The organism is Altererythrobacter litoralis (assembly GCF_036324225.1).
Classification (GTDB): domain Bacteria; phylum Pseudomonadota; class Alphaproteobacteria; order Sphingomonadales; family Sphingomonadaceae; genus Erythrobacter; species Erythrobacter litoralis_A.
The window spans coordinates 1-56,395 of the sequence record NZ_JAZDQV010000004.1 but is presented as its reverse complement, the minus strand read 5'-3'; the positions used below and the strand labels follow the sequence as shown (position 1 = coordinate 56,395).

Genomic DNA, 56,395 nt, shown 5'->3' with positions numbered 1-56,395 from the left:
TCGACCAGCCTGCTCTCCTCGACGGTGAACACGGCGATATGCTCATGCCGCTCATATAAAATGCCGAGCGCGACAAGGTCTGCATGGAGCCGCTCTTCGCTCGTCATGGCAGGTATCAGTAGACCACCACGCTACGGATGCTTTCGCCGGCATGCATCAGGTCGAAGCCCTTGTTGATCTCTTCCAGCGTCAGCACGTGAGTGATCATCGGATCGATCTGGATCTTGCCGTCCATATACCAATCGACGATCTTGGGCACATCGGTGCGGCCCTTCGCCCCGCCAAAGGCGGTGCCGCGCCAATTGCGGCCCGTCACCAGCTGGAACGGGCGCGTGCTGATCTCCTTGCCCGCTTCGGCAACGCCGATGATCACACTGGTCCCCCAGCCGCGGTGGCAACATTCGAGCGCGGTGCGCATCACTTCGGTGTTGCCCGTGCAGTCGAAGCTGAAGTCCGCCCCGCCATCGATCATCAGCAGCAGCTTGGCGATGATGTCGTCGCGGCTCATGCCCTTGGTGTTGAGGAATTCCGTCATGCCGAATTTGCGGCCCCATTCCTCACGGTCGGGGTTGATATCGATGCCGATGATCTTGCCTGCCCCCGCCAGCTTGGCACCCTGGATCACGTTGAGACCGATCCCGCCCAGGCCGAACACCACGACATTGTCGCCAACCTGCACCTTGGCCGTGTTGACCACCGCGCCCACGCCGGTGGTGACACCGCAGCCGATATAACAGCTGGTCTGGAACGGCGCGTCCTCGCGGATCTTCGCGACCGCGATTTCCGGCAGCACGGTGAAGTTCGAGAAGGTCGAACAGCCCATGTAATGGAAGATCGTCTCGCCCTTGTAGCTGAAACGGCTCGTGCCGTCGGGCATCAGCCCCTTGCCCTGCGTCGTGCGTATCGCGGTGCACAGATTGGTCTTGCCGCTGAGGCACGATTTACACTGGCGGCATTCGGGCGTGTAGAGCGGGATCACATGATCGTCGGGCTTCACAGAAGTTACACCGGGCCCGACCTCGCGCACGATACCCGCGCCTTCATGGCCAAGAATAGAAGGGAAGATGCCTTCGCTGTCGAACCCGTCGAGCGTATAGGCATCGGTGTGGCAGATGCCGGTCGCCATGATCTCTATCAGGACTTCGTCCTGCTTCGGCCCCTCAAGCTCGACTTCGACGATTTCGAGCGGCTTCTTGGCTTCGAAAGCAACGGCGGCGCGGGTCTTCATATGTCGGCTCCCTCACGCGGTTTCGTGGACGGTCTTCGAGACCATGCAGGCGGTGACGCCCTCTGCGCCATCCTCGAGACCATAGCCCGACCATTTGATCCCGCCGAACGGCGCGTCGGCCGCGCTCACCGTGCCGCTGTTGATCGCGATCATGCCTGCCTCGATTTCGTTCGCGAGCCGCATGCGGCGCTTGGCGTCCTGCGTCCAGGCATAGGCGGCAAGGCCATAGGGCAGGCGGTTGGCTTCCTCGAGCATGGCCGCTTCGCCCTTCATGGGATTGATAAGCGCGATCGGGCCGAACGGCTCTTCGTTCATGATCGTCGCATCCAACGGCACTTCGCTCAGCACGGTCGGCTCGTGGAAGAATCCCTGGTTGCCGATGCGGTTGCCGCCTGCGCCCAGCTTGGCGCCCTTGTCGAGCGCATCGGCAAGCTTGGCCTGAATGCCGTCCAGGCCGCGCTGGCTCGCCATCGGCCCCATTTGCGTGTCCGCATCCATCCCGTTACCGACCTTCACCGCCTTCGCGCGCTCAATGAAGCCGTCACGGAAACGCTCGAACACGTCCTCCTCTACCAGGAAGCGCGTCGGGCTGACGCAGACCTGCCCGGCATTGCGGTATTTGTTGCCCGCCATGGTATCGAGTGCCTTGTCGACGTCGGCATCGTTGAAGATCAGCACCGGGCCGTGCCCGCCCAGTTCCATCGTGGTGCGCTTCATGTCTTCTGCTGCGAGCTTGGCGAGGTGTTTGCCCACCGCGGTCGAGCCGGTGAAAGTGACCTTGCGGATGATCGGGCTCGCCAGAAGGTGGCGGCTGATCTCGTCGGGGACGCCGAACACGCATTGCAGTACATCGCCCGGAACGCCTGCGTCGAGCAGTGCCTGGACGATGCCGAGTCCGCCAGCAGGTGTCTCTTCCGACGGCTTGACGATAACCGGGCAGCCGGCAACAAGCGGGCCGCCAACCTTGCGCATTACGTTCAGCGCGGGGAAATTCCATGCCGAAAAGCCTGCCACGGGGCCAACCGGCTCATGCCGTACCTCGACGCGCTGGCCATCGGGGCGCACCAGCGTGCGGCCATAGAGCCGCTTGCATTCGCCCGCGTAGAATTCCAACAGCATGGCGCAATAGATCGTCTCGCCCACCGCTTCCTTGAACGGTTTTCCCTGTTCGCGCGTGATTGCCGCACCGATCACCGATGCGCGTTCGCGGATCAGTGCCGCGCCTTTGCGCAACACAGCCTCGCGCTCGTCGGCCGAGGTGGCGCGCCAGCGCCGGAAGCCGTTCGCTGCCGCTTCGAGCGAGGCATCGAGATCGGCAGCGGTTGCCTTGGGAAGCGCGGCGATCGGCTCGCCCGTCGCAGGGTCGAGCACATCGATAGTTTCGCGGCTCGCTGTGCCGATTTGCTCGCCTTCAACCAGCAGGTGAAGTTCGGGATAGTTGCTCACATTGCCTCCTTCGACTCTTGCCGCCTTCCTTACCAGTCGCGCGCGGCAGGTCCATGCCTTGGCTCGCCGCGTTGCCGAAATGCACGCTGCAGAAGTGTCAGGGGGACCAGATTCACTGGAAGGGCGCTTGCGCGCGGCTTGCCTACTTTTTCTTGTGCTTGCGCGAATTGTTCCAGCCGTCGAGATGCCAGAACTTTTCCATGTAGAGATAGGTCATCGAAGCCGTCCAGCCGACCATCACCAGTCCGTTGAGCGCTTCCGTTCCGCTGATCACCCGAAGTTCGCCGGTGGGAACGAGGTCGCCGATCCCGAGCGTGGTATAGCTGGTGATCGAGAAATAGAATGCGTCTTCGAGATTGTGGCCCCTGTCACCGTCGATGGTCCCGAAACCTCCAATATCCTCGAGGAACAGGAAGGTGATCGCATAGAGCAGCACATGCAGCAGGTGCGATGCGAGTGCCGCCGTAAGGATGATGATGATCCGCATGCGCCCGGGGATGCGGAGATGAGTAAGCCGCAGCGAGGTTACTCTCAAAACCTCGTAGTGAATCGCGATCGTGGCCGCGATAAGGAACAGAGCGATCAGAGCGGTTGCATGGAGAGCTTGCATCGCAAGACGCGCGGAAAAGGGCAAGCTGTTTGATCAATCGCAAGACTGGGTTATGGGACCCCTATGGATGTGTTGAAAAGCGCTGCGCCCTCGAACTTCTGCGATACCTGCACGGTGCGCAACCGGGCGATCTGCTCGGATCTGACCCGTGACGAGTTGAATGCGCTCAACGGCATCGGTCGCCAGCGCAAGCTGCGCGCAGGCGAACAGTTGATCTGGGAAGGCGACGAAGCCGTTCTGGTCGCGAATGTGATCGACGGGCTGTTGAAGCTTTCAAGCCAGACTTCGGATGGGCGCGAGCAGATTCTCGGTATCGCCTACCCGTCGGATTTCCTCGGTCGGCCCTTCGGCGGCTCGACCCCATATGGCGTCGAAGCCCTGACGGAGGCGCAAGTCTGCGTGTTCGAGCGCCGCGACTTCGACCGTTTCGCGCGCGAACACCCGCGCCTCGAGCACAAGCTGCTGGAACGAACGTTGTCGGAACTCGACCGTACGCGCAAATGGATGCTCCTGCTGGGGCGCATGAATGCCGAGCAGAAGATCGCCAGCTTCCTGTTGCAGGTCGCCGATCGCGCCGGAGACAGCGATACGGGCGAGGAAGATCGCGTCACCTTCGACCTGCAACTCTCTCGCCAGCAGATCGCCGATGTCCTGGGACTGACGATCGAAACGGTCAGCCGGCAGATGACGCGCATGAAATCGCAAGGGCTGATCGACCTGCCCTCGCGCAGGACGGTCACGATCCTCGACCGCTATGCGCTCGAGGATCGTGCCGAATAATTGTGACGGCGCTTCGCGTCAGAACGTGAAGCTCACACCCGCGCTCAGCACCCAGGGATCGAGCTTGTGCTCGGTCTGGATTACTGTGGTGCTGCCGGCACGCCAGGTAGCAGTCGTGTCGACGAAATAGCGCTTGGCGTCGAGGCTCAGGCCAAAGCCCTTGTCCGACAGCGGAATGTCGATGCCGGCCTGAAGGACGAAGCCAAACTCGTTCGAAAGATCGGTATCGGTCACATTGAACGGAGCGGGCGTAGTGGCCGCGCCGGGCTTGTCGCTCACCCACAGGAAGTAGGTTGCCCCGGCCCCGACATAGGGCTTCGCACCGCCGGCATCGAAATGATACTTGGCGGTGAAGGTCGCCGGAATGACCCGCGCGTTCGAGACAAGCTCTGCGCCCGGCAGCCCGGTCGTGCCGTCGACATCGTGCTGCGTCATGCAGCAGATGGTTTCGACCGAGAAATTGTTCGTGAAGAAATATTCGATCGCGACAGTTGGCACGACATTGTCATTGGCCGCGGTCTGGGTGCCGCTGGGAAGGCCCGGATCGACCTTTACGTCAGTGATCTTGCCGTCAGGCAGTACTGCAGTGCCGAGCAGCTTGACCTGGATGTCGCCCGTGCGATCGTCCTGCGCCATGGCGGGGCTGGACAGCACTGCCAGCGCGGCGGTGGAAGCAATCAGTAGGATCTTCATCTGTCATATTCCTCAGCTGCAGCGGCCACCCCTTGCGGCCCAGGATTTTTGCAGCTTGGGCGAACCAATAGTTCCACCGGCAAGCTTCATTCATTGATCCTGATCAAAGACTGATCGCCCGTATTGAAGCACAAACGCTCAAGTCACCTGAGCGGAGTGCCCGTGCCAATTTCATCCTTCGAGAGGTTTCGCCGGTCGATTTTGTCGCGCAGCCAATCGCGCGACCTTCCGTCTCGTCTTTCCGAGATGGGCGAATTCCGCCGCGCGACTCGCGGCCACGAAATTGTGCTCGACTCACGCACCGACCAACTTGTGTTCCTGGCCGATGGCGCGACAAAGCTGGTGGTCCAGTTGCCCGACGGTAGCGAGCAAGTGCTCGCATTCCATTTTACAGGGGACATGGTCCATGTTCCCCACCGGCCCGGTGACCGGCTGCAACTGGTCGCGCTTGACGATTGTCGCGCAATTACGTTTCCTACCAATGCGTTCCTCGATGCTGCCGAGGGAGAACCTGAGGTCTTGCGCACCATGCTCACCCGGGCCCTGCTGGCGCTGCAGCGCAGTCGCAACAAGGCCATCCGGCTCGGTCGCAAGGCCGCGCAAGAACGCATCGCGGACTTCCTGCTGGCGATGGCCGAGCGCATCGGCATTCCCGACGGCACCGACATACGGATCGACCTGCCCATGTCGCGCCGCGATATCGGCAACAGCCTTGGGCTGACGATTGAAACCGTCAGCCGCCAGTTCACCGAACTGCGCGACAGTCACATGATCGCGACTTCGGGCCGTTCGCTTGTCTGGCTGCATGATCTGGAAGGGCTCGCAGTGCGAGCAGGCCAGGTCGCAGCGCAGAAAGTCGATCCTGAAAATTGCGCAATATCAAACAAAGACCTAGCGTCACCGACTATGGTCGGGTGAGTAACGGGGGTTGAACCAATGCAAGCTGTACTAGGCCGTATCGGCATCTGGTCCGTCGTCCTGCTAGCCGCGATCGCTGCGATTGTGGGGGCCAAGGACGCGGCATTTGCCGTTCACATGACGATCGTCGCGATCGTCGCCTTCATCCTGATCGTGGTGACCGCAAGGCAATACGATCCGCTGGCGAAGGCGCAGAGCATCTTCCGCATGCCGGAAGGGCCGTCGCGCTATGACGATGACACGATCCGCTGGGGCGTCATCGCGACCATATTCTGGGGCATGGCCGGTTTCCTGGTCGGCGTATTCATCGCGCTGCAGCTGGTCTTCCCGCAGCTCAACCTCGAACCCTGGTTCAATTTCGGGCGCTTACGTCCGCTGCATACGTCGGCGGTGATCTTCGCCTTCGGCGGCAACGCCCTGATCGCGACGAGTTTCTATGTCGTGCAGCGCACCTGCCGCGCCACGCTGGCCTTCCCCTCGCTCGCCCGTTTCGTGTTCTGGGGCTACCAGCTGTTCATCGTGCTGGCGGCGACCGGGTACCTACTCGGGGTGACCCAGTCGAAGGAATATGCCGAACCCGAATGGTATGTCGACCTGTGGTTGACGCTGGTCTGGGTGGCCTATTTCATCGTCTTCGTCGGCACGATCGTGAAGCGCCATGAGCCGCACATCTATGTGGCGAACTGGTTCTACCTTGCCTTCATCATCACCATCGCCATGCTGCACATCGTCAACAATCTGGCGATGCCGGTCAGCCTTCTGGGCTCGCGCAGCTACAGCGCCTTTGCCGGGGTACAGGATGCCCTGACTCAGTGGTGGTACGGCCACAACGCCGTGGGCTTCTTCCTCACCGCCGGCTTCCTGGCGATGATGTATTACTTCGTGCCCAAGCAGGCGCAGCGGCCGGTCTATTCCTATCGGCTGTCGATCATCCACTTCTGGAGCCTGATCTTCCTCTACATCTGGGCCGGTCCGCACCACTTGCACTACACCGCCCTGCCCGACTGGGCGCAGACGCTCGGCATGGTGTTCTCGATCATGCTGTGGATGCCCAGCTGGGGTGGCATGATCAACGGCCTGATGACGCTCAACGGCGCGTGGGACAAGGTTCGCACCGATCCGATCATCCGCATGATGGTGATGGCGCTGGCCTTCTACGGCATGAGCACGTTCGAAGGCCCGATGATGAGCATCAAGGCCGTTAACAGCCTGTCGCACTATACCGACTGGACCATCGGCCATGTCCATTCCGGCGCGCTGGGTTGGAACGGCATGATCACCTTCGCCTGCATCTACTTCCTCGTCCCGCGGCTGTGGCAGCGTGAACGGATGTATTCGCTGCGAATGATCAACTGGCACTTCTGGCTCGCGAGCGCAGGCATCGTGTTCTACGCGGCCAGCATGTGGGTGGCGGGCATCACCCAGGGCCTGATGTGGCGCGAATACGGCGCTGACGGCTATCTGGTGAACAGCTTTGCCGACACGGTTGCAGCGCTGAAGCCGATGTACAGCCTGCGCGTCTTCGGCGGCCTGCTCTACTTCGCCGGTGCTGCAGTGCTCGTCTACAATGTCTGGATGACGCTGCTCGGCAAGGTCCGCGACGAAGCACCGATGGCGGTGACGCCGCATGACGAGAACGCCGACCGTCCTGTTAACGCAGTTCCGGCTGAATAGGAGCGCGATCCATGAGCAATAAGAACGAACAAGTCTCGACGCGCCACCAGAAGCTGGAGCGAAACGTCACTCTGATGGCAGTCGCCACTCTGGTGACGGTCGCGATCGGCGGGCTGGTGCAGATCACACCCCTATTCTACCTCGACAATACGATCGAGAAGGTCGAGGGCGTGCGTCCCTACACCCCGCTGGAACAGGCCGGGCGCGACATCTACATCCGCGAAGGCTGTTATGTCTGCCATAGCCAGATGATCCGCCCGTTCCGTGACGAGGTTGAGCGCTACGGCTTCTACAGCCTTGCTGCGGAAAGCATGTACGACCACCCCTTCCAATGGGGTTCGAAGCGCACCGGTCCGGACCTGGCGCGTGTCGGCGGGCGTTATTCGGACTCCTGGCACGTCCAGCACCTTACCGACCCGCAAAGCGTGGTGCCGGAAAGCGTGATGCCGCAGTACGGCTTCCTGGCGGAGAATACGCTCAAGGTCGCCGATCCGTCGGCCATGCTGACCGCACTCAGCCGCGTCGGCGTCCCGTACTCGGAAACGGACATCGAAAAGGCAGCTTCGGACATGATCGCGCAGGCCGATCCCGATGCCGATCCGGGTGACTTGGCGACACGCTATCCCAAGGCGCAAATCCGCGACTTCGACGGCGATCCCACGCGCGTCACCGAAATGGATGCGCTGGTCGCCTATCTCCAAATGCTCGGAACGCTGGTCGATGTGAACAGCGCCGCTGCGCAGCAGGAACTGGCCGAGGAGAAAGGCCGATGAGCGACTACAACACCTGGCGCCATTTTGCCGACAGCTATGGCCTGCTGACCATGATGGTCCTGTTCCTGGTGCTGTGCGCATGGCTGTTCCGCCCGGGAGCGAAACACCGCAACGATGAAGCCGCCCACTCGATCCTGAAGGACCATGACGATGGCGAATGATCCGAACACGCCGAACCGCATCGATGAGCCAACCGGCACCGAATTCGTCGGCCACGAATGGGACGGCATCGAAGAGCTCAACACTCCGCTGCCGCGCTGGTGGCTGTGGACTTTCTACGCGACGGTCGCGTGGGCGGTCGCCTATTCGGTAGCCTATCCAGCCTGGCCGATGCTGAGCCAGGCTACCGAAGGCATGATCGGCTGGACCAGCCGGGGACAGCTGGCCGACGAACTTGCCAAGGCAGAGGAAGATCGCAGCGCCGTTCGCGCGCAGATCGCAGCGATCCCGACTGCTGAGCTGGCCGCTAACCCCGAACTGCTGCGGCAAGCTGCTGCCGGTGGCGCGGCCGCCTTCAAGGTCAATTGCGTGCAGTGTCACGGCTCGGGCGCAGCCGGATCGGCTGGCTACCCCAACCTCAACGATGACGATTGGCTATGGGGCGGCGATCTGGAAACGATTGAGTTCACCATCCGCCATGGCATCCGCTGGGAAGGCGACCAACAGACCCATACGAGCCTGATGCCTGCTTTTGCGGGAATGTTCAGCGACGCGCAGGTCAACGGCCTTGTCGGGCATGTCCTCTCGCTCAGCGGGCAAGGCCAGTCGAATGCAGCCGGGGCACAACTCTACGCGGACAATTGCCTGGCCTGCCATGGCCCGGATGGCGGCGGCGACCGTGCCTTTGGCGCACCTGCGCTCAATGACGCGATCTGGCTCTATGGCAGCACCGCCTCGGAAATTCGTTCGCAGGTCCTGAACCCGCGCCATGGCGTGATGCCGGCCTGGCAAGGTCGCCTCGATCCGGTTACGATCAAGATGTTGGCTGCCTACGTCCATTCGCTGGGCGGCGGCGAGGCGACACCGGAGGCTGCGGCTGGGCCCGCGGCAGAGGGCGATGAACAACCCTGACGACCAACCTGCCAATCCCGGCGCTGGCCAGCGCTGGGAAAAGGCTGTGACCGGAGCGGGAGCGCCAAAGGCGGCGGGACGCAAACCCGCTCCGCCACCCGCTCCCGAACCGCTCTACGAGAAGCACCAGACCGTCCACAACCAGCGGATCAACGGGCCGTTCCGTCGCTTCAAGTGGTTCGTGATGCTGGTGACCTTGGCGATCTACTACGTCACGCCATGGATCCGCTGGGACCGTGGACCCTATGCCCCGGACCAGGCCGTGCTGGTCGATCTCGCCAACCGCCGTTTCTACATGTTCGGAATCGAGATCTGGCCGCACGAATTCTATTTCGTCGCCGGGCTGCTGATCATGGCCGGTATCGGCCTGTTCCTCGTCACTAGCGCCGTGGGACGGGCTTGGTGCGGCTATGCCTGCCCGCAAACCGTGTGGACCGATTTGTTCCAGCATGTCGACCGACTGGTGGACGGCGATAGGAATGCGCGCGCGCGGCTGGACAAGGCGCCTTGGACCGCGTCCAAGCTCGCGCGCCGGCTGTTCAAATGGTTGATCTATCTCGCGATCGCATTTGCCACCGGCGGCGCATGGATTCTCTATTTCGCCGACGCGCCTACCCTGTTCCGCGAATTCTTCACGCTTCAGGCAGCCCCGGTCGCCTACGCAACGGTCGGCGTGCTGACCGCGACCACCTTCACGCTGGGCGGTTTCATGCGCGAACAGGTCTGCATCTATATGTGCCCCTGGCCTCGCATCCAGACCGCAATGCTCGATGAGAAGTCGCTGATCGTTACCTACAAGGACTGGCGCGGTGAACCGCGCGGTAGCGTGAAAAAGGCAGAAAAGAAGCCTGGAGCCTATGGCGACTGCATCGACTGCCTGCAATGCGTGGCGGTTTGCCCCACGGGCATCGATATCCGCGAAGGGCCGCAGATCGACTGTATCACTTGCGCGCTATGCATCGACGCCTGCGACCGGGTGATGAAGGATATCGGCCGCCCGCGCGGCCTGATCGATTACGCCACGCTGGAAGATTGCGAGGCCGAACGGGCCGGCGAACCACCGCGTTCGGCCTGGAAGGCGCTGATGCATCCCCGCACGCTCATCTATTCCGGCATCTGGGGCGGCATCGGCATCGCCCTGCTGTTCGCATTGGGCGTGCGCAACCATACCGACTTGACCGTATCGCCGGATCGCAACCCGCCGTTCATGCTGCTGCGCGATGGATCGGTGCGCAATGCCTACACGCTCAAGCTGCGCAATATGGAAAGCCGACCGCGCGACATGGAAATCGCGCTTGATGGTCTTCCCGGCGCGGTGCTCTGGACCGACACGATTGCGCAGACCGATGCGGCGCGCAGCCATGTGCTGGAAGTGGGGCCGGACCAGACGCGCACCGTGCGCGCCTATGTTGCGGCGCCTTCGGGAACGGCTCGCCAGAACTTCTCCTTTGTCCTCACCTCGCGCGATGAACAGGCCGAGCAGGACAGCTCCGAAACGCTGTTCAACGCGCCCGGAGGCGAATGATGGCCAGGAAATCAACCCAAGGCGAATTTACCGGTCGCCACATGCTGGCCGTGATGGTCACCGGCTTCGGAATCGTCATGGCGGTAAATTTCTTCATGGCGGGGCTTGCGACCAGCGGCTTCGGCGGGCTGATCGTCGACAATACCTATGTCGCGAGCCAGAAGTTCAATGGCTGGCTGCACGAAGCCGAACGGCAGCGCGCACTGGGTTGGGAAGCCCAGGCGACGCGCGGGAAAGACGGACGCCTGCTGGTCGAAACGGCAGGAGTTCCGGAAGACGCCAAGGTCCGCGCCTTCCTGCGCCGCCCGCTTGGCGAATTGGAGCCGACCGAAATCGAACTGCAGCAGGTAAACCCGACTGACTTCAACTCGCCCGAGCCGCTGCATCCCGGTCGCTGGATCGTCCGGCTCGAAATCGACGCCGCCGGGCAAGCCTGGCGCGAGGAACAGCAATTGCCGTGAACGCGCCGCACTCCTTTCCTGAGGCCGACAGGGGCGAACTTGTCGACAGCCGCTTTACGGTGCCCGGAATGCGCTGCGCGGGGTGCATTGCCAAGCTCGAACGCGAGCTCCCGAAGGTGGAAGGCATCGCAGAGGCGCGCGTGAACTTCTCCGCGAAGCGGGTCGCCCTCCGCCATGATCCCGATCTGGCCGAAGAACAGCTGATAGAAGCGATCGAGGCCCTCGGTTTCGAAGTGCAGCGCCTTGAGGACAATCCGCTGGGGCGTGACGACGCAGACCGCCGAATGCTGCTGCGCGCGACCGCTGTGGCCGGCTTCGGCATGATGAACGTCATGCTTCTGTCGGTCAGCGTATGGTCCGGCGCTGGCGGCGTAACCAAGCAGCTGTTTCACTGGCTCTCCGCAATTATCGCTATCCCGGTGATCGCCTATTCCGGCAGGCCCTTCTTTGCTTCCGCCTGGATGGCGCTGCGCCATGGCCGCACCAATATGGACGTGCCGATCTCGATCGGTGTGCTGCTCGCGACTGCGCTGAGCTTCTACGAGACCGCCACCGGCGGTGTGCATGCCTATTTCGACAGTGCAGTCATGCTGCTGTTCTTCCTGCTGTGCGGGCGCGCGCTCGACGCGATGATGCGCGGCCGGACACGCGCGGGGATCGATTCCCTGCTGGGACGCATGGGCAAGAGCGCGACGGTGCTGGCCGAAGATGGCAGTACCAGCCGGGTATCGGCGGAAGATATCCGCCCGGGCATGGTGATGCTGGTCGCGGCGGGTGAAGCGCTGGCAGCGGATGGCGAAGTGATCGACGGATCGAGCGCGATCGACAATTCGATGCTGACCGGTGAAAGCCGGCTCGAGCCGGTTGGGTTGGGTGCCGAGGTTCACGCCGGGACAATCAACGTGATGGCGCCGATCCGGGTACGCGCAACTGCAGTGGCGAACGATACCAGGATCGCCGAGATCGCGCGGCTGATGGACGAGGCCGGCCAGTCGCGCAGCCGCTATGTCCGCATCGCCGACCGCGCATCGCGCACCTATGCGCCTGCAGTGCACACGCTGGCACTGCTCGCCTTCATTGGCTGGATGCTGGCAGGCGTCGGCTGGCACCAGTCGCTGCTGATCGCGATCGCGGTTTTGATCATCACCTGCCCTTGCGCGCTGGGCTTGGCGGTACCGGCAGCGCAAGTCGTCGCCAGCAACACGCTGATCAAGCAGGGCCTGCTGGTGAAGGACGGGACCGCGCTCGAACGCTTGGCAGAGGTCGATTGCGTGCGCTTCGACAAGACCGGCACACTGACGCTGGGCGAACCGCGCCCCGACCTGAGCACCTTGGACGATGAAGCAAAGCCGATTGCCCTCGGCCTCGCGCAGAACAGCCGCCATCCCTTGAGCAAGGGGCTGGCGAAGGCACTGCTCGCGCAGGGCGTCATCCCCGCCTCTCTCACCGATGTGACCGAGCGCCCGGGTGAAGGCATTTTCGCAATGTCCGGCACGACGCCGGTAGCGCTCGCCCGCGCATCCGAGACGTCGGAACATCCGATGAGCGAAATTCGCATCGGAGACCGGCGCCAACTGATCCATTTCGCCGATCCTCTGCGTGAGGACATTGCGGAAACCTTGCACGAGCTGGAGGCACTGGGGCTCGAAACCGAACTCCTGTCGGGCGACCGCAAGGATGCTGTCGAGGCTGTCGGAAAGAAGTTCGGCCTAGCCAGCTCGGCAGGATTGTCTCCGGCGGACAAGCTCGACCTGCTCAACGGGCTCAAGTCGCAAGGGTGCCATCCGCTAATGGTGGGTGACGGGCTCAATGACGGCCCTGCCCTCGCCGCTGCACATGCCGCCATCGCGCCGGGCACCGCGAGCGACGCCAGCCAGCAAGCGGCCGATGCGGTCTTCATTGGCGAGCGGTTGATTCCGGTCGCCAAGGCGGTGCAGGTGGCCAAGGCGACAATGCGGGTCGTGCGGCAGAATTTCGTGCTTGCAATCGGCTATAACGTCCTTGCCGTACCGCTGGCTCTGGCCGGGCTTGTCACCCCCCTGATCGCGGCGATCGCCATGTCGATCAGTTCCGTGATCGTGGTCGGCAATTCGCTGCGCCTGGCAGGAGCGGCGAAATGAACGGGTTGATCCTGCTGATCCCATTGGCGCTCGGCATGGGCGCGATTGGGCTCGCGATGTTCTTCTGGGCGATGCGCGACGGCCAGTTCGAAGACCTCGACGGAGCGGCGCAGCGCATCCTGATCGACGATGACGAAGAGGATGGACAGTGCTGATCGCGCGCCTGGCTGCACTGGCGCTGGTCGCGGCATCGCTGCCCGCGCCGCCCGCGCAAGCCGATGGCCCGGCCATCACTGCGCGGCTCTGCACTGGCGGCACCATCACGATCCCGCTTGGCGACGAACCCGCACCGCTGCCCGAGCCCTGCCCGCTCACGGCGTGTCATGCGGGCAGCTGCCGAAAGCAATTTGACCGATCGCAATGACCTGAAGCGTCCACAGCGGCATCAGGCTCGCATGTGGCCTTATCACCCTGACCTGCTGGCAACACCGGTACCGCGATACACCAGCTTTCCGACTGCGGCCGAATTCGGGCCAATCTCCGGGCATGCCTTCATCGAAGCGCTTGAGCGTGTCGAGGGAGAGGTCTCTCTCTACGTTCACATCCCATTTTGCGAGAAGATCTGCTTCTACTGCGGGTGCAACACTGCCGCAGCAGGACGCCGGCAGCGGCTCGAAACCTATCTCGATGCCTTGCACCGCGAAGCCGCCTTGCTGGCGGATCACTTGCCACGGGGTGTAACGATCAAGCGCCTGTCATTCGGCGGCGGCAGCCCCAATGCGATCAGTCCGCTCGACTTTGCGCGCCTGCTCAGCTGCCTGACCGTACATTTTCGGCTCGCCAGCCCCGAAATCTCGATCGAGGTCGATCCGCGCGCGATGACCGAAGACTGGGCCGAAGTGATCGGCAGTTCCGGCATCACTCGCGCCAGCCTGGGTGTGCAGACCTTCTCGCCAAAGGCGCAGGAGGCCATCGGACGCGTCCAGCCGCCCGAGATGATCGAGCGAACGGTTGGCTGGCTGCGGCAGGCAGGCGTGACTTCGCTCAATTTCGACCTCATGTATGGCCTCCCCGGGCAGGTGTGGGAGGATCTCGAGGACACGCTGGAGCGTAGCCTGGCGCTGGGCGCAGACCGGATCGCGCTGTTCGGATACGCCCATGTACCGCACATCATCCCTCGCCAAAGGGCGATACCGGCGGATGATTTGCCTGGTACGGCAGCACGCTTCGACATGGCCGCGCGCGGCTTCGACTACCTGACCGCACGCGGCTATGCCTCGGTCGGGTTTGACCATTTCGCACGTGCAGGTAGAGATCCGCTGGCCATTGCAGCAGCCACCGGCAAGCTGCGGCGGAACTTCCAGGGCTTCACGGATTACAGTTCTTCAGTCCTGATCGGACTGGGCGCGTCGGCGATCAGCAGCTTTCCCGAACTGCTGGCACAGACGGAGAAGAACAACGGTCGCTACCGCATGCTGCTCTCGCAAGACCGCCTTCCGGTGGCGCACGGCATCAGGCGATCGGCCGACGACCGCTATCGCGGTGCCGTGATAGAGCGGCTGCTATGCGATGGAGAAGCGCGGCTCGGCGCGCGGCTCATGGGCGAAGCGCGGGCCGCACTGCAGCCGTTCATTGCGCGCGGGCTGGCCACGGTCGACGACGAATGGCTCAGGATCAAGCCGGACGGCCTGCCCTATTCGCGCAGCATCGCCGCGCTCTTCGATCCCTATCGACAGGATTCGCAGCGCCGCTTCAGTTCTGCTGTCTGATCTGGAACGGATCGGGGTCAGCCGACCCCGTGTTCCTTGCGCGCGATTTCGTGCAGCCAGGCCGCATGCTGCGGCGCCTTCTTCGTCTGGCTCCATTCGTCGAGCATTAGAGGAGCGACGCGCTTCAGCTCGTCATACTGCTCTTGCGTGCCGATATCCGCCGCCAGCTCGACCCGGTGGCCGTTGGGATCGAAGAAATAGATCGACTTGAAGATGCCGTGGTGGGTCGGGCCGAGCACATCAATCCCCAGCCCTTCGATATGCGCCTTGGCAGCCAGCAATTCCTCTTCCGATGCGACCCGAAAGGCGAGGTGCTGGACCCACTGCGGCGTATTCTCGTCGCGCCCCATGTCGGGCTGGTTGGGCAGCTCGAAAAAGGCGAGCACATTGCCGTTCCCCGCATCGAGGAAGACATGCATGTAGGGGTCATAGGCGCCGGTTGACGGCACGTGGTCCTCGGCAAAGGCCGTGGTGTATTCCATCCCCAGCACCTTGCCATACCATTCGACCGTCTCCTTCGCGTCCTTGCAGCGATAGGCGGCGTGGTGGATGCCCGCAGGCTTGATCGCGCTCATTCGGCCGGTTCCTTCGCTTCGATTTCCAGCACGCCGCGGCGGATCTGGTCGCGCTCCATACTTTCGAACAGCGCCTTGAAATTGCCTTCGCCGAAGCCGTCGTCGCCTTTGCGCTGGATGAATTCGAAGAACACCGGGCCGACCTGCGCCTCGGCAAAGATTTGCAGCAGCAGGCGCGGCAGGCCGCCTTCCGTGGTGCCATCGAGCAGGATGCCGCGCATCTTGAGCTGGTCGACCGGCTCACCATGGCCGGGCAGGCGGTCGTCGAGCATTTCGTAATAGGTTCCGGGCGGCGCGGTCATGAAGGGCACGCCAAGCGACTTGAGATTGTCCCAGCACTTGACCAGATCGTCACAGATCAGCGCGATGTGCTGGATCCCCTCGCCGTTGAATTCACGCAGGAATTCCTCGATCTGGCCCTTGCCGCCTTCGCCCTCTTCATTGAGCGGGATGCGGATCTTGCCGTCAGGCGCGGTCAGAGCCTTGGAGGTGAGGCCGGTGTACTCGCCCTTGATGTCGAAGAAGCGGATTTCGCGGAAGTTGAACAGCGTCTCGTAATAATCCGCCCAGTATTTCATGCGACCGGTGTAGACGTTGTGGGTGAGGTGATCGATCAGCTGGAAGCCCGCGCCGACCGGGAATTTCTCGACGCCCGGCAAATATTCGAAATCGATGTCGTAGATCGACAGGCCTTCACCTGCGGCATCGGGATAGCGATCGACCAGATAAAGGATCGCGCCGCCGATACCGCGGATTGCGGGGATGTGCAGTTCCATAGGGCCAGTCTGGACCTGGACCGGCTCGGCGCCCTTCTCAAGCAGGTGCGCATAAGCCTTGCGCGCGTCGCGCACGCGGAACGCCATGCCGCAAGCCGAGGCGCCGTGCTCGCGCGCAAAGAACCATGCCGCGCTGCGCGGTTCGTAATTGGCGATCAGGTTGATCTGGCCCTGGCGCCACAAATGGACGTCCTTCGAACGGTGGGTGGCCACATGGGTGAAGCCCATCGCCTGGAACACGGGCTCCAGAACGCCCTTTTCCGGAGCGCAGAATTCGACGAATTCGAAGCCGTCGAGGCCAGCGGGATTGTCGAACAGGTCGGTCGGGTGCTTGGTCATGCCATTCCTCTGACAGAATCAGGATAGTTTCGTTTGAAACTAAATACCGCAAAGAGCGCCGTTTGTCAAAAGCGCGCCAGTTCTGCCATGGTTCCGCCGGTTCAGGCGACGCGGCCGATATTGCGCCCGCGTTCGTCCTGGGTCACCGCAAGCCTTGCCTCGAAGGGCTCTCCGCCTTCGAACAGAGCGCGCGTTGGCTCGTGCGAAAGGTCTACGTTCCCGCAAACCCGTTCACCGGCTTGGTTGCGGCCGACAAAGATCGCCGCACTGCCATTCTTGCCGTGGTTGATGGTGTAAGTCTCGACGACAGCACTGTCGAAAGCCCCCTCGTGGCGAGGCACGGCATCGTCAGCCTTTGCCAATTTGGCGAAGCGATCGTTTGCCGACCAATCTGCCGGGGTCGTCGAATAAACGCCGGTCGAATATTTGCTCATCCACCCGCCGTTCGCGCCCACCAGCGCGAACGAACCGCGATCCTTGCGCACACGGTAAACCGCTTCGCACATCGCATGGGCTGAGTAGTTATTGCCCGCGCCGCCAAAGAAAGGCAGTCCGCCGGTCAGCGTCAGCCCGCGCGGATCGTCGATCGCGATACCGAAATGGTCGATCGCGTTGAATACCGGGATGGCGAAGCATGAGTAGAAGTCGAGGTAGGACATGTCGCTCATGCCCTTGCCTGCACGCGCCAGCGCCGCCTCGAGCGAGGCGATCGACGCGGGGCTGCGGCTAAGATCTGGCCGCTGCGTCAGGTCAAGTTCGGTCGCGGCCGAGACGGCATGAATATGCACCCATTTGTCTTCCGGAACGCCGAGTTCGCGCGCCAGCTTCGCGCTGGCGACGATGATCGCAGCAGCCTGGTTCACCTGGTCGCGCGCCACCGTCATGCGAGTGTAGGGTTCGGCCACGATGCGGTTGCGATCGGTGACCGCGGCAAGCTCCTCCACGCTGCGCTCGACCGGCGCGGCGGAATGCGGGTTGGCCGCTGCAACCCGGCTGAATGGCGCAAAGAGTTCGCCAATCTTCAGGCGATACTGCTCGAGCGATAGCCCCAGATTGGCGCGGCGGCGGTTCTCGCACAGCGCATAAAGCGGGATAGCCCCCGCTGCCCCATGTGCCATCAGTCCCGGTTCGAGCAGCCCATCGAGGCCGAAGCCCCGATCCTCGATGCTGCCGCCCACTTCTTCGGACCAATCCGGCTTTATGCCCTTTGCAGACAGAGCCAGTACGGTCGAGATCGCTTCCGACCCGACGATCGCGGCGCATTGGCTTTCGCCAGCGGCGATTTCCGCGGCAAACTCGCCCAGCATTTGCTGGTTGGTTTGCCCGCCGGTGGTCGAAAGGATCGCACAGCGCGGGTTTGCTCCCACACGCTTGGCATAGGCACGCGGAACATTGTCCGCACCGCCGAAGGGTCGCTCCGCACCCGGGCGAGACATCTCGAACTGGCGGATCGCCACAAGCGTGTCGATCGAACCCGCCAGGTCGCCGCTCGCGTCGCTGTCCGCAATCGCAGCCGCGAGCGCCCGTCCGCCGAGATCCATATGGGACAGCGCCTCATAGCCCTCGTCTTGAGGACGTTCGGAATACTGCCCGACCCCGATAATGACGGGCGTGTTGTCCGCGATCATGTACCGAGCCTCAGTCGACGTAGTCGTCGACCCGCTCGACGATGATGGCCGGTGCCATGCCGCCTGCGGCGCACATGGTCACAAGGCCATAGCGCCCGCCGCGCCGTTCAAGCTCGTCGATAATCGTACCAATCAGGATCGAGCCGGTCGCCCCGATCGGATGGCCGAGCGCAATCGAGCCGCCATTGACGTTGACCTTATCCCAGCTGAGCCCGAGATCGCGCACGAACTTTGCGGCGACGACCGCGAAGGCCTCGTTGATTTCGAACAGGTCGATGTCATCAATCGACAGTCCCGCCTTGGCCAGCACCTTCTTCGCCGCAGGCACCGGCGCGTTGAGCATCAGCGTGGGATCATCGCCCATATTGGCGGTGGCAACGATCCGTGCACGCGGCTTGAGCCCGTGCTTGCGGCCGTAATCCGCGCTGGTCACCAGCACGGCGGCCGCCCCGTCGACCACGCCGGACGAGTTGCCCGCATGGTGGAAGTTCTTGATTTCGAGATCGGGATACTTCTGGTTTACCAGCTTGCGGAAGGTTGTGCCCTTTGCGTCGAGCGGGGCATCGGCAATCTTGGTGAATGCGGGTTCGAGCTGCGCCAGGCCTTCCATCGTCGTTTGCGGACGCGGATATTCGTCATGGTCGAGCAGGACGTTGCCTTCATCGTCCACGACGGGCACGATCGACTTGTCGAAGCGTCCGGCCGCAATGGCTTCGGCGGCGCGCTGCTGGCTGCGGTAGCCGACTTCGTCTAGCTCTTCGCGAGTGAACCCTTCCATGCTGGCGATCGCATCGCCGCAAATGCCCTGGTGGCTTTGCGGATGAACCTTCTGCAGGCGCTCGTTGTAGCTGCCCATCATCGGCGGCTTTAGGCCGGCCTGCATCTTCTCCTTCGCCATCTGCGCGGTAAGGCTCATCATTTCGGTGCCGCCCGCAACGATGCAGTTCTCCATGCCGCTTATCACCTGCGCCGCCGCCAGGTTCACCGAAGTGATTCCGCCGCCGCAGAAACGGTCCAGCGTCGTGCCGCTGGAAGTGATGTCATAGCCCGCGTCGAGCGAGGCCATGCGTCCCATGTCGCCTGCCTGCAAGCCATCCTGGGTCGAGACCGACCAGATCACGTCATCGACGGTGGAAGTATCCAAGTGGTTGCGATCCTTGATCGCCTTGAGGACGGTTGCCGCGAGATGCTGCGGATGTTCTGCCGCCAGCGCGCCCTTGCCCTGCTTGCCAATTCCGCGAGGAGTGCGGACCGCGTCGATGATGTAGGCTTCAGCCATCGATTTATTCCTTTTGATGGGGCCACGGGCTTCCCGTGGACATGCTGTTCCACCTAGTTATATAAGTCGCAAATCGAGACGCAACACCTGCTATATTGGAGAGAGACGGCGCATGAGCGAAGAGCTTCTGACAGAAGAGCGTGATGGCATACTGATCATCACCATCAACCGGCCTGAGGCCAAGAACGCTATGAACAAGGCTGCCGCCGAAGGCATTGCGGCGGCGCTCGACAGGCTCGATTCCGATGACAATTTGCGTGTCGGCATCATTACAGGCGCAGGTGGCACCTTCTGTTCGGGCATGGACCTCAAGGGCTTCCTGCGCGGCGAACGCCCCACGGTTGAAGGGCGCGGATTTGGCGGATTGGTAGAAGCACCGCCGAAAAAGCCTCTTATCGCTGCGGTCGACGGCTATGCGCTGGCAGGCGGACTTGAACTGATGATCGCTTGCGACCTGGTTGTAGCCAATAGCGGAGCCAAATTCGGAATTCCCGAAGCCAAGCGAGGGCTTGCAGCAGGTGCTGGCGGCCTGATGATGCTACCGGACCTGGTGCCGCAGAAAGTCGCGATGGAACTGGCCTTGACGGGCGACTTTATCGACGCTGCACGGGCTCATGCGATTGGGCTGATTAACCGCGTCACCGACGGCCCTGCACTGGAGGGCGCGATGGAACTTGCGGAAGCGATCAACGCCAACGGACCGCTCGCGGTGAAGGTTTCGAAGCAGGTTATCGTCGAATCGCGCGGCTGGGGGCCTGACGAGCGCTGGGAAAAGCAAGCCAAGCTGCTGCCGCAAGTATTCATGAGTGAAGATGCGCGCGAAGGCGCAGCTGCCTTTGCCGAGAAGCGCAAGCCCAACTGGAAGGGGAAATAACATGTCCGTACTCAATGTCCCCCAGCCCGAGTTCATGGAAGACGAGGAAATCGCGATCTTCGCCGACGCGGTTGGCAAATTCTACCAGCAGCACGCGCCGGAAAAGCGCATCCAGAAATGGCGCGAAGACGGCCAGGTCGAGCGCGAATTCTGGAACGAGGCCGGCGCGGCAGGCCTGCTCGGCGTTTCGGTGCCCGTGGAATACGGCGGCCACGGAGGCGATTTCCGGCATGATCTGGTTGTGATCGACCAGCAGGGCAAGCATGGGGTGGAAGGCTTTGCCGCCTCGCTCCACAACACCGTGATCCTGCCTTACCTGGTCCGCCACGGAACCGAGGAGCAGAAGAAGAAATACCTGCCCAAACTCGTGAGCGGCGAACTTGTAAGCGCGATCGCCATGACCGAACCAGGCGTCGGCTCGGACCTGCAGTCGATCACGACAACCGCGGTCAAGGACGGCAATGGCTACCGCATCAATGGTGCGAAGACCTATATCTCAAGCGGTCAAATTGCGGACTTCATCATCATCGTCGCCAAGACCGATCCCAATGAACGCGCCAAGGGCATTTCGTTGATGCTGTTGGAGACCGAAGGCGCAGAAGGCTTCAAGCGCGGCAAGAAGCTTGACAAGATCGGCCTGGACGCGGCCGACACTTCGGAGCTCTTCTTCGACGATGTCTTCGTGCCGGCGGAAAACGTTCTCGGCGGGGTCGAAGGTAAGGGCTTTTACCAGCTGATGGGCGAGCTGCCACAAGAGCGCCTGATCATCGCGGTAGGCGCGATCAACGGTATCGAGAAAGCGCTCGAGACAACGATGGAGTACGTGAAGAGCCGCAAGGCGTTCGGGCAGACGATTTGGGACTTCCAGAACACCCAGTTCGTGATGGCGGACCTGAAGGCGCGCGCCACGGCGGCACGTATCTTCGTCAATGACTGCATTGCGCGCCATATCAAGCGCGAGCTCGACGTCGCGACTGCCTGCATGGCCAAATACTGGGTCACCGAGCTGCAAGGCGAAGTGGTCGACAAATGCCTGCAATTCCACGGAGGCGCGGGCTTCATCAACGACTACCCGATCGCTCGCATGTATCGCGACAGCCGCATAACTCGCATCTTCGGCGGCTCGAACGAAGTGATGAAGATGGTGATCGCAAGGTCGATGTAAGCCGCCTCGACATTACATCATTGCAAAGGGAAGGGGCGGCCCGCGCAAGCGAGCCGCCCCTTCCCTTTCTTGTTACGATAGCCGCCTCAGAACTTGGTGCGGACCGTCACGCCGTAGGTGCGGGGTTCTTCGACGAAGCCGATCCGGCTGCGCGTTCCCGTACCACCGCGCAAAGAAGTGTTGGCGGTGATCCCACGGGTGATCTCGTTCGAAAGGTTCGTTCCCCACAATTCGAAGGTGAACTTCTCATCAGGAGTGGTGAACCCGATACGAGCGTTTATCTTGAAATAGTTCTCTTGGTAATCGAACGGCAGCTCAAGGAGCGTTCCGGCCGAGGTCCGCTCGAAATGCTGGGTCGAAGTCCGGCGCTTGTCCGAGTAATTGACATTGAAGTTGCCAAGCAATCCCCAGCCCGAGCTGCCAAGCGGCCCGTCATAGGTCATCCCCACGACACCTGCGAACTTGGGTGCATTGGTAAGCGGCTGGCCGCACAGAAGCGAAACCGAGCCGACAACAGCTGCCGGCGAGCCGTCGTCACAATCGTCGCTGTATTTGGCGACGGCATAGGTGCCCGACGCATTCATGCTGATGTGGTCATGAAGCTTGCCGAACACTTCCACTTCCACCCCGCGCGAGCGCGCAGCCTTTACGTTGAAGGTGGTGAACTGGACGCCTGTGAACTCAAGCACCTGGAAATCGCTCATGTCCATCTGGAACAGTGCGATATTGGCGTTGATCCGGCCAAAGGTACCCTTGAAGCCAATTTCATAGGCATCGACTTTTTCCGACTGGAACCGCGGATCGGCGTAAACGGGCGCAACCGGTGTCGAAGTGCCCAGGCTAGCCAGCACCGCCGCACTGTTCACAAGGTTGGCCGCTGTCGGATCAAGGTTGAAACCGCCCGATTTGAAGCCGTGGCTGAAGCTGGCATAGAGCATGGTATCCAGGGTCGGCTTCCAGGTCAGCTGCCCAGTATAGGTGATCTCGTCATCCTTGAAAGTATCCGCCCATTCGCGGGGCAGCGGCAGCAATCTGCTCGCCAGTCCGCCACCCAGGGCCGTTGGCGCAGCCAGATTCACGGGCGCAACGAAGGGGAAGCAGTTGAGGCCGACCATGCCGGCGCGCAAGGGTGCAGGAATTGCACCGGTCAGCGCGCCCGTTACGCTCGCCTGGCAGGCGCCATTCGATGCAGAAAGCTGGTCGAAGCTCGCCACCTTCTTTTCATCGACATAGCGTGCGCCCAGCGTAAGGCTCAGCGAGTCAGTCAGGCTGAACACGTTGTGGGTGAAGACCGAGAATGTCTCGGCTTGCTGGTCAAACAGGTTGACGGCAAACGCGCCGTTGGCGTTGACCGGAACTCCGCCATTGCCAAGAGCGGTCAGCGTAAACAGCGGATTCACCCCTGCGACATTGGCAAAATTGCCGGCCGAAACGGCGCGCTGGAAATCAGGCCCAAGCATCATGGAGCCCTGGGCCTTAATCGATTCATCCCCGTAGAAGGCACCTACGAGCCAGTCGAGCTTGTCATCGAAAGCCTTGCCCTGAAGCCGCAGTTCTTGCGTGAACGTCTGAATGTTATCCCCATTCTTGGGGAAGCCCGGCGTGGTGGTGCTGCCGCCAACACCAACCGAGAAGATCTTCAGGCTGGTGAAGTCCGATTCCTGCCGCGAGAAAGAGCTGAAGTCGCGATATGCGGTGATTGAGGTCAACTCGGCAGCACCGATGCTCCACTTGAGCTCGCCTGACACGCCCCATTGTTCCGCACCGTTGCGGAACAGTTCAGCATTGGTATCGAGGCCTTCAAGTGCCGAAAATCCCGAGGGGCCGACACCATCACTGGCAAGGCCGTGATAAGCGAAGAACGGCTGCAATTCCGTTTCGCGGATAATCACCGCGTCGCAGCAATTCTCATCAACCTTCGAATAGTCGCCCAAGATGCGAATGCTGACATCGGCTGACGGCTCCACAAACAACTGGCCACGCAGCATGTAGCGATCGCGATTATTGCTTTCTGCGCCAGTCGTGCTCTTCAGGTAGCCATCGCGCTTGCGCCATGTGCCCGAAACGCGCACCGCTGCCACGTCTTCGACAATCGGAGCGCCGACACCTGCCTGGAGGTTCATGAAATCGTAATTGCCATAGCTGGCGTTGACGAAGCCTTCGACATTACTCAGGCTCGGTCGCTTGGTAGTGATGTTGAGCGCGCCTGCTGACGTGTTGCGTCCGAACAGGGTACCCTGCGGGCCGCGCAGGACTTCAAGCCGCTCAAGGTCCAAAAGGTCGCCCAGAGCCACGCCAGGCCGCGACTGGTAGACACCATCGATGAACACACCCACCGAACTTTCCAGACCGGTGTTGTTACCGGTCGTACCGACGCCGCGGATCTTGATCGAAGTGCCCTGCGTTTCGGTCTGAGATGACTGGATATTGAAGCTGGGTGAGATTGATGAAAGCAGCTTGATGTCGGCAATGCCCTGCCGCTCAAGTTGCTCGGGTTGTACCGCCGTCACCGCGATAGGAATATCTTGCACATCGGCCGCACGCAGGGTCGCCGTCACGATGATGACGTTGTCATCGAATTCCTGACCGGCCCCACCATTGTCTTGTGCAAAAGCCGGCGCTGCCAAGAAGCTGCTTGCCAGCAGGCCAGCGGCGAAGGCGGTAAGCTTACGTCCCATAGGTTTCTCTCCCAAAAACCTGATTTTTGTGCGCGAATGATATCACTTACACTGCGCAAATAACAAGGGCGCCGCTTGCACCATCGATTGATGTGGCAGCCATCCGATGTAAAAATGGCACAGTTACAGTTGCAGGCAAGCAACGCGGCTTGCTGCGTGGCTCAGAATCCATAACGTAAACCAGCCCAAAAGGTGCGAGGGGTTCCGACATCGATCGATCCGGCGGAATTGCGCGTCACGATCCTCGTGCCGGTCAAATTCTCGCCTCGGAGCACAAGTTGGAGCTTTTCTCGCATTGTAACGCGCGCGAAAAAGCCCAATGTCGTGGCGGCCGTCAGCCGGTCAGATTCCTGCTCATCCTCGAATTGCGCACCAACGTGCCTCAGCGCCGCAGCGAACTCCCAGCCCAAGGCGGGAGCCCAGCCGAATGTTGCCGATGCAGCCCAACGCGGTGTCTGCGGCGGACGGTTCCGATCCACATCGGCAGAGGGACCGCGCCCCTCGATCGAAGCATCGCTGTAAACGATCGAGCCGTCCAGCTTTACGGAGCCCAGCGCAGCCTTGGCCGAAGCTTCAATGCCACGCGCCTCAATGGCAGGAAGGTTCTGGCGCTGGCGCAAGATTGGGGTCAGCGTGACGTTGGCTATCGCATTTTCGACCCGGTTCTCGAACGCGGTCATCGAGAGTTCGAAACGATCGCTCGGCGAGAAGTCGAGCCCGGCTTCGAAGCCCTCAAGACGTTCATTGCGAAGCTCTGCATTGGCTTCCGTCACAACAGGGAACACCACGAAGGGGCGGTATAGTTCGTTGAGCGTAGGCAATCGGAGCCCGGTGTAGGCCGCCCCGCGCAGCCGCAATACGTCGCTTGCATCGAAGGCTGCCCCCACCCGCCACGACAGCGCCCAGCCGGCCCGGTCGGCAGCAATGGTTTCCTTCGCTATCGCCCCACTAGAGTTGACCGCACGGTAGAAGCCATCGGCAATCGACGTGCGGTCGGCCCGCAGCCCTCCGGTCAGTGTCAGCGCGCCCACTGCCCAGTCATCCTCGACGAAGAGGCCGAGATTGGTGTTGGTGCCGCCTGCCCGACGTCGTTCGGTGAGGTTGCCGGTGAAGGCGCTGTAGGCCTCTTCCTGCAATTCGCCCTCGGCACGGCGATAGTCGATACCCAGCCGAAGCGTATGTTCCCCGCCGACGGGCGGCCGAAGCTCGAACTTCCCGCCTAGCCCAGTTGACGGCGTGTTGCGCTGATCGAGCACGCGCACGAACCGGGTCGAGTGCATCACGATGTTTGAGAAATTGCGCGCCTGCACATAGGCTAGGGCTTCGAATTGCCAATCTCCGCGCCCGACCAGCCGCAAGCTGGCATCCTGGCCTTCGCTCGACGAATCCGCGCCATCGAACCGCAAGGTACGTTCGTCGCGAAATGCGAGCGCGCGTACCTGTATTTCGACCGTGTCCGACAGAGGCGCGACGCCGCGCAGACCCACCGACCAGCTATCGAAGGCAGCGCGCGCGCTGGCGGGCACACGCTCGTCTCGCGGCGTGGTGTAGAAGCCCTGCCCACGGTCCCAGCGCGCGCTCAGTACGCCAAAGCCGCTGCCCAGTTCCTGTGCCAGCGATGCGCTGGCTTCGGTTTCGCCGCGATCATTCCCCAGCAGGCTCGCCGCAATGGGGCCAAGCGCGTTGGCATCGGCGCTCTCCAGTTCGATCGTGCCCGCGAGCGCACCCGCGCCGAATGGTCCCGAGCCACCGCCACGCGTTACGCGGATCCCGGCCAGTTGCTCCGGCGCAATGGCGCTCAATGGAATATAGCCGAAAAACGGATCAGCCATCGGGACGCCATCCAACAGCACCAATGCGCGACTGGTGGCGTTCCCTCCCAAGGCACGCAGCGTCACCCCTTGCGCACTGGGGTTGGACGATCGGCTGTCTGAACGGCGGAATTGCTGGAAGCCAGCAACATTGGCCAGCACATCCTCAATCCGGCCAGAAGGCGCAGCCACGATTACAGCGCGTTCGATCTCGCTAACCGCATAGGCCACCACGGATGGAGCCTGGGCCAGGCCTTCGCCGATGACCACGATTTCGCTTTCTGCTTCATCGGGCGCTTGCGTGCTGTCTTGAGCGGCTGCGGGGATCGCAATCAGGGCGGAAGACGCAGTGAGGAAAAGCCGGGCATGTATGGACATGGCGCGCGCCCTAACCGATCCTCTCATTCCAGTCAGTTGCAAAATGCTATTCGAACTACCATTCTGGGACGGACTATGCTTACATGAGTGTAAGTAAGAGAGGGAAGAGCATGCTAGCAACACCGTCCGATTTCGATGTCCTGATCGTTGGCGCCGGGATTTCCGGCATCGGCATGGCTGCGCATCTGGAGATGATGTGCCCCCGTCGCAGCTACGCGATTGTCGAACGTCGCGACCAGATCGGTGGCACGTGGGACCTGTTCCGCTATCCCGGCATCCGTTCGGACAGCGACATGCACACGCTCGGCTTTGTGTTCGAACCATGGAGGCACGAAAAATCGATCGCCGACGGCCCCTCGATCCTCGAATATCTCAATCGCATCGCCGATGAACGCGGCATCAGGCCGCATATCCGCTTCGGCTACAAGGTTGTCTCGGCCGATTTCCGGCCCGACGAGGCGCGCTGGCATGTCACGGTCGAACTGGCCGATGGCGAGCGCAAGCTGCTCACCGCCAACTTCATCTATCTCGGCGCCGGCTATTACGACTATGACGATCCTTACGACGCCGGGTTCGATTTCAGCGAGTTCGAAGGCGATGTGATCCACCCGCAGTTCTGGCCGAAGGACTATGACTACACCGGCAAGAAAGTTGTGGTGGTCGGATCGGGAGCGACCGCCGTCACGATCGTGCCGTCGATGGCCGACAAGGCCGCCCATGTCACCATGTTGCAGCGGACGCCCACATGGATGTTCTCGCGCCCTGCGAAGGATGCAATCGCCAATTTCCTGCGCAAGGTCCTGCCTGAGAAAGTCGCCTATGCGATCACTCGGTTCAAGAACATCACGATGCAGGATTTCAGCTTCAAAGCGGCGCGCAACAAGCCCGAGAAGGTGAAGCAGGCGCTGCACAAGCGGATCGAAAAGGCATTGGGCAAGGATTACGACAAGGAAGCCTTCACCCCGCCTTACAACCCGTGGGAACAGCGGCTGTGCCTCGTGCCGGACAATGATTTGTTCGAAGCGATGAAATCGGGCCGGGCATCCGTCGTCACCGGAAATATCGCTAAGTTCGAGAAAGACGGCGTCCGGCTGACTTCAGGCGAACTGCTTCCGGCCGATATCATCGTCACCGCCACCGGGCTCAAGCTGGCGATCGCCGGCAAGATCAAGATCAGCGTGGCGGGCGAACCGGTCGATTTCAGCCAGCGCTATTACTACAAGGGCTGCATGTTCTCGAACCTGCCGAACCTTGCGGTGGTGTTCGGCTATCTCAACGCCAGTTGGACGCTGCGCGCGGACATCAATTCCGAATTCGTCTGCCGCGTGCTCAACCACATGGAAGCGACCGGTACCAACCTCGCCACCCCTGTGCTGACAGCGGAGGCCGAAGCGAAGATTGAGGATGACGACCTGTTCGATTTTTCCTCGGGCTATATCCAGCGTGGCAAGCACATCATGCCCAAGAGCGCCAAGGATTACCCGTGGCGGCTCAACCAGGAATATGTGTTCGATCGCAAGGTGCTGCGCCAGGGCGATGTCGACGACGGTCTTTTGAGCTTCACCCGCGCCGGGGCCAATGCCATGATGGCGGAAGAACAGCTTGAAGCGGCGGAATAACAGCCCCCTTCCCTCGCGCTACGCTCTCCACTAACGCCGTAGCCATGAGCGCATCGGAAAAAATCTGGACGGCCGGGCTCGTCGTGATCGGCGACGAGATCCTGTCTGGCCGCACCCATGACAAGAACATCGCCCAGGTGGCGAGCTGGCTGCAGGTGCAGGGCATCCGCCTCGCCGAAGTTCGCGTTGTGCCCGATGTGATCGAACGTATCGTCGAGGCGGTGAACACACTGCGTGCGCGGAACGACTATCTCTTCACCACCGGCGGCATCGGCCCGACGCATGACGACATCACGGTCGATGCGGTGGCGGAGGCGCTCGGCGTGCCGGTCGTCATCCACCCGCAGGCACGCGCGATCCTTGAACGCTATTATGCCGACAAGCCGGGCGGCCTGAACGAAGCACGGCTGCGCATGGCGCGTGTGCCGGAAGGCGGCGAGCTGATCCCCAACCGCATGTCCGGTGCGCCTGGGATCAAGCTCGGCAATGTCTTCCTGATGGCAGGCGTGCCGCACATCACCGCAGGCATGCTCGACGCCCTCACCGGCACACTGGAGGGCGGCGCTCCACTGCTCACTGAGACTGTGGGTTGCTGGGTGCCCGAAAGCGAAGTGGCCACGCTGCTGCGCGAAGTGGAGAAGGCACATGAGAAGTGCCAGATCGGCAGCTATCCTTTCTTCCGCGAAGGGCGCGTAGGCGCCAATTTCGTGGTTCGATCAACCGATGCCGACGCATTGCAAAGCTGCGTGCATGTGTTGTGCGAAGGCCTTGGCGAGCTCGGTCATGACTTCACGCCCGGTGGCATCTGACGGCAGCTAGGCTTTGGCCTAGTGACAATTCGGCCTTTGTAGCTTTGCCAACTCGCCCTATCCTCCGCGCAAGGGGAGAGGGCTCGACATGAATTTCCTGCTGATTTTGCTGCTGGGTGCCGCGGTAATCTGGCTGTGGAAGCGGGTAAACCGGCTCGAGCAAAGCATCTCCATGCTGGAATTCCGCGCCGCGAAAGAAGATCGGATCGAAGCGCAAGAGCGGCCCAGTGAGGCTGCTGCCGTCTCCCGTCCCAGCGTCCCGCTTACACGCAGCGAAGAGCCAGCGGAGGCGGTGAGGCAAGAGGTCGAACCCCAACCTGCCGAACCAACACCCGCACGGGAGCCCGAACTTACCAGCCAGGCTGCGCCAGGTCTCGCGCCTGAAGTGGCGCAGCCGGTCGAAGAGCCGAGCCAGCGCTTCCAGTTCGATTTCGAGGATGTTTTCGGCAGGCGCCTGCCGATCTGGGCGGGCGGTATCACGCTGGCGATCGCGGGCGTGTTCCTGGTCCGATACTCGATCGAATCCGGCCTGCTGACGCCCGTGGTGCGGGTGGCGCTGGCCTTCCTCTTCGGCTTCCTGCTGCTTGGCGGTGCCGAATGGGCCTGGCGCAATGAGGAGAAGGTCGCCGATCCGCGCGTGCGCCAATCGCTTGCAGGGGCGGGCCTCGCGACGCTCTATGCCGCATTCTATCTCGCCGGGACACAATACGGGCTGGTCGGGCAGACCGTGGCGTTCCTCGGGCTGGCGGCGGTCACTGCTGGATCCATCGCGCTGTCCTTCCGCTTCGGCCTGCCTTGCGCCGTATTGGGCCTTGTCGGAGGCTTCGCAGCGCCGGCGCTGGTCGGCGGCGAGGAAGCCAATTTGCCGCTGCTGTCGCTTTACCTCGGCCTCGTTACCGCCGGGCTGACCGTAACCGGCGAGCGCCAGTCCCGCCCATGGCTGTCGATCGCGGCGCTGGTATTCGGCCTCGGCTGGGGCGCGGTTTTGCTGCTGGCAGGGGATCCCGGTGTGGCTGAAGTGATCGCGCTGGGGCTCTATTTCGTGGTGCTGGGGGCAGTGCTTCCGGCCTTTGCCGGGGCGCAAGGCTTCGAACGACCTTTGCGCTTCTGCTCCGCGCTGGTCGCCAGCGTCCAGCTGGCGCTGCTGGTCGACCAGGCCGGCTATTCGCCGCTGGCCTGGGGGCTCTACCTGCTGCTGGGCGGCACGCTTGCCTTCCTTGCATGGCGCAAGCCCGAATTGCGCGAGACGAGCGCAGTCGCGGCTGTGGTAGCCATATTGCTGCTGGCGCAGTGGGACGGTGCCCAGCCCATGATGTTCACACTCGTGACCGCGGGCATCGCGGCCGTCTACGCAGCGGTGCCGCTGGCGCATCTCTGGCGCAGCGAAGCGACCCGGATCGACCTGTTCCAACTGGCAGGCGCGCCCATCGCGCTCGCCTTGGTGGCCTATGCGACGTTCGGCGAGCCCGATGCTGACATTCTCGAGCTGCAGCTTGCGCTAGCGGTGGCCGCGCTTTCGGCATTCCCGCTGGCGGGCGCTTGGCGGATCTGGAACGGCGAGAGGTCCGGCGATCTCGCATTGCTGCTCGCGATCGGCTCGCTGATGCTGTTCGGAGCCATGCTGCTGGTCACGCCCGCCTGGCTGGCGGTGGCGATGGCCACGCTGGTCTTTGCGGGCCTGTTCGCCTTGCTGCGCGAGCGGAACGATATGCCGCTGCATGCCCTGCCCTGGGCCGCTGCCGCGATATCGCTGCTTGCCCTGTTCGGATCGGCATATCTCGACGCCGAAATGGTGCGGCTTGGCGGCGGCACCAGCGATGGAGATTTGCTGACGGCAGGAATCCGCTGGCTGGCCGCACTGCTGCCATGGTGCGTACTTGCCTGGTCCGAGAGTGACAAGCGCGGGCGCGGGCTCGCCGAAGTATTGGCGGCACTGGTCGCCTATGGCCTGGTGGCGCAATTCCTGCCCGATACAGCCGTGACCTGGGCCGCCGCGGTCGGCGCGATCGCGCTGTGGCAATTGCAGCCGGGCCGCATAGCGGCGCAGCTCACTGTCATAGTCCTGACTGCAATGTGGGCAATTGCGCCACTCGGAACATGGCTGGCCGGAGGCGCGTTCGCCCTGCTTGGCGATCCGATGCTGTGGCGCGACCTCCCCTCCATGCGCGACTTGCTGGTCCGGGTGCTGCCGCTCGCTGCAGTGCTGGCGGCGGTGCGCCTGCCCCTGCCCGAACGATCGAGCCGCTGGCTGCCGCACTCCTACCTGCTGGCAATCCCGATTGCCTTCGTGATCCTTCACACGCTGTACAAGCAGTCGTTCGCGATCGACACGGTGACCGGCTTCACCGACTATGGCATGGCGGAGCGGACACTGTGGCAGGCGCTAATCCTGGCAGCGGCGGTGGCGCTCGATCGCGGGCTGCCGAAACTGGGCCCTCAGCCGCGCCTCGGCGCGCTGGTCGCCGGATTGGCGCTGGCCCATGCGCTGTGGTTCACCGGCATGCTGCACAACCCGTTATGGAGCAGGCAGGCGGTCGGCCCGACTCCGATTGCCAACCTGGTGCTCGCCGCAGGGGCAATCGCAAGCACGGCGGCTCTGATGCTGCGGCGCCATGCAGCCGGGCTCCCGCGCGCCTTTGTCGACGGCGCGATCATGCTGGTGGTCGGAGTGGCCGCGCTGGCGCTCCTGCGGCAGGCATTTGCAGGCAGCATATTGGTCGATGTGCCGATGACGCAGGCGGAGGATTTGCTGCGCTCGCTGCTTGGCATCCTGCTGGCGTTGGGCTTCCTCTTCGTCGGGAACCGATTGGCCGAACGCAGCTGGCGGATCGGTTCGCTGGTCTTCATGCTGCTGGCCGTGGCCAAGGTATTCCTGTGGGACGCCGCCGGGCTTGAGGGCTTGTTGCGGATCGCCAGCTTCATGGCGCTGGGCTTCAGCCTGATCGGGATCGGCTGGGTCTATGCCCGGCAGTTAAGAGTAACGCCGACAGCCTCTCCGCCCGAATGACATAGCCGCTCATCGCTGTGCGATGCGATACATGCGACACTGTCTAAGAAGAAAACTCCCGGCTCGTAATTGCGGGCGTAGCGAAGCAATCCATGCAAACGCGAGCCAAGGTGGATTGCCATGTCGGCTGCGCCTCCTCGCAATGACGATACGAGGGATGGAGCGTCGGTGCGATACGACGATGGCAAAGAGCGCTGCGCTCTTGCCAGAACGCGGCCATGTAGGAAAATCGGGAATGTCCGCTAACGACCCATATGCGGACAGTTGCACATTCCGCTTTCGTGGTGATCGTAGTGCATGTCATTCGACATTGCGGCCGCAGATAACCTGTACGCGCATGACCGAGGGATCAGCGCCAAAAACTTGGGTTGAACGGCCCGTCGGTATTTCACTGAGATACTCTCGGACTTCCATCGACAAGTCCCAGGATGGAACAAAGCGGTCTCTCTGGACTACGCCGCCAATCGATTTGGCGAGCTTTCGTGCATCTCTGCATGAACGGATCGCTTCGGTCTTCGCCTTGAACTTCTCATAGGCAATTTTCCGGCTATCTACGGACAGGAGCAAGAGGTCATAGTTCTCGTCCAGCAAAGCGCGCGTCCGAGGATTTGACGGGGCCGCTGAATTGTCCGTCGAGGGCGATTGCAGTATTGGAGCCCCATCGGAATTAGTGGCCGAGCAAGCTGATGCGAGTGTGAGTGCGGCTGAAAGAAATGCAATAAATGCTAGCGGCGCTCTCTTAAATGCGGGGAATTTCACAATTCGGGCTCCCGATGTCACTGCGCCCAATTGCTGGTTACTTTAGGTAAGGGCGCCTGTCCATGCGAGTGACACCAACTACTTTCGGCGTTCGCTTTCCACCCAAATTCGATCATCCCGATCCCGCAAAAGCAAAGGGCCGGAGGATTGCTCCCCCGGCCCTTTTGATTTTAGCTTCAAACGCCAGCGCTCACATCCGTTCGCTTGGCTTTCGGCCTAACCGGCCGGCGGGCGGTCGCCCTTGCGGCTCACTGTTCGCTCGCCGTCTGGCTCCTGGTCACGGTAGTCAAAGCCCGACCGGGCGCCCGCAGCGATGCGACCTTCAGGTCGCATGAGCGAGGAAGCGATAGCGCGGAGGCGCTATCGCCCCAGACAGGTCAAGCGCCTTCGACTTCCGACAGGGCGACCTTGAGGCCCGGGCCCATCGACGAAGTGACGGTGACCTTGCGGACATACTTGCCCTTGGCACCGCTTGGCTTGGCCTTCACCACAGCTTCGGTCAGCGCCTTGAAGTTCGCCATCAGCGCCGCATCGTCGAAGCTCAGCTTGCCGATGCCCGAGTGGATGATGCCCTGCTTTTCAACGCGGAATTCAACCTGGCCGCTCTTGGCGTCCTTGACGGCCTGCTCCACGTTCGGCGTGACGGTGCCGAGCTTCGGGTTCGGCATCAGGCCCTTGGGGCCCAGCACCTTGCCGAGGCGGCCGACGACACCCATCATGTCGGGGGTCGCGATCACGCGGTCATAGTCGAGGTTGCCGGCCTGCATGTCTTCCATCAGGTCTTCGGCACCCACCTTGTCGGCACCGGCGGCCAGCGCCTTGTCGGCATTGTCGCCGCGAGCGAACACGGCAACGCGCACGTCCTTGCCGGTGCCCGAGGGCAGCGACACCATGCCGCGCACCATCTGGTCGGCGTGACGCGGGTCTACACCCAGGTTCATCGCGACTTCGACGGTTTCGTCGAACTTGCCCTTGAACTGGCGCAGCGTGGCGAGCGCCTCTTCAACCGAATACAGCTTCTCGCGGTCGAGATCGGCCAGCAGCTTCTGCTTCTTGGTCGGCTTTGCCATGATCTTAGCCCTCCACCACTTCGAGGCCCATCGAACGCGCGGAGCCTTCGATGATGCGGGTTGCCATTTCGATGTCGTTGGCGTTGAGGTCAGCCATCTTCATTTCGGCGATTTCGCTGAGCTGCGAACGCTTGATGGTTCCGGCTGAAACCTTGCCCGGCTCCTTCGAGCCCGACTTCAGCTTGGCAGCCTTCTTGATGAGGAAGGTCGCCGGCGGCGTCTTGGTGACGAAGCTGAACGAACGGTCCGCATAGACGGTGATGATCGTCGGGATCGGCATGCCCTTTTCAAGGCTGTCGGTCGCGGCGTTGAACGCCTTGCAGAATTCCATGATGTTCACGCCGCGCTGACCCAGGGCAGGGCCGATCGGCGGCGAGGGGTTTGCGATGCCGGCGGGCACCTGTAGCTTGATATAGCCAGAAATCTTCTTGGCCATGAGGGCACTCCTTTCACAATGTCGCCGCGGATCGGGATCCTTGGCTCATGTTAAGCGGTCAAACAGGGAGCCGGGGCGCCCCTTCCGCACGGTTTTCCAAAGCTGTCGCTTTAAGGAAGGCGCGCTCATAGCGTTTTCGGCGCCAGATGCAAGCGATTCCGCCTGCCGGGCCTGCGGTGAAACTAGCCCGCGGGCGCCGGTTCGAACTCGTGCACGAACAGCCCCTGCCGCCGCGCGTCATACTGCGCTTGCATCGTGCAGGGTTTTGCCTTGCTGCGCTTGCACCAGCCCTGCGCCGACCTTCTCGCCCGGTCCCCGCTGCTTTCGACCACTGCGGCATGATCGGCGCCGAGCAGATAGACCTGCATCACACCGTTGTCGGTATAGCCCTGCACCCCGCATTCGCGCTCGGGATTGGCCTTGCCGCAAGCCAAGATCGCCATTCCGGCGGCCGCCGCATAGGTGGGTTGGCCGCTGGCGATGTAGAGCTTGCCGTCATAGCCCACGAGCCCCTTGACCCAGGCGGCCACCAGATAGCTCTTGCGCACTTCCACACCGGGAAAGCGTTCGCTCGTATTCGAGCCGAGCCGGTGAGTTCTTTCGCAGGCGAGGATGGCGTCGCCCCGGCAATCGGCCTGCGCCTTCTTCACGGCGTTCTTGTCATTGGCCCATGCCGAAAACAGCTCGCCGCGAGCGTTTCGGTAGAATTCCATGTATGAGTTGGACCATTCGCCGCCGCTCACGCATCCTTCGCCCATCGCGCGGGCGCAGGCGGCGAGCGCTTTCGCTGGCCCGGCATTGTTGGGGCCGGTGTAATCCCCGTCGACCCAGATGTCCGCAGCGTCGACATGCCAGGCGAACGCGGCATGGCTTTCCGCGACGGCAACCGCCTCGCCGCCGTTACCGGGGCAGAGCGGGACATGCGCGCTTGGGTTCGACGTATCCACCGCCACGGGGGTTTCACCCGGGCCGCACATCCGCATCTGCGCCTGCGCGGGAGACGGCGCGAAGGCGAGGCAGCTTGCCATCCCGATCAGCAGGAGAAGGCAGCGGCGGAGAAATTGCGGCATGGTGCATCCGTGGTCATCGTCCGGGCAGGACAGGCAAGCGCCCGCGGCCACAATGGCGCGTGAAGCCCACCGGCGCGAGCGCCGGCGGTGTACTGATGCATCGGAATTTCGGCCGCAGCCGGATTACTTGACCAGCTCGACCTGTTCGAAGTCGAGTTCGACCGGAGTCGCACGGCCGAAGATCGAGACCGAGACCTTGACCTTCGCCTTGTCGAAATCGAGTTCCTCGACCACGCCGTTGAAGCTGGCGAAGGGACCGTCGAGCACCTTGACCTGGTCGCCGATTTCGTAATCGACGCTGATGTCGCGCTTGGGCGCGGCCTTGGCTTCTTCCACACCGCCGAAATAGCGTGCGGCTTCCTTTTCGCTGATCGGCTGGGGCTTGTTGCCCTGCCCCAGGAAGCCGGTCACCTTCGGAGTGTTCTTGACGAGGTGGTACACGTCGTCGGTCATCTTCAGCTTGGCGAGGACATAGCCGGGCATGAACTTGCGTTCGACCTGCACCTTCTTGCCGCGCTTCACCTCGGTCACGGTTTCGGTCGGGACCTGCACGTCCTCAACCGCGTCGCTCAGGCCCAGCCGCTCGGCTTCAGCGATGATCGCATCGCGGACTTTGTTCTCGAAACCCGAATAGGCGTGAATGATATACCAGCGAGCCATGGTGTGTTCCCGTGAAGATTAAGCGCGGATCAGGCCAGCGACAGCAGCCACTGCACGATCGCACTGAAGACAGTGTCGATGCCAAGGAAGAATACCGACAGAATCACCATCATGATGAAAACGAAGATCGCGGTGCGGATGGTTTCCTCACGCGTCGGCCACACCACCTTCTTGGTTTCGCTGCGAACCTGGTTCACGAACTCGGCGGGCGATGTCTTGCGCTTCTTCTCTTCGGTCATGGTCTGACCTTTCGTCCTCGGTAAATTTCGTTCCCGCCTTCCGGGATCGGTTTCAGGTAGGGTTCTTCGCCGCCCCGGACAAGTCCGGGAGGGGCAAGGCCTGATTCCAATGTCGGAAGACGATGCCGCATGTAGGACCGGCCCAAACCAAAAGCAAGCGGCGTTAGCGCAGCCGCAATGCAGCCGCCCTGTGCATGTGCGCGCATCTGGGGCTGGCCAACCGCGCATGTCGTGGCTAGCGTGCGCGGCTTCTTAAGGGTTGCTTTTGGGGAAGCCACACATGGCAGTTACAGATTCCGGGTCGGTCGGTCTGATCGATCACGTGACGAATGTTTCCGATTTTATCTGGGGCGGCACGTGGGAAGGGGAACTTGTTCCCTGGCTTTCCATCGGCGGCCAACCGATCCCTCCTATGACGATCATCCTGTTGGGTGTCGGCATGTTCTTCATGATCGGCCTGAAATTCTATCCGCTGCGCCAGCTCGGCAGCGCCTTCAAGGGCCTGTTCGCGGGCCGCAAGGGCCAGGGCGACGGGGAAATCAGCCCCTTCGCCGCGCTCTCGACCGCGCTTTCCGGGCAGGTCGGCACGGGCAACCTCGCCGGTGTCGCCACTGCGATCGCTCTCGGCGGCCCCGGCGCGATCTTCTGGATGTGGGTGACCGCGCTGATCGGCATGGCGCTCGCCTTTGCCGAGGGTTCGCTCGCTATCCGCTATCGTGAAAAGACCAGCGACGGCACCTATCGCGGCGGCCCGATGAGCTACATCATGATGGGCCTTGGCCCGAAATGGACCTGGCTCGCGATCGTGTTCTGCATCGGCACGCTGTTCTCGGCGATGGTCACCGGCAATTCGATCCAGGCCAATGCCGTGGCTGACGGGCTGAACGAACTGTTCGGGATCGAGGAAGCACTGGGCGGGCTGATCGTAGCGATCCTGGTGTTCATCGTGATCATCGGCGGGATCAAGTCGATCGGCAATGTTGCCGAGAAGGTCGTGCCCTTCATGGCGGGCGCCTATATCGTGATGGCGATCATCGCGCTGATCCTGAACATTCAGGACATTCCCGCGACCTTCGGCCTGATCTTCCACGGCGCGTTCAACCCGCAAGCAGCCACTGGCGGCTTCGTGGGTGCGGCCATCGCCCTGGCGATCCGGGCGGGCGTGGCGCGCGGGCTGTTCTCGAACGAGGCAGGCCAGGGTTCGACCCCGATCGCCCACGCCGTGGCGCAGACGAGCGACCCGGCGCAGCAGGGCCGCATGGCCATGCTGGGCACCTTCATCGACACGATCGTGATCTGCACCATGACCGCGCTGGTGATCCTGACGGTCGAAGGCAATTTCACCGGCGGCGGCCAGCAGGTGATCCATGCGTGGAATTCGGACCTGCAGGGCTTCGCCATGACCAGCGGCGCCTTTGCGGCGGCCTTCCCGACGCAGATCTTCTCGATCCCGATCGGCACGCTCGTCGCTTCGACTGCGTTGATCCTGTTCGTGTTCACCACCCTGCTCACCTGGAGTTATTACGGCGAACGCGCGATCACCTTCCTCTACGATCGCGTCCCGGGCTCGACCCGTCGCGGCGAAAAGGTGCTGCATATCATCTGGCGCCTGCTGTGGTGCGTGGTGATCTATGTCGGCTCGACGCAGGACCTCACGCTGGTCTGGCGCCTGGGCGACATTTCCAACGCGGCGATGGCGCTGCCCAACCTGCTAGCCCTGGCCCTGCTTTCGGGCGTGGTGTTCAAGCTGGCGCAGGGCGACAAGACCGCGGGGCAAACCTTCGGTCGCGAAACGCCGGAAGAGCCGAACGAATACTGACGGCAATCTGACAAAAAGAAGGCCGAAAAAAGGAAGGGCCGGTCCCACGCGGGGCCGGCCCTTTCATTTTGCCGCCAGCAGTAAATGGCAGGGGTGACAGGATTCGAACCCGTGGCCCTCGGTTTTGGAGACCGATGCTCTACCAGCTGAGCTACACCCCTGCAGGCGACGCAGCCCTCTATAGCCAAGCGTCGCACATGGCAACACGCCAGTTTGGCGCCTGAGCAGAACTATTTGCAATTGGCGATGCGCCCTCCTCGCCTGCTATAAGGCATGCATCATGCATTCTCCCTATCCCGCCCCGATCCCGGCCGAGATGCTGCTGCTGGCCTATCGCAGCGGGATTTTCCCGATGGCGGACCGGCGCGACGACCCGGAGGTGTTCTGGGTCGAGCCGCGCCAGCGCGCGATTCTGCCGCTGGAACGCTTTCACCTGTCGCGTAGCCTGCGCAAGGCGATCCGGCAGGACCGCTTCACCGTCACGCTCGACCGCGATTTCGTCGCCGTGATCGCGGCCTGCGCGCAGCCGCGCACAGACCATCCGGAAAGCTGGATCAGCGACAGGATCATGGCCAGCTATCGCCAACTTCACGAGCTGGGCCATGCCCACTCGATCGAATGCTGGGACGGCGAGGAACTGGTTGGCGGGCTCTATGGAGTCGCCTTCGACCGGGTATTCTGCGGCGAGAGCATGTTCAGCCGCCGGACCGATGCCAGCAAGGTGGCGCTCGGCTGGCTGGTCGCCTTGATGCGGCGCGCAGGCTACTGCCTGCTCGACTGCCAGTTCATGACCGAGCATTTGCGCTCGATGGGCGCAGTCGAAATCGAACAGAAGCAATATCTCGAAGGGCTGGCGCGAGCTTTCGGCGATCCTGCCATGAGCCTGCCCGATGCCTATGCCGCGCTGCTGCGCGAAGCAGAGGCGGATCACTCGTCGTCGGGGAAGCTCATTGCGCAGTCTTTGACCCAGACGTCATAGATCGGGTGTTCGACCACATTGAGGCTGGGCGAGTTCTTGAACAGCCAGCCCGAGAAGATGCGGCGGAAATCCTCCGAACCACGATCCTGCACCAGCACTTGCACGAAAGCGCCGGTTTCGCGCTGCATTTCCCACGGCGCGGTGCGCTCGCAAGCCTGCAAGCGGATGATGATGTCACCGATCCGGCGCGATTCGCCCGGCTTCAGCTCGATATCCTGGCTCGAATTGTTGCGCTTGTTGAGAAGGCCCAGCGTCGCCACCCGATCTTCCATCGGCGTGCCGATCCCCGCGCTGCCCGCTGCGTCAGCCGGTAGCGGCGAGGCAGGCGTCGAAAGATCTTGCGGCAATTCGGTTTCGACCGGCTTGGGCGCGGGCGGTTCCCGATCGCAGGCCGCCAGCGCGATCGCACCGGCAAGTGCCAGGCAGATATGCGGCCCGCGCATGTTCAGCCTTCCGGGCTCCAGGCTTCGTAATCCCCGGTTGCGGGCGCGCGCCTGCCGCCCCGCTCAAGCGCACCCTGCGGCCGGTAGGCGGCAGCTGTGCCGGTGGCGTTGGGCGTATAGTCGGCTTCCCAGATCCGCGGGGGCGGCAGGCGGCTTTCCGGCACATCGTCGAACGCGCCGTGCAGCCAGCCATGCCATTCGCTCGGCACGCGGCTGGCATCGTTATTGCCGTTGTAGATTACCCAGCGGCGCTCGCGCTCGCCAGCCTTGGGCTTCGAGCGGTAATATTTGTTGCCCTGCGCATCGGTGCCGACGTGCTCGCCCTTGCGCGCGGTGAAGAGCATGGTGCCGATGGTGGCGCCATCCCACCAGGTGAAGATCTTGCTGAGGATTCCCATGGCCCGCGCGATTAGCGGATAAGCATGCCCGCGCCAAGCGCGAAGCTGACTCTAAGGCAGGGTGTATTCCACCTTGTCACCCGGCGCGATGCCCAATTCGGCCGCGCGGCCCGCGCGCAGTTCGAGCACTGCGCTGGCAATCCCGTCCGAACGGACCGAATCGAGCGAATAAGGTTCGGTATTAGCGGCGATGTTGATGATCCGCCCGTCGACCCCGACAAAGATGATGTCGAGCGAAAGTGGGGTGTTCTTCATCCAGAAGCTGCGCACTTCAGGGATATCGGAGGGGAAGAACATGCCTTCACCGTCGCCCAGTTCCGTCCGGAACATCAGCCCGCGCGCTTGCGCTTCCGGCGTATCGGCCAGTTCGACCCGGAACTGGTGGCGCTGCTGGCCCGAGACGACTGACAGGTCGATTACTTGAAGCCCTGAAACCGGATGCCGAGCAGTGGCAGCAGGGGCCGCTTCCGCATCGGTCGATCCCTGTCTCGCAGCAGCATCCGGATTGGGCGAACAGCCGAGCGAAGCGAAGGCCAGCAAGGAGAAAAGCCATTTCGATCTCATCAATCCCACTCCTCAGCTTCGCATGCCCAATTCTCGGCATCCTCCACGCTGGCGGCATCCACCAGCGCGCGCGCTGTATCGAAGCCATGGCCCGCCCGGATCATCGCCGCAATCTGTTTCTCGCGCTTGGCGCGATCGAGGCCCGCGCCATCCTCCGCAAGCGCCCCGAACGGGCCGAAGCCGCGCTTGCGCGCCAAAGCCAGCGCCGCGCGGCGCGCGACAGCTTCTTCCGGAGCCGCATCCTCGCGCAATTCCTCTTCGATCCCGGCTGCACGAAGCGCCTGATCGACGCGCCTTGCGCCATAGCCTTTGCGCAGCAGGCCCGAGGCACGCGTGCGGGCGAAGGCGGCATCGTCGACATATCTCAACTCGATCATGCGTTCGACGAGGGACGCCACATCGAGCGGTTCCGCCCCTTCCGCCACGCCTCGTTCGCGAATTTTGCGCCGCAGATAGGCCTCCAATTTCGCCGAACTGGTCGCGAACCGCGCCAGATAGGTCAGCGCCAATTCTTCCAGTTTTGCACGGTCGAGCGGTGCCGGGCTGCGACGTTTGGGTGACAAGGTGGTTTGCTTTGCAACCATTTCGCCTTATTCGTGCCACACTCCTTATCAAATGGGAAAGCTGGAATGGGTGCGGACATGGGGAGACTTCCGCATTGGGGACGATTAAAGCGCCATTTTGCGCAACATATAACGGGTTTCGCTGAATAATATGACCGACGCCGCACTCACGCCGACGCCGAACGACTGCCCCTTGCCGCGCAGGCGGTCTGACTTCGCTACGTTCAACGAAGCGATCGACTATGCCGCGCAGAGCGAAAAGGGCCTCAATTTTCACGATATGCGGGGCATGATCGAGCGCCCCTACCCTTATTCCGAGATGCGCAAGGATGCGCTGGTCATGGCGCGCCGCATGGTCGCTGCCGGAATTGGCAAGGAAGACCGGGTTGCGCTGATCGCCGAAACCGGCCCCGATTTCGCGGCGCTGTTCTGCGCCTGCGTCTATGTCGGAGCATGGCCCGTTCCGTTGCCACTGCCGACCACCTTCGGCGGCAAGGAAAGCTATATCGACCAGCTTGCAGTGCAGCTGCAGAGCTCCGATCCCAAGATCCTGATCTACCCAGAAGAAATCACCGAGATGGCGCAGGCCGCCGCCGCCAAGCAAGGGTGCCCGAGCGAATCCTGGCAGGATTTCGCCAAGCGCGAAGCGCCCGAATGCGGGCTGCCTCAGGCCGATCCGGAAGACATCTGCTATTTGCAATATTCGAGCGGCTCGACCCGCTTCCCGACCGGGGTCGCCGTGACCCACCGCGCCTTGCTCCACAACCTTTATGGTCATGCGACCAGCATGGACCTGGGCCAGGGCGACCGCGTGGTCAGCTGGCTGCCGTGGTATCACGACATGGGGCTGGTCGGTTGCTTCCTGTCGCTGATCGCCAACCAGGTGAGCTGCGACTATCTCAAGCCCGATCATTTCGCGCGGCGGCCGCTCGCCTGGCTCGACATGATCAGCCGCAATGAGGGCAAGACGCTCAGCTATTCGCCGACCTTCGGCTACGACATCTGCGCCCGCCGCATTTCCAGCCAGAGCCATGTGTCCGAACGGTTCGACCTGTCGCGCTGGCGGGTCGCCGGGAATGGCGCCGACATGATCCGCCCCGACGTGATGCAGAACTTCGTCAACGCCTTTGCAGAGGCCGGATTCAAGGCCAGCGCCTTCACGCCCAGCTATGGGCTGGCGGAAGCGGTGCTGGCTGTAACCGTCATGCCGCCGGGTGAAGGCATTCGCGTCGAACTGGTCGAGGAAGAGCGCCTCTCGGGTTCGGAACGCAATCTGTCGCGCCCCGCCCGCTATCGCGCGATCGTCAATTGCGGCAAGCCGCTGCCCGACATGGATGTCGAGATCCGCGGCGAAGGCGGCCAGGCAAAGGGCGATCACCAGATCGGCAAGGTGTGGTGCCGCGGCCCCAGCGTAATGCACTCCTATTTCCGCAACCCTGAAGCGACCGAGGATTGCCTCGTCGATGGCTGGCTCGACACTGGTGACATGGGCTATGTCGCGGACGGTTACCTGTTCATCGTCGGCCGCGCGAAGGACATGATCATCATCAACGGCAAGAACCACTGGCCGCAGGATATCGAATGGGCGGTGGAACAATTGCCGGGCTTCAACCATGGCGACATCGCCGCCTTCTCGATCGAGATGGAGAATGGCGAGGAAGCGCCCGCCGTGCTGGTGCATTGCCGCGTTTCCGACCCGGAAGAGCGCGTGCGCCTGCGCAACGAGATCGCGGACAAGGTCCGCTCAGTCACAGGCATGAGCTGCATCGTGGAACTGGTGCCGCCGCGCACGCTGCCGCGCACCAGCTCGGGCAAGCTCAGCCGGGCGAAGGCAAAGAAGCTCTACCTTTCAGGCGAAATCGAGCCGATCCAGCTGGCGGCCTGATCGCCTCCTGAAGAGCCTGCCTAGTTTGCGGTATTGGCCCAGCGCGCCTGCACTGGTCCGGAAAGCTGCCTTGATGGTGCCACCGTTACGGCAACTCCCTGCTCCTCAAGAAGCTCGGCGGCGCGTTCCGCCTGCTGGGCGGGACCATCGAGTACCACCGGTGAGTCCAGCCGCCGCGCAGCCCAGATTACGAGATCCACGGCTGCCAGCCCTGAACTGTCCGGCTCTCCATTGACAAAGGAGATCGCTGGAAGCGCGCGACGCGGCGGAAGCAGTTCGATACGCCAATCCGGTTCGGTAACTGCAATCCGCTGTTCCAGCACGCGATAGGTCGAAAGGGCAGCACCTTCGAGCGGCTTCGCACGCACCACGGCCCTGCGCCTTTGGCGGTCGACGATTACATCGTCTTCTGAAACGCCCGCCACCAGGGCAAGGCGCTGCGCCAGCAGCTCAGCGCGTTGGATAGCCGCAGCTTCCTCTCTCGCACGCGTCGCCGAGAGTTCCGCCTGCTGTGCCGCTGTGGCGCTGGTGCCTACCTGGTATTGCGTGATCGTGAGTTCGACGGGGCGGCCGAGCCGCTCGATCAAGGCGCGCTCGGTCCGCGATTCGGCATCGGGCTTGAGCTCCGGGGTCAGCACCGTCGCGCTGACCCTGACCGGCTCAGCCGCATAATCGCTCGCAACCTCGCTCAGCCGCGAACGACCGCCGAAATTCTCCATGATTTCGGAACGGATCACCCTGTCTGCATTATACTCCCAGCCGATCTGGCGAAGCGTGAAGAACAGCGGCACGGCAAGTGCGACAAACACTGCCGCCACGGCAACGTTCTGGAACAGCGACTGGCGCTCGCTCAGGCTGCTACGGAAGCCATAGAGCCGCGCCATGCCCCAAGCGGTCAGCGCAATCGTGATCAAGTTGGTGACGAACAGCAACAGGGCGCCCGAAAAGACCGTCCAGTTTAGCGTCGCAGCGCCAAAACCGACTACGGCCAGCGGCGGCATCAAGGCGGTGGCGATCGCCACGCCTACGATCGTGCCTTCGCGCCCGCGGATCATCGCATAGGCGCCTGCAAGCGCCGAGAATAACGCAATCATCAGGTCGAATAGGTTGGGTCGTGTGCGTGCCGCAATTTCAGGAGTCACAGTCTGGATCGGCGACATGAAAACCACCAGGGAACACAAGACAATCGCCATCACGCTGCCCCACGCCAGCGAGCGCGCGGATTGCTTGAGCCAGTGGTAGTCGCCGATCGCCAGCGCGAAGCCGAGCCCCATGATCGGCCCCATCAATGGTGACAGCAGCATTGCGCCGATCACCACCGCCGGTGACGACAGCAGCAGGCCGAGGATCGCGATTCCGCCCGACATCGCGGTCATGAACAGATAGCGCTCGGTCAGCCCGCATTCTTCGCGGCGCTTTTCGATGACCGAGGTCTGGTCGACCGTGCCGACCACGTCCTGCAACCACCAGCGGCGGAAACTGAACAGTACGCGCGAGAAGTTCGAGCCGGTGCTGCTGGCGCCCTCTCCGGGTGCGGGGCTCTGCTTTGCGGGGGTGTCTACCAAGCTTTCCATCCATCGCAACTGCGGGTTCGCGGACAGTCTAGCCCCTTGTCTCTTCGAACGAAAGCATGGACGTAGGCGCACGATTGCGGCACACTTCTTGAAGTTCGTGTCTTATGACACTAATACAGTATGAGTTACCGGCTTGTCGCCGCCCCCAGGGAGCATGAAGACCGATCATGAGCACGCAGGAAACCACCACCAAGACAGCCACCGATTTCGAGCTGTCGCCGCCCGATCCGGTGCCGACTGTCGCCCCGGAAAAGGCAGCCGGGCTTGTGCCTGTAACCGAAGAGAAGCGTTCGAAGCTCGATGACAAGGTCGATGCCTTTGTCGCCGATCTCATTGCGGAAGACGCCAATTCGCCTGCTTTCGGCGAAAAGGTCGACCAGATCACGCGCATGGGGCAGGAGCAGATTCGCGCCGCGGCCGCCATGTCGAACCGCTTCCTCGACCGGCCGGTGCGCGCGATGGACAGCGACACCAGCGTGGGCGCGGACCTCGCGGAATTGCGCCGCACGGTCGAAGATCTCGATCCCGGCCGCAAAGGCAAGATGGCCGGCCGCAAGCTGTTCGGCATCATTCCGTTCGGCGGCAAGCTGCAGCGATATTTCGACAGCTACACCAGCGCGCAAGGGCACATCCAGGCGATCCTCGACCGGCTTTCGTCGGGCAAGCGCGAGCTGCATGAAGACAACGCCGCGATCGACGTCGAACGGCAGAAGCTTTGGGCCGCGATGGGCGAGCTCGAGCAAATGATCCACATCGCCAAGACGCTCGACGAGCGGCTCGAAGCCAAAGCCGACGAGATCGAGAGCGTGGACCCTGCCAAGGCCAAGGCGATCAAAGAAAGTGCGCTTTTCTATGTGCGCCAGCGCACGCAGGACCTGCTGACCCAGATGGCGGTGAGCGTGCAAGGCTACCTTGCGCTCGATCTGGTCAAGAAGAACAACGTCGAACTGGTGAAGGGCGTCGACCGGGCGAGCACCACCACCGTGGGCGCTCTGCGAACCGCAGTGACAGTCGCGCAGGCGATGACCAATCAGCGGCTGGTGCTGAAGCAGATCACTTCGCTCAACGAAACGACTTCGAACATCATCGATTCGACCAGCACCATGCTTCGCGAGCAGACCGGCAAGATCCATGAGCAGGCTGCTTCCAGCACGATCCCGCTAGAAACGCTCCAGCGCGCCTTCCAGAACATCTACGACACGATGGACGAAGTCGACGAGTTCAAGGTCAAGGCGCTCGCCAGCATGAAGCAAACGGTCGAAACGCTGTCGCAGGAAGTCGAGAAGTCAAAAGGCTATATTGCGCGAGCCGAGGGCCAGGCGCAGGCGCAGAAGAAGGCGCTTGAGCCGTCGCTACTGGCGCTGGAGAGCTGATGGCAGATTCCACTCATCAGTCCGACCGAATCCTGAGCGCTGCGGGCAAGTCGCTCGCTCTGCAGCGCGATGGCGGCGTGCATCGCCGAGCCTCGATCGGGCGCGGCTCGGCCGAACTCAAGACGCAACATTGGAAGAAGAAGCTCGGCCGCATCCTGATTGCCTTTGGGGCCATCTGGACGACCGCCGTCGTTGCTGGCCTGATCATCGACGGGATCGGTTTCACCGGCATCATGCTGACGCTGTTTGCCGCTGTGATTGCGGTCGGCCTGTTGGCCAACTACCCCAAGATCAAAGTGCCAAAACGCGCAGACCTGAAGAAGGGGGATGCGAAGGCGATGGTTGCGCGCACGGAGCTGTGGCTTGAGGCTCAGCGGCCCGCCCTTCCCCCGCCTGCGGTCCAGATCGTCGACCAATTGGGTGTACAACTCGACGCGCTTGGCCTGCAGTTGCAGAGCATCGACCAGAACGATCCGGCGGTGAACGAAGTGCGCGAGCTGGTGGGCGAATATATTCCCGAGACGATCGAGAACTATCGCAAGATCCCCGCCCATCTGCGCGGCGAAGATCATGCCGGGAAGACTGCGGACGAGCGGGTGACCGAAAGCCTCGGCAAGCTGAGTGGCGAAATCGACCGCGTGACCCGCCGCCTCGCCGAAGGCGCGCTCGACGATCTCGCGATCAAATCCCGTTACCTCGACTACCGCTTCGGAGGCGCCGAAGCGCTCGAGGACCTCAGAAAGTGAGAGTGGCCCTGCCCCACGATTTGGGCCGTGACGAAGTGCGCCGCCGCTTGAACGAACGCAGCCACGAGATTGCCGACTACCTTCCCGGCGGGCTGGCCGATGTCGAGACCGACTGGGTCGGTGAAGACAGCATGGCGCTGCACATCGCGGCGATGGGCCAGAACATCACCGGCCATATCCATGTCGAGGACAGGCAAGTCGTGTTCGAGATCAAGCTTCCGGGGATGCTGTCTTTCGTCGAACCGATGATCGAAAAGGCGATCCGCAAGGACGGCACCAGGCTGCTGGAAGCGCCGAAATAGAGGTCAGGCGGGGCGCGCCAGCAGCGTAACTTCGGCAGCGACGAAATCCACTTCATCGATCGACGGCGCGTAAGCGCAAGTGCCTGCCGCAAGAGTAGACGCGCCGACCTGCAGCCTCCCTTCGATTGGGAGTATGAGCAATGCATCGCGATATTCGGCGCAAATCTTCTCATCTGGTGCGCCAATGATACGGTCGAGCCGGAAATGTGGTCCATCCACGAGGCACTGGCTCCTATCCGTAACCCTCTGGCGCATGGCTGAAGGATAGGGCCCGCGTTGCGCGACGTCGATCGCGCGGTCGAGATGCAATTCGCGCGGGCGCCCATAGTCGTATAGCCGGAAGGTAGTGTCGCTGTTCTGCTGGATTTCTACCAGGCTCAGCCCCCCACCGATCGCGTGGATCGTACCCGCGGGCAGGTAGAAGAAATCGCCCGGCTGCACTTCATGCCATTCAAGCAATTGCTCGATCGAACCATCGATTGCTGCGTCGCGCAATTGCTCTTCGCTTGCCTCGTTCCGCAAGCCGATCGCAATTTCCGCTCCGGGGTCTGCCTCCAGAATGAGCCAGCACTCTTCCTTGCCTTCTTCGCCAGATCGGGCTTGTGCATCGGAAGGATGGACCTGGACCGAGAGCCTTTCGCTCGTGAACAGAAACTTCACCAGCAGGCTGTCGAGTTCGGGCGGGGGTTCGAACCAGATCTCTCCGATCCGCTGGCCGGCGGGTGCCACGAAGGGTAAAGGGAGCTCGTCACGACCCCAGACCTTTTCGACCGTAAGGGTCGCAAGTGTCCGCGCCACCGTCATTGTTCGCTCGCGCCGCGCAGCTTGCCGACATGCGGCGCCGCGTCGCGCGACGTCACCAGCACTTCGTCGCCGTCGACAATCACGCACACGTCGGAAAGCCCCAGCACTGAAATCCGCGGCCCGTCGCTCACTGCCAAAACGCGCCGGCAATCGACCAGTTGTGCATTGGAAGGCGCGCAATTGCCCGCCGGATCGGCCGGCAACGCATCCTGCAGGCTGGCCCAATTGCCAATGTCGGACCAACCCATCGCCGCCGGGACCATTGCCGCGCGATCGGTGTTTTCCATCACCGCGTAGTCGATCGACTCTCCGGCAATTTCGAAGAATGATTGCGCGGCGGGGTGAAAGCTTGTGCCTTCAACGCGACCTTCAGCCACCGAACGCATGACAGCCTCGACCATGTCTGGACGGTATTTGGCCAGTTCCTCGAGCAGTTTGCCCGCACGGAACGCGAATATACCGCCATTCCAGGCATATCCCCCTTCCGCCAGGAACTGCTCGGCAAGCTCGCGCGACGGCTTCTCTACAAAGCGTTCGACCGCGAAGCCGCCCGGCAGCGGATCCCCCAGCTTGATATAGCCATAGCCGGTTTCGGGCCGATCCGGCGTGATCGCGAGCGAAACCAGCCAGCCCTCATTCGCCAGCGTAGCGGCATCCTTTGCCGCGGCATGGAACGAACCGACATCGGCAATATGGTGATCGCTCGGGCACACCAGCATGACGGCCTCGGGACCGAGCCTGGCGGCAGCAAGCGCCACGGCGGGCGCGGTGTTGCGCGCAGCGGGTTCGACGATCAGTGCACCCTCGGCAAGCCCCGGCACCTGCTCCTCGATCAGCGGAGCATGGTCGGCGCCTGCGACCAGCGTCGGCGGCGCAAAAATGGACAGGTCCGCGCAACGGGCCATTGTTTGCTGGAGCATCGTCTGCTCACCGATCAGCGGGAGGAACGGCTTGGGGTACGCCTTGCGGCTGCGTGGCCACAACCGGGTACCACCGCCGCCGCACAGGATTACAGGATAAATCAGTGGGTTCTGGCGATCAGACGACATAGAAATACTCTAACAAAGCCCGGTCAATCGCACCATCGCCAATTGTCACTCCGCGCGATGAAAGCGCTGCTCCCAACCGAACTCCGCCTCGATTCTTTGTCCCCGCGCGTTGCGCGCCGGTTCGAAGCGAAAGCGCGCCATGGCAAGCTCGCAAGTCCGCGCATCGGTGTCAGGCAACCCGCTTGAGCGGAACACGCGGCAGCGTTTGGGCAGGCCGTCGGTACCGACCAACAGCGCGATCCGCACCGCCGTGCCGAAGCGCACTTCGCGCCCGCCCTCAGGCACCGGGTAATCGCGCGCGGAATTGATCGTCCCGGCTGTCTTGACCGGCCCTGTCGCCATGCTCGACCCTTGCCCGCTTCCCTCATCGCCAGACCCGGTGCCCTCGCCAATCCCGCTTGCGCCGGTGCCTTCGCCACTGTCGCGCGCTCCTGAAGTAGAAGCATCGCCTGTTGAGGAAGCACGTGGAAGCTGGCGATCGGGCTTTGGCGTCACTCTGGGCGTCGGTGCGGTGACCGGCTGCGGCACCGCCTGCTTGCCCGCATCGCCCGCCATCCCCTCATCGGGCACCTCAGGCAGATCGTCAGGCGGGGCAGTGATCGTGACGGTAAAGGCTTCGACCACGCTGCGTTCGATCGTGGCGGTCACTTGCGGAGCGAAGGCGCGGGTCAGGCCGTAAAGCGCTGCAATGTGCAGGATTACGATCAGGGCGATCAGGCCGGAGTGCAGGCGCCGCCTGGTTTCCGAATAGCGCTGTGCGGGCCGTTCCATTCGGGCAGATTATCGCGCCTTGATGCCAAAGCAAAACGGCGGAGCCATGGGCCCCGCCGTTTCAACTTTTCCAGCAAATCTGGCGAGTTTTAGAACTCGTAGCTCACGCCCAGCTGGATCTTCCACAGCGAGGAGGACGACTGGACCACCGGATCGCGGAAGCCGGTCGTGCCAGCCGATGCGTTGTACTGCGCCGTGATCGGCGAGTAGACGTAGCGACCCTGCGAGTCGATCGCCGCGGCACGCACCAGAGCTTCGGTGTAGCTATAGCGCTTGAAGACGTTCGAGCCCGAGTCGAGCAGGTTCAGGAAGTTGTCGAAGTCTACGAACAGGCGGAACTTGTCGTCCTTCATCCCGAATGCCTTCATCGGCCCCGGCAGTTCCTGGCTGAAGCGCAGGTCGAGGTCGTAGAACCAGGGGTTGCTGCAGCTATTACGCCGCAGGGTTTGGCCCCGGTACTTGTTGATGCACGGAGTTTCCGAAATGAAGTTGTCGAGTGCGGTGGCAAAGGCCGCATCTGCAATCACGACATTCGGGTCGCCCACGCCGGTCGGGATGTACATCAGCGAGTTGAAGTCGCCGCTGGCGCTGTCGTTCAGCACTTCGCTCGGAGCATTGTCCCAGACGACCGAGAACGGACGGCCCGAACGGGCAACGAACATGAAGCCGAAGCTGGTCGCATAATCGCCGAAGAACTCTTCACGCATGTTCAGGCCAAGAGTGAAATTGTGCTTCGAGGAATATTCGCTGCGCGCGACATCCACCGCCTGACGGTCCGCAGCTGCGACGATGTCGAAGCTGGAGGTGGCCGTCGAGCTGTTGTTGTTCCGGTTGTTCTCGGAGTCAGTGTAAGCATAGCCGAGGTTGAAGCGGATGCTGCCGCCTTCGGTGAAGATGCCGTTTCGCCAGGTCTTCGAAAGGATCGCCGAAGCAATCTTGCTTTCGTAGCTCTTGCCGTTGGTGAGCTGAATTTCGTCGTCACGGCTGGTGCCGAAGCAAGCCGAAGTAACGCCGGTCCACACTGGCGGGCTTCCGCCCTGGTTCTGCAACACGGCAGCGCAGCCCGTACGGGTCGGATCGATCGCACGATAGATCGGGCGACCGTCGACGGTATAGCCGTTGAGGCCCAGCGCCGTGTTCACGGTTTGCGAAAGGTCGACGAAATCAACCGGATTGTTGAACTTCGAATAGATGAAGTCGAGGTTCAGGTTCCAGTCGCTGAAGAAGCCGCTTTCGGTACCAAAGGTGGTCGAAACGCCCAAATTGGCGCGCCACACGGTCGGCATCTTGAAGTTCGGGTCGGTCGACTGAGTGTCAGCCAGACCCTGCGCCGACTGTGCGCCCGCGTTGGTGAGCACGCACTGCGGGATACCGGTGAACTGGCCATTGGTGACCACGTCAGCCTGCGTACCGACGAAGCAGCCGTTCTGGCCAGTCCGGGCAAAGCCGGTCACGAAGCCGTTGTTCGAGAAGGCGTTGGAGAAATACACGCCAGGATCGCCACCGGTGAAGCGGCCCACGCCGCCCTTGACCTGCGTGTTCGAAAAGAAGCCGTCATTGTAGAGCTTGTAGGTGAAGCCGAGGCGCGGCAGGATTTCCGGATCGATCTTGCCGAAGCCATTCGAGTTGGTGAAGCCGTAGCGGGCCATGAAATTCGGGTTCGCAGTCGGCGCATCGCCCGAAAGCCATTCTACGCGAACGCCGCCGATCACGTCGAACTGGTCGGACAGGGTCCATTCGTCCTGGGCATAGACCGACCAGGTCCGGCGCTTCCACCGGGCTGCAGCATCATTGATGTCGCCGCTGGCAGTGAAGTTGCCGTAAGCGCCTGCGCCGTTGCCATTGTAAACGTCAGCGCCGCCAGGGTTGGTGTTCGAACCGCCCGACAAAATGCCGTTGGCAAAATCGGTTAGGTTGTTGAACGTCAACGTACCGGTCGAGTTTTGAGCGAACAGGTTGAACACCTTCAGCTCGTTAAGTTCGGCACCCATCGTGATCGTGTGATCGTTCTTGTTCCAGCGGCCGAGCGCTTTGACCTGGGTTACCGTGGTCTTGAGGTCGTTCGAGGTGCGCGAGAAGCCCGGGCCTGCAAGCAGTGCACCGAATTCGCCGCCGTTGGTGACACCGACCATGAAGCGCGGCATCGGATTTTCGTCCTGCGCTTCACCGCCGCCGACCGGGCCCTGGATATCCTGAACGATGGCGCGGCTGGCACGGATCTCAGTCGAGAAGTCTTCCGACCAGTCGGAGTAGAGGCGAACCGAATAATAGTCGCTCTCGGTGCCTTCATCTTCGAAGCTGTTGTAGCCGGTGAAGATGTTGTTGGTTGCGGAGAAATCGTCATCCTCCACATTGGTTTCCTCAAGGCGCTGATAGCTCGCTTCAAGGCGATGGTTATCGCTGATCAGCGCGTCGATACGACCGAAGTAGCGCTTGTTCTTCTCGGGCAAATTGCGCGCGAGACCACCGGTTTCGAAGCCGTAAACGTCGCTGAGGATCTGCGAGAACTGTTCGAACTGCGCAGTGGTCACATAGTCGACTTCGTTCGGATAGCCTTCGCCAGCCGGGCCATATTCGAAGCTGTCCGAAAGGTCGGTCGCCTCATAGCCAAGGAAGAAGAACAGGCGATCCTTGATGATCGGGCCGCCCAGCGTCGCGCCCCAGCGCTTTTCCTTATAGGGGCTGGCGCTGAAGTCCCGCCCACCGGCCGTGTCGCCCTGCAGGCTGTCACTCGCATAGGTGAAGAAGGCCGAACCGGTGAATTCATTGCCGCCCGACTTGGTGACGACGTTAATCGCGCAGCCGGTAAACTGGCCATACTGCACATCGAACGGCGCGAATTCGACCGAGGTTTCGCGAACTACGTCATAGGGAAGCGGCAGCGAGTTGCGGCTTGCGAACGGCGTGCCGTTGAGGCCGAACAGGTCGGACTGGGCGATGCCGTCGACGGTGAAGGCGTTCGAGCGGTCGTTGCCGCCAAGGCAGGACACGCGATCGACTTCGTTCGAACGGTCAAGGCTGACGCGCGGGTCGATGCGGATGATGTCGCGCACGTCGCGTGTGATCGACGGAAAGGCTTCGATGGTTTCGACGCCGAACGACTGGCCAGGGCCGATCGCGCGCTGGCTGAGCTGCACGCGCGCGCCGGTCACGATGATCACATTGTCGCCGCCAGCCGAAGCGCCGGCGAGGCTGAATACCAGCTGCGTGTTGCCCTGCAGGGTCAGGAACACGTTCTCAAGCGTCTGCCCTTCGAAGCCCGACGAGGTCGCCGTAACAGTGTAGGGACCGCCGGTGACGAGGCTGTCGACGCGGAAGGTGCCGTCAGCGCCGGTCGACAGCGTACGAACCTGGCCTGTGCGCGTGTCGGTAACAGTCACGGTGCCTGAAATCGCCGCGCCGCTTTCATCGACAACGCGGCCTTCGATACCCGAGGTAATCTGTTGCGCCACAGCAGGCGTTGCGATGGTTGTGGCAGCGGTGAGGCTGACAACGCTCGCTGCCAGAAGATACTTGAGTTTCATATGTATTGCCCCTGGTGAGAATGGGAAAACGGAAGTGATTCTTTGAATATCGCGATAAGCGTGTTGCGCTGCGGCAAAAAGGCAGATTTGCGACAAATCTGTGAAATTTGCCGCCATGGTTAACTTACCTGTGGCCGCATGCCGAGTTCCACCTGCCGCAAAGCCGCAGAATCCCTTCGACTCCTGCGACTGTTGCGACAGGGCAACAGCCTGAAAATTTTTGGAATTCAGGCCCAACTGAGCGGGAAATCAGGCGAGATTTATCTCCCGCAACCGCTGCTGGAGGAATTCGTGGCTCGAAATCGGCGGCGGCGCCTCCGATTCGTGGCCTTCCTCAATGCATTCCGGCAAGGTCTCGATCACGTAATCGGGCCGGAAATGGAGGAAAAAAGGCATTGAGAAGCGCGCCCGCTTGGCCGCCGCTCCCTTGGGGTTCACCACACGGTGCGTGGTCGAGCGCAAGCGGCTGTTGGTGAGCCGGTCGAGCATGTCGCCGACATTGATCACCAGCGCGCCCTCGGGCACGTCCACGGCCTTCCACGAGCCCTGCTTGGTCAGCAATTCGAGGCCTGCTTCTTCTGCGCCCAGCAACAGCGTGATCGTGTTGATGTCGCCATGCGCCGCCGCGCGGATCGCCCCTTCGGGCGCTTCCTCGCCAAGCGGCGGATAATGCAGCAGGCGCATCACCGAATTGCCGTCTTCGACCGTCGCCGCGAAATAATTGCGATCGAGCCCCAAGTGCAGCGCGATCGCTTCAAGCACGCGGCCACCGGCCTTTTCGAAGGCGGAGTAAAGCTCGCTGAAAGTCTCGCGGAAATCCGCGACTTCGCCGGGCCAGACATTCGGTGCCATATACTTGGCGAGCGGATGCCCTTCAGGGAGCGAGCGTCCGACGTGCCAGAATTCCTTGAGGTCCTGCACCTCGGCATCCTTGGCCTTCTCGGTGCCGAACGGCGTGTAGCCGCGCGCGCCGCCGCCGCCGGGGATGTGATAGCCGCGCTTCACCTCCTCAGGCAGGGCGAAGAACTCTTTCGACTTCGCTTCGGCGCGATCAATCAGTTCCTGCGGGATGCCATGGTCGCGGATAACTGCGAAGCCATATTCGGCGAAGCTGCGGCCAACTTCGTCGGCAATATTCTCGAGCGGTTGGTCGAGCGATACGGATGCTATTTCGGTCATGATTCTTCTTAATATGGGAGGAACAAGCTTGCCAGAGCCGCGCTCATTAGATTGGCGAGACTGCCGGCGGCAAGCGCTCTCATACCGAGCCGTGCGATGACCGGTCTTTGATTTGGCGCAAGCCCACCTGTTACCGCCATCTGTATGGCGATAGAGGAGAAATTGGCGAAGCCGCATAGCGCGAATGTAACGATCGCGCGGCTGCGATCGGACAACACGTCAAGCTGGCCGAGTTCGATGAAAGCGACGAATTCGTTGAGCACCACCTTGGTGCCGAACAGCCCGCCGGCGATGCCTGCTTCTTCCCACGGAATGCCGATCAGGAACATCACCGGGGCAAAGACGAAGCCGATGATCTGCTGGAAGCTCAGATCGGGATAGCCAAACAGGCCGCCGACACCGCCAAGGATGCCATTGGCAAGCGCGACCAGCGCCACGAAGACCAGCACCATCGCGCCCACGGCCACCGCCAGCTTGACGCCGGTTTGCGTGCCCTGAGCGGCGGCTTCTATCACATTGGCCGGGTGATGCCCTTCCTCGAAAGTCTCGGACACAGTGATCGGCTGCTCGTCGGCAGCATCGTCACCCTCTTCGTCGGGATAGATGATCTTCGCCATCAGAATCCCGCCGGGGGCGGACATGAATGCGGCGGCGAGCAGGAAGGGAACAGAATCCTCGCCAATGAAACTAGCGTAAGCGGCAAGGATCGTGCCCGCCACGCCCGCCATGCCGACGCACATGAGCGTGAACAGGCGCGCAGGCGGAAGCGCTGCGAGATAGGGCCGCACAACCAGCGGGCTTTCCGACTGGCCGACGAAGATATTGGCGGCGCTGCCAAGTGCTTCGACCTTGCTTATCCCTGTGATCCAGCCGATCGCGCCGCCGACCCAGCGCACGAGCCGCTGCATGATGCCCCAGTGATACAGGATCGAAACCAGCGCGGCGAAGAACACGATCACGGGCAGCGCCGCGATCACGAAAGTGTTTGCAAACGGGTTGGTCCCCATCGGGCCGAACACCGCCTCGATCCCGATCTTGGAATAGGAAAGCAGCGCGATCACGCCGTTTGAAAGCCCTTCGATTGCGCTGACGCCCCATGGCGTGCGCAGGACCAGCAAGGCCATGGCGGTTTGCAGGGCAAATGCCGCGATCACGACGCGGAGCTTGATCCGTTTCTTCCCGTTCGAAAGCAGGAAGGCGATGGTGAGGATCGCGGCGATACCCGCGAGGCTGATGAGGAACTGCGGCATAAGACCCCTTACACTGCCCTTACGTTAGGCTCTGAAACGGACTTCGCCTTTTGTTTCCAATCAGTCAAACCCGCGAATGACCCACAGAAGCTTGCTGTCCCCCGCTTTTCTTTTGCACCGCGCGCGGATTAGACAGCGGAAATGACAGACCAAGCTCCTGCTATCGCCGCTCCGGCTATGCCGCGCTCGCTCACCGTCTATTTGCTGCTCTATGGCGGCATGACCGTGTTGGCCGGCGTCCTCGCCTTCAAGCAGGTGCAATTGCCGCCGACCGATCTTTCGGTCGAAGCGGGCATCTTTCCTTTCCTGGTTCTGGTCGTGATTTCGAGCACGGTCGCACAGCTGCACGGTCAGCAGGCCGCCAACCGCATCGTATGGTGGGGCTTCGTCCCGCTGGTCGTCTCCGCCTTGCTGATGCAGTTGGTACTGAACCTGCCTCCCTCGACCGAGATGATCGAAATCCGGCCGGACGATCTCGCTGCATTCGAGCGTGTCCATGCATCGACCTGGCGCGTATGGTTGGCAGGCCCGGCCGCCTACCTGACTTCGCTCCTGCTCAACGTCTGGATCTTCTCTAAGCTGCGCGGGAGCGGGGAAGCGACGACAGCGGGGTTGATGGTGCGCGGCGCGATCGCTTCGGCGCTTTCGCAAGCGGTCGATTCGGTGATTTTCGTGACGCTCGCTTTCTACGGCGAGTTCGACATCACCAATTTAATGATCGGCCAGGTGATCGCCAAGGTTGCGCTCAGCTTCGTGTTGGTGCCGTTCCTGATCACCGGTGGCGTGGCGCTGGCCAAGAAGCTCGACGCCAAAGCATAACCACAGCCCGGTTAGCGGGCGGCCCCACGAGCCGCCCGCTTGTGTTCATTCCGGCTTGAAGCGGATTGCAAAGCCGCCGCCCGGCGCCATCGCCAGTGAACCGCCCCGGGATTGCCGGAGGCCATTTGGTTTGAATTATGCCGCCATGGGGGTGTCGTCCAGCATGGCGTAGT

General features: G+C 62.2%; 52 protein-coding genes and 1 tRNA gene (1 of these 53 cut by a window edge). 24 read left to right on the top strand and 29 right to left on the bottom strand.

The genetic code is table 11. The features are described 5' to 3' along the window. The 4 genes from VRS74_RS05275 to VRS74_RS05260 all read right to left on the bottom strand — a co-directional run. Positions 1–107, bottom strand: the 5' end (the start) of a protein-coding gene (locus tag VRS74_RS05275; protein WP_354144203.1) for a prolyl-tRNA synthetase associated domain-containing protein. Its footprint begins 397 nt before the window's first position; the window shows 107 of its 504 coding nt (coding positions 1–107); its start codon is at positions 105–107; its stop codon lies off the left edge, out of view. Positions 108–115: 8 nt separating this feature from the next. After that, positions 116–1,228, bottom strand: coding sequence for an S-(hydroxymethyl)glutathione dehydrogenase/class III alcohol dehydrogenase (locus tag VRS74_RS05270; protein ID WP_354144202.1), 1,113 nt, complete (start codon positions 1,226–1,228; stop codon positions 116–118). Between the two features lie 12 nt (positions 1,229–1,240). Continuing rightward, complete coding sequence (locus VRS74_RS05265) at positions 1,241–2,674, bottom strand: NAD-dependent succinate-semialdehyde dehydrogenase (RefSeq protein ID WP_354144201.1); 1,434 nt, start codon at positions 2,672–2,674, stop codon at positions 1,241–1,243. A 142-nt stretch (positions 2,675–2,816) separates the two neighbouring features. After that, the gene (locus tag VRS74_RS05260; protein ID WP_354144200.1) at positions 2,817–3,284 is read right to left on the bottom strand and encodes an ion channel; all 468 of its coding nucleotides are present in this window, start codon (positions 3,282–3,284) and stop codon (positions 2,817–2,819) included. A gap of 63 nt (positions 3,285–3,347) precedes the next feature. On the opposite strand from VRS74_RS05260, the gene VRS74_RS05255 reads away from it, so the two are divergent. After that, positions 3,348–4,064, top strand: coding sequence for a Crp/Fnr family transcriptional regulator (locus VRS74_RS05255; RefSeq protein WP_435521374.1), 717 nt, complete (start codon positions 3,348–3,350; stop codon positions 4,062–4,064). A gap of 18 nt (positions 4,065–4,082) precedes the next feature. On the opposite strand, the gene VRS74_RS05250 is transcribed toward VRS74_RS05255, so the two are convergent. Further along, positions 4,083–4,757, bottom strand: coding sequence for an OmpW/AlkL family protein (locus tag VRS74_RS05250; RefSeq protein WP_354144198.1), 675 nt, complete (start codon positions 4,755–4,757; stop codon positions 4,083–4,085). A gap of 201 nt (positions 4,758–4,958) precedes the next feature. Between VRS74_RS05250 and VRS74_RS05245 the strand changes: the two genes are divergently transcribed. From VRS74_RS05245 to hemN, 11 genes are read left to right on the top strand one after another with little or no spacing between them, the layout of a single operon-like run. Then, entirely contained in the window at positions 4,959–5,675 is a 717-nt protein-coding gene (locus tag VRS74_RS05245) for a helix-turn-helix domain-containing protein (protein WP_354144197.1), read from the top strand. 18 nt (positions 5,676–5,693) lie between these two features. Next, positions 5,694–7,349, top strand: a complete 1,656-nt coding sequence (gene ccoN / locus VRS74_RS05240) for a cytochrome-c oxidase, cbb3-type subunit I (RefSeq protein WP_354144196.1) — start codon at positions 5,694–5,696, stop codon at positions 7,347–7,349. An 11-nt stretch (positions 7,350–7,360) separates the two neighbouring features. Beyond that, the gene (gene ccoO, locus VRS74_RS05235) at positions 7,361–8,122 is read left to right on the top strand and encodes a cytochrome-c oxidase, cbb3-type subunit II (protein ID WP_354144195.1); all 762 of its coding nucleotides are present in this window, start codon (positions 7,361–7,363) and stop codon (positions 8,120–8,122) included. Further along, on the top strand, positions 8,119–8,283 hold the full coding sequence (locus VRS74_RS05230) for a cbb3-type cytochrome oxidase subunit 3 (protein ID WP_354144194.1): 165 nt from the start codon (positions 8,119–8,121) through the stop codon (positions 8,281–8,283). The genes ccoO and VRS74_RS05230 overlap by 4 nt, the downstream gene beginning before the upstream one ends. Then, positions 8,273–9,193, top strand: coding sequence for a cytochrome-c oxidase, cbb3-type subunit III (gene ccoP, locus VRS74_RS05225; RefSeq protein WP_354144193.1), 921 nt, complete (start codon positions 8,273–8,275; stop codon positions 9,191–9,193). Before VRS74_RS05230 ends, ccoP begins: the two co-directional genes overlap by 11 nt. Beyond that, on the top strand, positions 9,180–10,718 hold the full coding sequence (gene ccoG, locus VRS74_RS05220) for a cytochrome c oxidase accessory protein CcoG (RefSeq protein WP_354144192.1): 1,539 nt from the start codon (positions 9,180–9,182) through the stop codon (positions 10,716–10,718). The genes ccoP and ccoG overlap by 14 nt, the downstream gene beginning before the upstream one ends. Continuing rightward, a complete protein-coding gene (locus VRS74_RS05215; RefSeq protein ID WP_354144191.1) occupies positions 10,718–11,179 on the top strand; it encodes a FixH family protein in 462 nt (153 codons plus the stop codon). The genes ccoG and VRS74_RS05215 overlap by 1 nt, the downstream gene beginning before the upstream one ends. Next, positions 11,176–13,299 carry a heavy metal translocating P-type ATPase gene (locus VRS74_RS05210; protein ID WP_354144190.1) on the top strand — a complete coding sequence of 708 codons (2,124 nt, stop codon included), beginning with the start codon at positions 11,176–11,178 and terminating at the stop codon, positions 13,297–13,299. Before VRS74_RS05215 ends, VRS74_RS05210 begins: the two co-directional genes overlap by 4 nt. Next, positions 13,296–13,454, top strand: a complete 159-nt coding sequence (ccoS, locus tag VRS74_RS05205) for a cbb3-type cytochrome oxidase assembly protein CcoS (protein ID WP_354144189.1) — start codon at positions 13,296–13,298, stop codon at positions 13,452–13,454. The genes VRS74_RS05210 and ccoS overlap by 4 nt, the downstream gene beginning before the upstream one ends. Continuing rightward, positions 13,448–13,663 (top strand): hypothetical protein, encoded by a 216-nt coding sequence (locus VRS74_RS05200; protein WP_354144188.1) that lies wholly within the window; start codon positions 13,448–13,450, stop codon positions 13,661–13,663. Before ccoS ends, VRS74_RS05200 begins: the two co-directional genes overlap by 7 nt. Before the next feature lie 31 nt (positions 13,664–13,694). Further along, the gene (hemN, locus tag VRS74_RS05195; protein WP_354144187.1) at positions 13,695–15,008 is read left to right on the top strand and encodes an oxygen-independent coproporphyrinogen III oxidase; all 1,314 of its coding nucleotides are present in this window, start codon (positions 13,695–13,697) and stop codon (positions 15,006–15,008) included. A 17-nt stretch (positions 15,009–15,025) separates the two neighbouring features. Here hemN and VRS74_RS05190 read toward each other — a convergent pair whose 3' ends face one another. The 4 genes from VRS74_RS05190 to VRS74_RS05175 all read right to left on the bottom strand — a co-directional run bounded on the left by VRS74_RS05190 (position 15,026) and on the right by VRS74_RS05175 (position 19,605). Then, positions 15,026–15,583 carry a VOC family protein gene (locus VRS74_RS05190; RefSeq protein ID WP_354144186.1) on the bottom strand — a complete coding sequence of 186 codons (558 nt, stop codon included), beginning with the start codon at positions 15,581–15,583 and terminating at the stop codon, positions 15,026–15,028. After that, entirely contained in the window at positions 15,580–16,698 is a 1,119-nt protein-coding gene (gene hppD, locus VRS74_RS05185; RefSeq protein ID WP_354144185.1) for a 4-hydroxyphenylpyruvate dioxygenase, read from the bottom strand. Before hppD ends, VRS74_RS05190 begins: the two co-directional genes overlap by 4 nt. A 101-nt stretch (positions 16,699–16,799) precedes the next feature. Continuing rightward, the gene (locus VRS74_RS05180) at positions 16,800–18,326 is read right to left on the bottom strand and encodes an acetyl-CoA acetyltransferase (RefSeq protein WP_354144184.1); all 1,527 of its coding nucleotides are present in this window, start codon (positions 18,324–18,326) and stop codon (positions 16,800–16,802) included. A 10-nt stretch (positions 18,327–18,336) separates the two neighbouring features. Further along, positions 18,337–19,605, bottom strand: a complete 1,269-nt coding sequence (locus VRS74_RS05175) for an acetyl-CoA C-acetyltransferase (protein WP_354144183.1) — start codon at positions 19,603–19,605, stop codon at positions 18,337–18,339. Between the two features lie 112 nt (positions 19,606–19,717). Here VRS74_RS05175 and VRS74_RS05170 point away from each other — a divergent pair, with 112 nt between their 5' ends. Together VRS74_RS05170 and VRS74_RS05165 are read left to right on the top strand one after the other, a co-directional pair. Next, complete coding sequence (locus VRS74_RS05170) at positions 19,718–20,479, top strand: crotonase/enoyl-CoA hydratase family protein (RefSeq protein ID WP_354144182.1); 762 nt, start codon at positions 19,718–19,720, stop codon at positions 20,477–20,479. A gap of 1 nt (position 20,480) precedes the next feature. After that, positions 20,481–21,644, top strand: coding sequence for an acyl-CoA dehydrogenase family protein (locus tag VRS74_RS05165; protein ID WP_354144181.1), 1,164 nt, complete (start codon positions 20,481–20,483; stop codon positions 21,642–21,644). 86 nt (positions 21,645–21,730) lie between these two features. On the opposite strand, the gene VRS74_RS05160 is transcribed toward VRS74_RS05165, so the two are convergent. Together VRS74_RS05160 and VRS74_RS05155 are read right to left on the bottom strand one after the other, a co-directional pair. After that, positions 21,731–24,322, bottom strand: coding sequence for a TonB-dependent receptor (locus tag VRS74_RS05160; RefSeq protein ID WP_354144180.1), 2,592 nt, complete (start codon positions 24,320–24,322; stop codon positions 21,731–21,733). Between the two features lie 161 nt (positions 24,323–24,483). Next, entirely contained in the window at positions 24,484–26,511 is a 2,028-nt protein-coding gene (locus tag VRS74_RS05155) for a TonB-dependent receptor plug domain-containing protein (RefSeq protein WP_354144179.1), read from the bottom strand. Between the two features lie 110 nt (positions 26,512–26,621). Between VRS74_RS05155 and VRS74_RS05150 the strand changes: the two genes are divergently transcribed. From VRS74_RS05150 to VRS74_RS05140, 3 genes are all read left to right on the top strand, one after another. Next, positions 26,622–28,130 (top strand): flavin-containing monooxygenase, encoded by a 1,509-nt coding sequence (locus VRS74_RS05150; RefSeq protein ID WP_354144178.1) that lies wholly within the window; start codon positions 26,622–26,624, stop codon positions 28,128–28,130. A 44-nt stretch (positions 28,131–28,174) separates the two neighbouring features. Beyond that, a complete protein-coding gene (locus VRS74_RS05145) occupies positions 28,175–28,939 on the top strand; it encodes a competence/damage-inducible protein A (protein ID WP_354144177.1) in 765 nt (254 codons plus the stop codon). Between the two features lie 88 nt (positions 28,940–29,027). Beyond that, positions 29,028–31,946: a DUF2339 domain-containing protein gene (locus VRS74_RS05140; RefSeq protein WP_354144176.1), complete on the top strand. Its 2,919-nt coding sequence runs from the start codon at positions 29,028–29,030 to the stop codon at positions 31,944–31,946. A gap of 300 nt (positions 31,947–32,246) precedes the next feature. Here the strand turns inward: VRS74_RS05140 and VRS74_RS05135 are convergent, their stop codons facing one another. The 6 genes from VRS74_RS05135 to secE form a co-directional block, all read right to left on the bottom strand. After that, on the bottom strand, positions 32,247–32,537 hold the full coding sequence (locus tag VRS74_RS05135) for a hypothetical protein (RefSeq protein WP_354144175.1): 291 nt from the start codon (positions 32,535–32,537) through the stop codon (positions 32,247–32,249). A gap of 545 nt (positions 32,538–33,082) precedes the next feature. Next, positions 33,083–33,775, bottom strand: a complete 693-nt coding sequence (gene rplA / locus VRS74_RS05130) for a 50S ribosomal protein L1 (protein WP_354144174.1) — start codon at positions 33,773–33,775, stop codon at positions 33,083–33,085. A gap of 4 nt (positions 33,776–33,779) precedes the next feature. Then, positions 33,780–34,211 (bottom strand): 50S ribosomal protein L11, encoded by a 432-nt coding sequence (gene rplK, locus VRS74_RS05125; protein WP_354144173.1) that lies wholly within the window; start codon positions 34,209–34,211, stop codon positions 33,780–33,782. A gap of 182 nt (positions 34,212–34,393) precedes the next feature. Then, positions 34,394–35,281 carry a hypothetical protein gene (locus tag VRS74_RS05120; protein ID WP_354144172.1) on the bottom strand — a complete coding sequence of 296 codons (888 nt, stop codon included), beginning with the start codon at positions 35,279–35,281 and terminating at the stop codon, positions 34,394–34,396. A 123-nt stretch (positions 35,282–35,404) separates the two neighbouring features. After that, complete coding sequence (nusG, locus tag VRS74_RS05115) at positions 35,405–35,941, bottom strand: transcription termination/antitermination protein NusG (protein WP_354144171.1); 537 nt, start codon at positions 35,939–35,941, stop codon at positions 35,405–35,407. Positions 35,942–35,970: 29 nt separating this feature from the next. After that, positions 35,971–36,180, bottom strand: coding sequence for a preprotein translocase subunit SecE (gene secE, locus VRS74_RS05110; RefSeq protein ID WP_354144170.1), 210 nt, complete (start codon positions 36,178–36,180; stop codon positions 35,971–35,973). Positions 36,181–36,460: 280 nt separating this feature from the next. Here secE and VRS74_RS05105 point away from each other — a divergent pair, with 280 nt between their 5' ends. Next, complete coding sequence (locus VRS74_RS05105) at positions 36,461–37,999, top strand: alanine/glycine:cation symporter family protein (RefSeq protein WP_354144169.1); 1,539 nt, start codon at positions 36,461–36,463, stop codon at positions 37,997–37,999. 85 nt (positions 38,000–38,084) lie between these two features. On the opposite strand, the gene VRS74_RS05100 is transcribed toward VRS74_RS05105, so the two are convergent. Continuing rightward, a tRNA-Trp gene (locus tag VRS74_RS05100) sits at positions 38,085–38,160 on the bottom strand. Positions 38,161–38,279: 119 nt separating this feature from the next. On the opposite strand from VRS74_RS05100, the gene aat reads away from it, so the two are divergent. Continuing rightward, positions 38,280–38,978 (top strand): leucyl/phenylalanyl-tRNA--protein transferase, encoded by a 699-nt coding sequence (gene aat / locus VRS74_RS05095; protein WP_354144168.1) that lies wholly within the window; start codon positions 38,280–38,282, stop codon positions 38,976–38,978. Here the strand turns inward: aat and VRS74_RS05090 are convergent. From VRS74_RS05090 to VRS74_RS05075, 4 genes are read right to left on the bottom strand one after another with little or no spacing between them, the layout of a single operon-like run. Further along, positions 38,927–39,421: a DUF2155 domain-containing protein gene (locus VRS74_RS05090; protein WP_354144167.1), complete on the bottom strand. Its 495-nt coding sequence runs from the start codon at positions 39,419–39,421 to the stop codon at positions 38,927–38,929. The genes aat and VRS74_RS05090 overlap by 52 nt on opposite strands. Positions 39,422–39,423: 2 nt before the next feature. After that, positions 39,424–39,819, bottom strand: coding sequence for an NADH:ubiquinone oxidoreductase subunit NDUFA12 (locus tag VRS74_RS05085; protein ID WP_354144166.1), 396 nt, complete (start codon positions 39,817–39,819; stop codon positions 39,424–39,426). Between the two features lie 51 nt (positions 39,820–39,870). Beyond that, positions 39,871–40,383, bottom strand: coding sequence for a DUF192 domain-containing protein (locus VRS74_RS05080; protein WP_354144165.1), 513 nt, complete (start codon positions 40,381–40,383; stop codon positions 39,871–39,873). Then, positions 40,383–40,967 (bottom strand): regulatory protein RecX, encoded by a 585-nt coding sequence (locus VRS74_RS05075; protein ID WP_354144164.1) that lies wholly within the window; start codon positions 40,965–40,967, stop codon positions 40,383–40,385. The genes VRS74_RS05080 and VRS74_RS05075 overlap by 1 nt, the downstream gene beginning before the upstream one ends. 130 nt (positions 40,968–41,097) lie before the next feature. Here VRS74_RS05075 and VRS74_RS05070 point away from each other — a divergent pair, with 130 nt between their 5' ends. After that, a complete protein-coding gene (locus VRS74_RS05070; protein WP_354144163.1) occupies positions 41,098–42,831 on the top strand; it encodes a fatty acyl-AMP ligase in 1,734 nt (577 codons plus the stop codon). 20 nt (positions 42,832–42,851) lie between these two features. On the opposite strand, the gene VRS74_RS12660 is transcribed toward VRS74_RS05070, so the two are convergent. Then, positions 42,852–44,405 (bottom strand): TIGR00341 family protein, encoded by a 1,554-nt coding sequence (locus tag VRS74_RS12660; protein WP_435521373.1) that lies wholly within the window; start codon positions 44,403–44,405, stop codon positions 42,852–42,854. A 167-nt stretch (positions 44,406–44,572) separates the two neighbouring features. Between VRS74_RS12660 and VRS74_RS05055 the strand changes: the two genes are divergently transcribed. Genes VRS74_RS05055 through VRS74_RS05045 form a run of 3 tightly spaced genes read left to right on the top strand, consistent with a single transcriptional unit; the run spans position 44,573 to position 46,826 of the window. Then, positions 44,573–45,778 carry a toxic anion resistance protein gene (locus VRS74_RS05055; RefSeq protein ID WP_354144162.1) on the top strand — a complete coding sequence of 402 codons (1,206 nt, stop codon included), beginning with the start codon at positions 44,573–44,575 and terminating at the stop codon, positions 45,776–45,778. Further along, the gene (locus VRS74_RS05050) at positions 45,778–46,524 is read left to right on the top strand and encodes a hypothetical protein (RefSeq protein WP_354144161.1); all 747 of its coding nucleotides are present in this window, start codon (positions 45,778–45,780) and stop codon (positions 46,522–46,524) included. Before VRS74_RS05055 ends, VRS74_RS05050 begins: the two co-directional genes overlap by 1 nt. 2 nt (positions 46,525–46,526) lie before the next feature. Continuing rightward, positions 46,527–46,826: a polyhydroxyalkanoic acid system family protein gene (locus tag VRS74_RS05045; protein ID WP_354144160.1), complete on the top strand. Its 300-nt coding sequence runs from the start codon at positions 46,527–46,529 to the stop codon at positions 46,824–46,826. Positions 46,827–46,829: 3 nt separating this feature from the next. Here the strand turns inward: VRS74_RS05045 and VRS74_RS05040 are convergent, their stop codons facing one another. From VRS74_RS05040 to VRS74_RS05015, 6 genes are all read right to left on the bottom strand, one after another. Then, complete coding sequence (locus tag VRS74_RS05040; protein ID WP_354144159.1) at positions 46,830–47,630, bottom strand: class I mannose-6-phosphate isomerase; 801 nt, start codon at positions 47,628–47,630, stop codon at positions 46,830–46,832. Beyond that, complete coding sequence (locus VRS74_RS05035) at positions 47,627–48,679, bottom strand: mannose-1-phosphate guanylyltransferase (RefSeq protein WP_354144158.1); 1,053 nt, start codon at positions 48,677–48,679, stop codon at positions 47,627–47,629. The genes VRS74_RS05040 and VRS74_RS05035 overlap by 4 nt, the downstream gene beginning before the upstream one ends. 45 nt (positions 48,680–48,724) lie before the next feature. Beyond that, positions 48,725–49,450: an energy transducer TonB gene (locus tag VRS74_RS05030; protein ID WP_354144157.1), complete on the bottom strand. Its 726-nt coding sequence runs from the start codon at positions 49,448–49,450 to the stop codon at positions 48,725–48,727. Between the two features lie 89 nt (positions 49,451–49,539). After that, positions 49,540–52,974 (bottom strand): TonB-dependent receptor, encoded by a 3,435-nt coding sequence (locus tag VRS74_RS05025; protein WP_354144156.1) that lies wholly within the window; start codon positions 52,972–52,974, stop codon positions 49,540–49,542. Positions 52,975–53,223: 249 nt separating this feature from the next. Continuing rightward, positions 53,224–54,153 carry an isopenicillin N synthase family dioxygenase gene (locus tag VRS74_RS05020; protein ID WP_354144155.1) on the bottom strand — a complete coding sequence of 310 codons (930 nt, stop codon included), beginning with the start codon at positions 54,151–54,153 and terminating at the stop codon, positions 53,224–53,226. 8 nt (positions 54,154–54,161) lie between these two features. Continuing rightward, entirely contained in the window at positions 54,162–55,403 is a 1,242-nt protein-coding gene (locus VRS74_RS05015; RefSeq protein WP_354144154.1) for a NupC/NupG family nucleoside CNT transporter, read from the bottom strand. Positions 55,404–55,544: 141 nt separating this feature from the next. On the opposite strand from VRS74_RS05015, the gene VRS74_RS05010 reads away from it, so the two are divergent. Then, entirely contained in the window at positions 55,545–56,222 is a 678-nt protein-coding gene (locus VRS74_RS05010) for a queuosine precursor transporter (RefSeq protein ID WP_354144153.1), read from the top strand. Positions 56,223–56,395: the final 173 nt, after the last annotated feature.

What these genes read in the sequence shown, in the direction of transcription:
- VRS74_RS05270 (WP_354144202.1), bottom strand. Translation starts at nt 1,228, where the DNA reads ATGAAGACCCGCGCCGCCGTTGCTTTCGAAGCCAAGAAGCCGCTCGAA.
- VRS74_RS05260 (WP_354144200.1), bottom strand. Translation starts at nt 3,284, where the DNA reads ATGCAAGCTCTCCATGCAACCGCTCTGATCGCTCTGTTCCTTATCGCG.
- VRS74_RS05255 (WP_435521374.1), top strand. Translation starts at nt 3,348, where the DNA reads ATGGATGTGTTGAAAAGCGCTGCGCCCTCGAACTTCTGCGATACCTGC.
- VRS74_RS05250 (WP_354144198.1), bottom strand. Translation starts at nt 4,757, where the DNA reads ATGAAGATCCTACTGATTGCTTCCACCGCCGCGCTGGCAGTGCTGTCC.
- ccoN (WP_354144196.1), top strand. Translation starts at nt 5,694, where the DNA reads ATGCAAGCTGTACTAGGCCGTATCGGCATCTGGTCCGTCGTCCTGCTA.
- ccoO (WP_354144195.1), top strand. Translation starts at nt 7,361, where the DNA reads ATGAGCAATAAGAACGAACAAGTCTCGACGCGCCACCAGAAGCTGGAG.
- VRS74_RS05230 (WP_354144194.1), top strand. Translation starts at nt 8,119, where the DNA reads ATGAGCGACTACAACACCTGGCGCCATTTTGCCGACAGCTATGGCCTG.
- ccoP (WP_354144193.1), top strand. Translation starts at nt 8,273, where the DNA reads ATGGCGAATGATCCGAACACGCCGAACCGCATCGATGAGCCAACCGGC.
- ccoG (WP_354144192.1), top strand. Translation starts at nt 9,180, where the DNA reads ATGAACAACCCTGACGACCAACCTGCCAATCCCGGCGCTGGCCAGCGC.
- VRS74_RS05215 (WP_354144191.1), top strand. Translation starts at nt 10,718, where the DNA reads ATGGCCAGGAAATCAACCCAAGGCGAATTTACCGGTCGCCACATGCTG.
- ccoS (WP_354144189.1), top strand. Translation starts at nt 13,296, where the DNA reads ATGAACGGGTTGATCCTGCTGATCCCATTGGCGCTCGGCATGGGCGCG.
- hemN (WP_354144187.1), top strand. Translation starts at nt 13,695, where the DNA reads ATGTGGCCTTATCACCCTGACCTGCTGGCAACACCGGTACCGCGATAC.
- VRS74_RS05190 (WP_354144186.1), bottom strand. Translation starts at nt 15,583, where the DNA reads ATGAGCGCGATCAAGCCTGCGGGCATCCACCACGCCGCCTATCGCTGC.
- hppD (WP_354144185.1), bottom strand. Translation starts at nt 16,698, where the DNA reads ATGACCAAGCACCCGACCGACCTGTTCGACAATCCCGCTGGCCTCGAC.
- VRS74_RS05180 (WP_354144184.1), bottom strand. Translation starts at nt 18,326, where the DNA reads ATGATCGCGGACAACACGCCCGTCATTATCGGGGTCGGGCAGTATTCC.
- VRS74_RS05175 (WP_354144183.1), bottom strand. Translation starts at nt 19,605, where the DNA reads ATGGCTGAAGCCTACATCATCGACGCGGTCCGCACTCCTCGCGGAATT.
- VRS74_RS05170 (WP_354144182.1), top strand. Translation starts at nt 19,718, where the DNA reads ATGAGCGAAGAGCTTCTGACAGAAGAGCGTGATGGCATACTGATCATC.
- VRS74_RS05165 (WP_354144181.1), top strand. Translation starts at nt 20,481, where the DNA reads ATGTCCGTACTCAATGTCCCCCAGCCCGAGTTCATGGAAGACGAGGAA.
- VRS74_RS05160 (WP_354144180.1), bottom strand. Translation starts at nt 24,322, where the DNA reads ATGGGACGTAAGCTTACCGCCTTCGCCGCTGGCCTGCTGGCAAGCAGC.
- VRS74_RS05155 (WP_354144179.1), bottom strand. Translation starts at nt 26,511, where the DNA reads ATGTCCATACATGCCCGGCTTTTCCTCACTGCGTCTTCCGCCCTGATT.
- VRS74_RS05150 (WP_354144178.1), top strand. Translation starts at nt 26,622, where the DNA reads ATGCTAGCAACACCGTCCGATTTCGATGTCCTGATCGTTGGCGCCGGG.
- VRS74_RS05145 (WP_354144177.1), top strand. Translation starts at nt 28,175, where the DNA reads ATGAGCGCATCGGAAAAAATCTGGACGGCCGGGCTCGTCGTGATCGGC.
- VRS74_RS05140 (WP_354144176.1), top strand. Translation starts at nt 29,028, where the DNA reads ATGAATTTCCTGCTGATTTTGCTGCTGGGTGCCGCGGTAATCTGGCTG.
- rplA (WP_354144174.1), bottom strand. Translation starts at nt 33,775, where the DNA reads ATGGCAAAGCCGACCAAGAAGCAGAAGCTGCTGGCCGATCTCGACCGC.
- rplK (WP_354144173.1), bottom strand. Translation starts at nt 34,211, where the DNA reads ATGGCCAAGAAGATTTCTGGCTATATCAAGCTACAGGTGCCCGCCGGC.
- VRS74_RS05120 (WP_354144172.1), bottom strand. Translation starts at nt 35,281, where the DNA reads ATGCCGCAATTTCTCCGCCGCTGCCTTCTCCTGCTGATCGGGATGGCA.
- nusG (WP_354144171.1), bottom strand. Translation starts at nt 35,941, where the DNA reads ATGGCTCGCTGGTATATCATTCACGCCTATTCGGGTTTCGAGAACAAA.
- secE (WP_354144170.1), bottom strand. Translation starts at nt 36,180, where the DNA reads ATGACCGAAGAGAAGAAGCGCAAGACATCGCCCGCCGAGTTCGTGAAC.
- VRS74_RS05105 (WP_354144169.1), top strand. Translation starts at nt 36,461, where the DNA reads ATGGCAGTTACAGATTCCGGGTCGGTCGGTCTGATCGATCACGTGACG.
- aat (WP_354144168.1), top strand. Translation starts at nt 38,280, where the DNA reads ATGCATTCTCCCTATCCCGCCCCGATCCCGGCCGAGATGCTGCTGCTG.
- VRS74_RS05090 (WP_354144167.1), bottom strand. Translation starts at nt 39,421, where the DNA reads ATGCGCGGGCCGCATATCTGCCTGGCACTTGCCGGTGCGATCGCGCTG.
- VRS74_RS05085 (WP_354144166.1), bottom strand. Translation starts at nt 39,819, where the DNA reads ATGGGAATCCTCAGCAAGATCTTCACCTGGTGGGATGGCGCCACCATC.
- VRS74_RS05080 (WP_354144165.1), bottom strand. Translation starts at nt 40,383, where the DNA reads ATGAGATCGAAATGGCTTTTCTCCTTGCTGGCCTTCGCTTCGCTCGGC.
- VRS74_RS05075 (WP_354144164.1), bottom strand. Translation starts at nt 40,967, where the DNA reads ATGGTTGCAAAGCAAACCACCTTGTCACCCAAACGTCGCAGCCCGGCA.
- VRS74_RS05070 (WP_354144163.1), top strand. Translation starts at nt 41,098, where the DNA reads ATGACCGACGCCGCACTCACGCCGACGCCGAACGACTGCCCCTTGCCG.
- VRS74_RS12660 (WP_435521373.1), bottom strand. Translation starts at nt 44,405, where the DNA reads ATGGAAAGCTTGGTAGACACCCCCGCAAAGCAGAGCCCCGCACCCGGA.
- VRS74_RS05055 (WP_354144162.1), top strand. Translation starts at nt 44,573, where the DNA reads ATGAGCACGCAGGAAACCACCACCAAGACAGCCACCGATTTCGAGCTG.
- VRS74_RS05050 (WP_354144161.1), top strand. Translation starts at nt 45,778, where the DNA reads ATGGCAGATTCCACTCATCAGTCCGACCGAATCCTGAGCGCTGCGGGC.
- VRS74_RS05040 (WP_354144159.1), bottom strand. Translation starts at nt 47,630, where the DNA reads ATGACGGTGGCGCGGACACTTGCGACCCTTACGGTCGAAAAGGTCTGG.
- VRS74_RS05035 (WP_354144158.1), bottom strand. Translation starts at nt 48,679, where the DNA reads ATGTCGTCTGATCGCCAGAACCCACTGATTTATCCTGTAATCCTGTGC.
- VRS74_RS05030 (WP_354144157.1), bottom strand. Translation starts at nt 49,450, where the DNA reads ATGGAACGGCCCGCACAGCGCTATTCGGAAACCAGGCGGCGCCTGCAC.
- VRS74_RS05025 (WP_354144156.1), bottom strand. Translation starts at nt 52,974, where the DNA reads ATGAAACTCAAGTATCTTCTGGCAGCGAGCGTTGTCAGCCTCACCGCT.
- VRS74_RS05020 (WP_354144155.1), bottom strand. Translation starts at nt 54,153, where the DNA reads ATGACCGAAATAGCATCCGTATCGCTCGACCAACCGCTCGAGAATATT.
- VRS74_RS05015 (WP_354144154.1), bottom strand. Translation starts at nt 55,403, where the DNA reads ATGCCGCAGTTCCTCATCAGCCTCGCGGGTATCGCCGCGATCCTCACC.
- VRS74_RS05010 (WP_354144153.1), top strand. Translation starts at nt 55,545, where the DNA reads ATGACAGACCAAGCTCCTGCTATCGCCGCTCCGGCTATGCCGCGCTCG.